The following is a 54,868-nucleotide window of genomic DNA, read 5'->3' on the forward strand; positions in this document are numbered from 1 at the left end:
CTCGCGGGTATGGCTGCCCGCCGCCGCGACTCGGCCACCGAGCCGACGCCGCCCGGCCCGCCCGCCCGTGGACCTGCTTGACCGGCAATCGCGGATGAACTCGGTCACATCGGTCCGGCACGCGGTTGCCGACCTGGTGCCGGGGGGACACTAGAACCATGAGTTCCGAAGGCGAACCGCAGCGAGGAACGAGCGAGGACCGGAGCGAGCAGGGAGTCGAGCGATGAGTGGCGTGTTGTTCTTCGACGGCGCATGCGGGATGTGCACTCGATCCAGGGATTTCCTGCTCAAGCTCGACCGCACGGGCAAGCTGCAGACCGAACCGCTCCAGCGGCCAGGCACTGCCGAGCGCCTCGGAATATCCCCGGACGACCTCATGGAGCAGATCTGGTGGCTGGATGCGTCCGGTCAGGTGTACGGCGGGGCCGAGGCCGCGAACGCGGCCGTGTCGGCAGCCCTCGGCACCGGACTCCCGCTGCTGGTCTACCGGATTCCCGGGATGAGGTTCGTGCAGGAAGCCATCTACCGGTGGGTCGCCGACCATCGCTACCGATTCCCAGGCACGACCCCGTACTGCGAAGCGCATCCGGTGGCCTGCTGACGGGGTGGCCAGCAGCCGACTGACGGTCCGGCCCACTGTGCCGTCCGATCTGGACGCTATCGGTCAGATCTACGCCCATCACGTGCGAGCCGGTGTCGCCACGTTCGAGGTGGATCCGCCCGATGCGCGCGAGTGGGAAAGGCGGTTCGGTGCGGTCCTCGACAGCGGGCGGCCGTTCATCAGCGCCGAGGTAGACGGTGCAGTTTCGGGATACGCGTACTGCGGGCAATGGAAGTCGCGACCCGCCTATCGGCACACCGTCGAGGACTCGATCTATCTCGCACCTGACGCCGTCGGCCGCGGCATCGGTGGTCGCCTGCTCGATGCCCTGCTCACCGGCTGCTTCAGCGAAGCCTCACCGGAGCCGGTGGGTGATGTCGCTGAAGGCCGGGTTGTCGTTGCGGTGATCTGAGGTGTTCCGGCATTCGCCATAGATGCGCATCGCCGCGAACCTCGCATCGTCGGGGTTCTCGTGAAATGTCGACGTGACGCCATCTTTGGTCAGCTTCAGGCCGAAGTGCTCGCCGATCGCGGGTGCCTGCTGCCAGCCGTGGGCTTCCATGGCGGCGGCGACGTCGCGGATGCGTTTGACCGGATTCGTCTCAGGCAGCCCGAAATTGAGGTACACCGCGCCCTGATAGGGCGGATCGTGCAGGCTCGTGCACGACAGGAAGGCAAAGCTGGCGCTGACATTCTGCAGCCGGGCGGCATCAACGATGTCTCGCGCCGAGCCCACCACCTGGTTCGCGGCCTGTGCGTCGCTCATCGGTGCGGCATCGCCCAGCGTGTCGGATTCGGAACTGCGCGACGAGTTGATGACGACGAGACCGATACCCAGCGCGAGCGACATCGACAGGGCGGCCAAAATCAGCGCCCTGGCGACAGAGGACCTGAGCCAGTCGTTGAGGCGATCGCCTCCGTCGGCGCCGCTAGCTCTTGACGAGGGTGAACTGGCAGACGTCGGTGTAACCCTTGCGGAACAGGTCCGCGCAACCGGTCAGGTACTTCATGTACCGGTCGTAGACCTCCTGAGACTGTATGGCGATGGCCTCGTCCTTGCGGGCCTGAAGCGCGGCCGACCAGATGTCCAGGGTGCGCGCGTAGTGCAATCGCAGGGGCTGGACGAGCTTGACCTCGAAACCCGCTTTGGTGGCGTGCTTCTCGACGACGTTCACCTGGGGCAGATCGCCGCCGGGGAAGATCTCGTCCATGATGAATTTGAAGAACCGCAGGTTGGTCATGGTCACCGGCAGCGCGCGTTCCTTGAACTCCTCGTCGCTGGGCTTGACGATCGTATGCAGCATCATGACGCCGTCGGCCGGCAGCGCCGCATAGGCCATCTTGAAGAAATCGTCATAGCGATCGCGGCCGAAGTGCTCGAACGCGCCGATCGAGACAATGCGGTCCACCGGCTCGTCGAACTGTTCCCAGCCCTGAAGCAGAACGCGCTTGCTGCGCGGGCTTGCTTGCTTGTCGAGGAGCCCTTGGACGTGCGCCTGCTGGTTACGGCTCAGGGTCAGGCCGACGACGTTGACGTCGTAGCGCTCAAGGGCTCGGTTGATCGTTGCGCCCCAGCCGCATCCGACGTCGAGCAGCGTCATGCCCGGCTGGAGGCCGAGCTTGCCGAGGGAGAGGTCGATCTTGGCGATCTGTGCCTCCTCGAGCGTCATGTCGTCGCGCTCGAAGTAAGCACAGCTGTAGGTCTGCGTGGGATCGAGGAAGAGCCGGAAGAAGTCGTCGGACAAGTCGTAATGCGCCTGGACGTCCTCGAAGTGCGGCTCCAGGTTCGGGGTGCCCGTCGGTGTCTTTGGCAAGGTACAGCCTTTCGGCGCTTGGCGATTTTCCAGGCATGGTCGGCACGGTGGTTTCGGCCAACGCTGGCTGCGTAGAGGATAACGGGTTTAGCTGGCAGCCCTTGAATCGGCCAATGGTTGACAAAGTCAATTAATTGCCTGACTCTGTCAACTATGTCGGTGAGCACCGTCAACGAGGTCCGCGGTTTCAACCGCTTCTACACCCGCATCCTCGGCCTTCTGCGGCCGAAGCTGGCCGGTTCGGCATTCGGGCTGACCGAGGCTCGCGTTCTGTTCGAACTCGCACACGCCGACCAGATGGCAGTGACGGAATTGCGGCGCGCCCTCGATCTGGACGCCGGCTATCTGAGCCGGATCCTGTCGCGCTTCATCGCCGACGGACTCATCGAGCGGGAACCGTCGACGACCGACGCGCGTCGCCGGCTCGTGCGCCTGACCCCCGCGGGCCGGGCGGCGTTCGCCGAAACCGACACGCTGCAGGCGGGCGCGATCGACCGCCTGGTCGAGCATCTCGACGAGAACCAGCGCTCACAACTCGTCGCGGCGATGGCGCGCATCCGGCGGGTGCTCGACGATCGACGGCCGCCCGGTGCCGTCGTCCTGCGCTCCCCAGAGCCCGGCGACCTCGGCTGGGTGGTGGAACGACACGGTGCCCGATACGCCGCCGAGCACGGTTGGGATGGCACCTTCGAGGTGCTCGTCGCCCGTATCGTCGCCGACTTCGGTGAGCATCTGGACAGCAGACGCGAAGCCGCCTGGATCGCCGAACTCGACGGCGAACGCGTCGGCTGCATCTTCTGCACCGCGTCAGGGGACCCCGACACCGCACAGCTGCGTCTGCTGTTGGTTGAGCCGCAGTCGCGCGGCGCCGGGGTCGGCACCCGGCTTGTCGAAGAATGCCTGAGCTTTGCGCGGCGTTGCGGCTATCGGCGAATCATGTTGTGGACCACCGATGTCCAGGCGGAAGCCCGGCGGATCTATCAGCGGGTGGGCTTCCAACTCGACGTCCGTGAGCCGCAAACGAGATTCGGCCACAAGCTGGTTGGCGAATACTGGTCGCGCGAACTCTAGGTCAGACGGCAGGCGCTGCGCCCAGCACGCGCTGGATGTCGGGCTTCATCGCCTGCAGCTGCCCGCCCCAGTAGCCCCAGCTGTGGGTGCCGTTGGACGGGAAGTCGAATACACCGTTGCTCCCGCCCGCGCGCGCATAACGGGCCTGGAACTCTCTGTTGGTGTTGATCGTCAAACCCTCGAGAAACTGCGCAGGAATCTGGGCGTTGCCAAGACCGCCGTCGAGGTCGGTCGGATTGCCGTTGCCGCTATAGACCCAGATGCGCGTCCCGTTGGATACGAGCCGCCCAATCTGCAGCATCGGATCGTTGCGCTGCCAGGCGGGGCCACCGTATGGGCCCCACATGTCGAGGGCGTTGAAGCCGCCTGCGTCGGCCATCGCGATGCCGATCAGCACCGGCCACAATCTGTTCGACGTGTTCAGAAATCCCGACAGCGACCCGGCGTAGATGAACTGGCCCGGGTGATAGGCGGCCAGAACCAGTGCCGCTCCCCCAGACATCGACAGGCCGACGACGGCGTTCCCGTTCGGGCTGACGCCCCTGTTCGCGGCGAGCCAGCCCGGCAGCTCCGATGTCAGGAAGGTCTCCCACTTGTATGTCTGGGTGGTGCCGTTGCCGACCGCCGGTCGGTACCAGTCGCTGTAGAAGCTGGACATGCCTCCCACCGGCATCACCACCGATACCCCCGACCCGTCGAACCAGCTGAACGCGCCGGTCTCGATGTCCCAGCCGTTACGGTCATCGCGCGCCCGCAACCCGTCCAGCAGGTAAACGGCGTGCGGCCCGCCGCCCTGGAACTGGACCGGGATGTCGCGGCCCATCGAGGGCGACGGCACGCTGAGCACCTCGGGTGCAGCGGTGGCGGCCGGTAGGCCGCCGAGGACACCGATCAGCCCGGCAAGGAGGGTCGCTGCGAATGCGGCAGAAAAGAGTCGGCGGAAGAATCTCATGGCGTTACGTCCCGTCATGCGTAGAGCCCCGACAGCTTGGATATCGCCGACTACGGATGAGTAGTTACAGACCCTTGCGCGCCGGGAGACAATTCATTGAGCACGGAAGGAGTGGACGACCATGACCCACCCCGACGACATCCCGGTTGATACCGATGACGAGGACGCCGGGCTGGACCCGTTCGAGATCGACGCGGAAGCCGACGAGGCTGACCTGATCGAGCAGGCGACAGCCGTCCCGCTCGCCGATGACGACGGCTTCGATCGCTGAGGTGCCCGGCCGGTCAGGCCGAGATGCCGAGCCTGGACCGTCTTGCGTCGATCTCCTTCATCAGGAGGCCGTAGCCGTTCCCCAGCAGGCTGATCCGCAGCGGACGCCCCAATTCGTGGACCATCATCCACGAGCCGAGGGCGGCCTTCTGCTTCTCGACGCACGCTCGCGACACACCGAGCTCGCGCAGCAATGTGCTCGCGGTCGCGGGCTGGGTGGATTCGACAGCGTCGAATACGCGGTTTGAAATCGAGACGGTCATGGCTGTCTCCACTTGTCGTGAACTGGGCGCCTCGGTGGCGTTGTTCTGGTGGCGCCGCTGTCAACAAGTGTAGGACGCTGTTGCTGTCCGGGTGAGGAAAATTCGCGAACTGGTGATTGAGCGCATCTCCAATTTTGCTGGCGCTAGGTCAGCCGGCGTTCGCCCGTTACGTCGTACTCGGACACCGACGCCGAAGTGATCATGGCGCCCTGGTCGTCTCCGGTACCGCCTCCGCGAAACTCCTCGACGGCGGCTTGAGAGTCCCACCGTTCGAAGACGTTGATTCGACCCGGATCGAGCAAATCCGCCGAGATCGCGAAGTCGAGACATCCCGGTGCACGCCGTGCCTGCTCGACGACGTCCGCGCAACCGGCCAGATATTCGTCTCGCACCCCCTCGGCGACGATCAGATGCCCCGAGACGATCACCATGGCGTGCCCCTTCCTCGTTGAGCCACTACAACTGAGACCACGGGTGGCCCACGAAGTCATCGACGAAGCGACCGAAAGGTGAAGCAATGAAGCTGCGAGACGCCCTGGACTCGATCGTGCCCGATCCGTCCGCCGCGCAGGTCTACGGGCAGCCGTATCAAACCGCGGACGGCGCGACTGTGCTGCCCGTTGCCAAAGTGCGCGGCCGGACAAGGCCGGGCGTGGAGGATACGGTTCTGCGCCTGACCGCTAAACCCGTCGGTGTGTTCGTCATCAAGAACGGCGAGGCAACCTGGGTGCCCGCGGTCGACCAGACCCGGATAGCGCTGATGGGTGAGCTGATCGGACTGGTCGCAGCGGCCTTTGCCACGGCGGCTATGCTTCGTCGCCCACCGTGGCCGGATCTGCACGGGACCGTCGACATCTCCAAATAACACCGCTGTGCGCCAGGCGGGCCAAGAGGAAGGCGGCAGCCAGGAGCACCGCAAGTAATACGACCCACGGCCACGCGCCATGCAGGTGCACCCACCCTGCGATGGCGCCCTGTAGGCGGCCCGCCGCCGCGATGACCGGGTCTGCGGGGTTCCCGCCCGCGGTGAACAGCCTGATCTCGTAGAACCCGTAGTAGCCGACGTAGAGGCCGACAAGGATCAGTACCGCGCCGCCGATTCGGTTGACATAGGGCATGATTCGCCGCATCCGCTCGACGAGCGCCGAGCTCGCCAGCGCGACCGCGACCGCCAGCGCGCCGACGACCAGCGCAAAGCCTGCGGCGTACGCCAGGTAGATCCACGCGCGCGTCAACACGGATGTGCCGCCGACCCCGGCGCCTGTCACCGCCAGGAACGGGCCGATGGTGCACGACAGCGATGCGACCGCGTACCCGACGCCGTAGCCGAACATCGAGCCAAGGTTGCCGCTCGGCGCCGGTGAAGTGCTGTGCGGCAACGGGTTTGGCAGAGATAGCGTCAAGTCGCGGCCGGAGAGCAACCAAATGCCAAGCGCTACAAGGGCGATGCCGATCAAGACCGTGACGTATGGCGTGTACTTCTGAACCGTTGAAGCCAGTGACACAGTAAGGAATCCGAATGTGCCGAACACCGCGATGAAGCCGAGCGTCATCGCCGCCGTGGCCGCGACGGCGCGACCCACCGCGATCGCAGCGCCGACGTCGCCGCTGCCCCGCACCACCAGTGCGAGGTAGGCGGGCAGCATCGCGAAACCGCATGGGTTCAGCGCCGCCACGAGTCCGGCGGCGAACGCCAGCCCCACCAGGTCGTGTTGCACTCGCGGTCAGGTGGCGAGCGCCGAGACCCGCTCCTGCAGTTCCTGTGCAGGCATGGCCGCGGTCGGGTTGTTCACGAACGTCGATGTGCCGTCGGCGCGATAGAACACATACGCCGGTTGCCACGGCACGTTGTAGCGGGCCCAGATGGAGCCGTCGGCGTCGTTCAGGGTGGTGAAGTTCAGGTTGTACTTCGACACGAAGCCCTGCATGGCAGCGACATCGGAGCGCGCTGCGACGCCAACGAACGTCACCTTGGGGTTGGCGGCCGCCGCCCTGCTCACCGATGGCGCTTCGGCGTTGCAGAACGGGCACCAAGGCGCCCAGAACCACAGCACGGCAGGCTTGCCCTGTAATGACGCCCCGCTGAACGGCGCGCCGGTCAGGGTGGTTCCGGTGAAGTCAAGCCGATCGTCGGCGACGGCGGCAGGCGGGGTACTCAGCGCAAGAGCGACAGCGGCGGCGACCATCGCGATGGCCAAGGATCTGGTTGAACGAACGAGGCGGTGGATCATGGCGGCTCCTCCCCGCGCCCGGCAAACGAATGAGATGACACTGTGTAATACGGGCTGGTTCGGTCCTCGGTTCACCCGGTTACCGTGAACTCGGCAACCAAGGAGGTCGCAATGCAGGCATCGGTGACGGTTCCGATGGCGGCGCAGGCGGATGAGATCTGGAACATCGTCGCCGACGTCCGCAACACGGGCAAATACTCACCAGAGGTGATCGAGGCCGAATGGTTGGACGGCGCCACCGGCCCTGCCCTTGGCGCTCGCTTTCGTGGCCACGTCCGCCGAAACGAGATCGGCCCGGTGTACTGGACCACCTGCCGGGTCACGGCATGCGAACCAGGCAGGGAGTTCGGCTTCGAGGTGCTCGTCGGCGACAGGCCGGTGAACAACTGGCACTACAGATTCACCCCGGCCGGCGGCGGTACCGACGTCACCGAGTCGTTCCGGATGAACGACAGCCTCTTCACCAAGGTCTTCGCGGTGTTCGGCGGGCAACTGCGCACGCGGCGCAACAAGCGCGACATGCGCAAGACCCTGGAGCGGATCAAGGCGGTCGTCGAAGCGCCCGCCTAGTTGAAGCCGATCCCGAGGACCGGAATCCAGAGGCCGAACAGCCAGAAGCCCCACTGGTGGAAGCCGTCGTCCCACACCGGGTTCACGTCGTAGCCCCAGTAGTTGAACGGCCGCGGCGGGCCGCCTGCCCACTGGTATGCCGGCGGTGGGCCCCAGCCCCACGGCGGCGGACCCTGCCGGTCGTCCCACCAGTCGTGGCGGTTGTTCGCCCACCAGGGGCCCTTGTCCGGGTGGCCGCGATCGAAGTCGTTCCAGCCCGGCCCTCCGTTCCAGTCGTCGTGCCGGTTCTCACAGAACGGGAAGCAGGGCCGATCGATGTCGTTTCCGTGGCCCGGTTTAGCGGCCGCCACGCCCGTGCCCAGCCCGGCGGCCCCGAAGCCGAGCGCAGCGACGACCATCGCGTTGACCACTGTCCTGGCGAGTTTCATCCTTTGACTCCTAGCTCGATTACGCGACGCCGAATGGTTCCCATCTATTCGACGCCGGATACGTCATTGGTCATTCCCCTGGCTTGCGTGACGTGGCGTCGAGCGCAAGCCATGACCCCCGTGATGGTTATCGGACCGCGCGACGGGGCCGTTACCCGAGGCTGCTCACAAGGAACGAAGGCGGCGGATGCGGTCGTTGAGGGCACGCTTGGACACATCGGCACCGTCGGCCAGCGCTTCGAATGCGTGCGGGCAGCCTGGGTGCAGATGGAATTCCGTGTGCACTCCGGCGTCGGTCAGCCTGCGGGCATACGCGATGTCCTCATCGCGGAAGATGTCGAGATCGCCGACGTCGATGTAGGTATCCGGAAGCCCGGCCAGGTCGGTGGCGCGGGCCGGTGCAGCGTACGGCGAGACGTCCCCGCCACCGGCGTCGTCCCCGAGCAGCGCGCCCCAGCCGGTGAGGTTGTCGTCGTAGCTCCAGGTCAGATGCCGCAGCAGCGCCGGGTCGCACGCCGCAGGCCGATCGTCGAGCATCGGGTAGATCAGCAGCTGCTGGGCGACGGCGGGACCACCGCGGTCGCGGGCCATCAAGCACACCCCGGCGGCCAGTCCGCCACCCGCGCTGTCGCCCATCACCGCGATGCGGCCGGGCTCGCAACCCAGCGCGCTCGCATTTCCGGCGAGCCACTCCAGTGCCGCGTAGCAGTCTTCGACGGGAGTGGGATGCGGATGCTCGGGTGCGACGCGGTAGTCGACCATGAGCAACGGCACCCCGGATTCGAATACGTAACGCCGTGCCGCGATCTCGTACATCGAGCCGATGTGCTCGAGGCTGAAGATCATGCCACCGCCGTGCAGATACAGCACCGCGCTGCCGCGCAGTTCACCGGTCGAGGGGCGATACCAGGTGGCGGCCAGCTCTGTGCCGTCGCCGGCGGTAACCGAGAAGTTGTCCGTGTCCACCCCTTCGATCGGTGCCGAGGTGGCACCGATGAAGTCGAACATGCGGTGGCCGCTGATCCGGCGCGCTTCGACGTCGCCGACCGGTGCCTCGTCGCTCTCCCCGAGAGCGTCCGCCAGCCGAGTCATCTGTTCCTGCACCTGAGGGTCGATGCGCAGGGCCATCGAAAGACAGTATCGTGGCCCGATTCGGCACCACGGCGTAGCTACGTTTGGTAGAACAGGTTTCAGTTTCTTCCGCGAGCGCAAGGAGTCTGGCGATGGGTCGATGGTCACGCGCGGAGCTCGAGAAGGCGTTCCACGACTACGAAGATGCCGTCGTCGAGATCGGCAAGACGTGGGACTGGGCGAGCTACGCCGACCACTTCACCGAAGACGCCGAGTACGTAGAGCACGGCATGGGCAACCGGACCGGTCGCGAGGCGATCCGTGAGTGGATCAGCTCGACCATGAACATGTTTCCCGGCAGCGAGATGCCGACGTTCCCATGTGAGTGGTACGCGATCGACGACGAGAAGGGTTGGGTCATCGCCCGGATTCCGAATCGGATGAAGGACCCCGGCGACGGCAGCATCCACGAGTCGCCGGTGATCACCGTCCTCAAGTACGCGGGTGACGGTAAGTGGAGCTACGAAGAGGACGCCTACAACCCGATGAACTTCCTGGTGATGGTGCAGGAATACATCAACCGCGCGCACAAGCTCGGCACGCTGTCCGACGATGGCCGCACGTTCGCCAAGAACATGAACTGGGAACTGGCCTAGAACCCCGCCGAACGTTCCTTACCGGTCGAAAATTGGGCAGATTTCGACTGGTAAGGAACGTTCGCGGGGTAATCAGCGTCAGGTGAAGACGAAGTCCTCGGGGTCGGGTTCGCGGGTCCAGGTCCAGTAGTCGACGAGGCGCCATGGGCTCAGCGTGTGCACTTCGCCGAGGCTGTTCTTGAAATACGAATGCTTGATCGTCGGCTGTGACCACACCATCGTGCGCATCTCCGCCTGACTGCGTTCGTGCCAGTCCGTCGTCTTCTCGACAGTCGGTTCCATCGTCGTGTGTCCGCCCGCGATGAGCAGTTCCAAACATTGTGTGATGTAACGCATTTGGCACTCGGAGTGGAAGATCAGGCTGCCGCCGCTGGCCAGCCAGGTGCCGGGGCCGTTCATGCAGAAGAAGTTCGGGTAGCCGGGGATGGTGATGCCAAGATAGGCCGACGGGCGCTCACCCCAGCGCTCGCTGAGGACTTCGGAGTTTCGGCCGCGAATGGTCATGGGCCACAACAACTTGGTGTGCTCGAATCCGGTGGCGTACACGATGACGTCGGTCGGATAACGTGTGCCGTCCACGGTGACCACGGCGTCGGGCTCGATGTGGTCGATCCCGGTCCGGACGAGCTCGACGTTGTCGCGTGTCAGCGTTTTCAACCAGCTGCCGTTGTCCTGCAGCGTGCGTTTTCCGGTCGCCGGATAGTCCGGTACCACCTTCGCCTGTAGGACGGGGTCATCGCCGACCTGGCTGAGGATCCAGTCGGTGAACATGATCCGGGTGACCTCGCTGATCTCGTTGATCGCCTTGCGCTGATCTGGATAGTCCGGGTCAACGCGTGCCACGTCGAGCCCCTTGTCGCACCACGGCCAGAACAGCAGAAAGCGGTACCAGCGGCCGTAGAACGGGAGATGGCGCAGCGCCCACTGCACACCGGGGCCGACTTTGTCGTGGTAACTCGGGTTGGGGAACATCCACTGCGCTGTGCGTTGAAACACGGTGAGGTGCTCGACATCCGGCGCGATCGTCGGTGCGATCTGGAAGCCGCTGGCCCCCGCGCCGATCATGGCGACCCGCTTGCCGTTGAGGTCGACGGAGTGATCCCACGCGCTGGAGTGGAACGTCGGGCCGGTGAAGTCCCGCTGTCCGTCGATCGTCGGGGTGTGCGCACGGTCGAGCTGCCCCACCGCAGTGATGACCGCGCGCGCCGGCAGTTCTGTCGTCGTCCCGCTGCGGTCGCGGGCGCGGACGGTCCACGTCGCGGTGTCGTCGTCGAAGGCCGCCTCGGTGACCTCGGTTTCCCAACGCACGTGGCGGCGGATGTCATGCTTGTCCATCACGCGCTCGAAATACGCTTGCAGCTCCGGTTGTTCGGCGAAGAAGTGCGTCCACTGATCGGTCGGCTCGAAGCTGTAGCAATAGAAGTGGTTGGGCACGTCGACCCGCGCGCCCGGGTAGGTGTTCTGGTACCAGGTGCCTCCGACGCCGGCGTTCTTCTCGATGATCGTGAACGGGATGCCGGCTTCTTTCAGCCGGATACCGGCCAGCAGGCCCGACTCACCGCATCCGATCACCACGACCGGGAAGTCATCGGCCTTCGCCACCGGCGGCACCAGTCGCGCGTCGCGGCCGTCGAGTTCCATCTCCTCGAGCAGCATCGGCACGTATTCCTCGGGAACCGGCTCACACACCAGCCACTTCATCATCTCGTGCAGTAGTTCGGCGCTGATCGGCTCGGGCTCCGGGCAGCCGCGGTCGCGGTAGTCGGCGATCACCTCAAGCGCGATCTTGCGGACGGCGGCCTTGTCCTCCTCCGACATGTAGCCCTGCACCTCGTTGAGAAACAACCCGGCGGGCTTGAGGTCGCCGCGGATCAACTCGGCGTCACCCGACATGTGCACCAGCGACAGCATCAGGGTCGGAATGCTGACGTCCAGCAACGCCTCGGCAATCTCGTCATCGGAGGTCGTAAAGGGTTGTCCTGCATGTGGGTTGCGCACGACTGAAGTGCTACCACGCCCGACTGTGCGGGCGCAGGCGATTGCCGCCTAGCTGCGCGGGGTATCTCGACCCGGTGAGCGAGTCAGCTAAACCGGAGGCCGGCCTCGGCCGTCGACATGGCGGGGTCAGCGACGAGACGGTCGAGGCGGTCGGTTCGCTGTCCGAGGCGCTGGAATACGTCGAGCGCGCCAGGGGGCATCTGTATGAGTTTCACCAGCTCATCGGGCACGCCGACCTGGTTCTCGGCGAGGCGTGTGACAAGTTGCGCGACGCCGGGCACGTGGCCGTGGCCGATCGGCTGGAGCTCGACCTGGTCGGCAGGAATGTGCTTTACGGTCGATGGACGTTTCAGATCGTCGAGGAGTTCGACGACGACTACTGGTCGATCTTCCGCGAGCACGAGCGTCGGGTTCGAGAAGAGCTGCAGCAAGGCGCGCGGCACGTGTTCGAGGCCGAAATGAAGGAGAAGAGGCGGACCAGGGGTCGGCCGGGCCATGAGGCACAGCCGTAGACTCGCGGCGTGGGCATTGCGACCAGGGTGAACGGCGTCGCCCCCGCCGAGGTGCCACTGTCAGAGGTCGACCTCGGGTCATGGGACTTCTGGGGGCTCGACGACGACGTACGCGACGGCACGTTCGCCACCTTGCGCCGAGAGGCCCCGGTGTCGTTCCACGAGTCGTTCGTCGGCGACGAGTTCACCCGAGTGGCCGGCCACTGGGCGCTGACCCGTTACGACGACGTGTTCTACGCGAGCAGGCATCCCGAGTTCTTCAGCTCGGCGAGTGGGATCACGATCGGCGACCAGACGCCTGAGCTCGCCGAGTACTTCGGGTCGATGATCGCCATGGACGACCCGCGGCACACCCGGCTGCGCAACATCGTCCGCAGCGCATTCACCCCGCGTGTGCTGGCGATGCTGGAGGATTCGGTGCGCGATCGGGCGCGCCGCCTTGTGGCAGCGATGATGACGAACAATCCGGACGGCAAGGGTGAGATCGTCGCCGACCTGGCGGGTCCCCTGCCCCTGCAGATCATCTGCGACCTGATGGGCATTCCCGAACAGGACCACGAGCGGATCTTCGCGTGGACCAACGTCATTCTCGGCTTCGGTGACCCCGATATCGCCACCGATTTCGACGAGTTCTTCCAGGTCGCCGTCGACATCGGCGCGTACGCCACCGCGCTGGCCGACGACCGCAGAGACGCACCCGGCGAGGACCTGACCACCAGCCTGGTGCAGGCCGAACTCGACGGCGAGCGGCTGACGTCCGCCGAGGTGGCGTCGTTCTTCATCTTGCTCGTGGTCGCGGGCAATGAGACGACCCGCAACGCGATCAGCCACGGCGTGTTGTCGCTCAGCCGGTACCCCGAACAGCGCGACGCCTGGTGGAACGACTACGACGAGGTGGCGCCGACGGCGGTCGAGGAGATAGTGCGCTGGGCGTCGCCGGTGGCCTATATGCGCCGCACCACCACCCGCGACGTCGAGCTGGGTGGCGTGAAAATAGCTGCGGGAGAAAAGGTCACACTCTGGTACGGGTCGGCCAATCGCGACGACTCGAAGTTCGCCGACCCGTGGGCATTCGACGTGCGCAGGCATCCCAATCCGCATGTCGGGTTCGGCGGCGGAGGCGCGCACTTCTGTCTGGGCGCCAACCTGGCCCGTCGCGAGATCACCGTCGCGTTCGAAGAACTGCACCGGCAGCTACCGGACATCACCGCGACGGAGGAGCCGGACCGGCTGCACTCCGCTTTCATTCACGGCATCAAGCGGCTGCCCGTCGCCTGGACGCCTCGTAGCTGACCGGCGCACAGTTACGTCGCAACGCAAACATCTTTTTGCTGGTCAAGCGTCTGTCCGCGGGAAAATGTAGGGAAACACCTGATTCCTTTTGTTTCCGCCGTTATCTACGGTCGAGCAGTCGGGGGACGTCTGACGTATCCGGCCGGTGGCCGGGTACGCGCCTTGGCCATGATTCTTAGGAGAAATCAACGATGACTCGAAAACGAGTGTTGGCAGTGATCGCGACCGCGGCCGCGGTGGTCGCTGCCGCCGGGGTGTTGTCCCCGGCCGTCGCAAATGCCGATCCGCTCGGCGAGATCCGAGGTGCCGTCAACGGAGCCCGCGCTCAATCCACCTGCGGGCCGCTGAATTACTCCGGCCAACTCGAAGGCGCCGCGCAGGCATGGGTGCGAGATGCCATGGCACTCGACAGCGTCAATCGTTCGTTCAGCCTGGTTCAAAACGACTACCCGGGCGACGTGCGCTGGACGCGGATTGCATCCGGCGATCCCACTTCGGCTGCGACCAATTCCTTGATCGCAGGTGTCAGGGAGGGCATCAACGATTGCGGCGCCGTGGACTTCGGAGTGGGGATGGCCAGGGACGACGTCATCGACAAGAGCTTCGTTGCGGTCGTGCTCGGCGCGCCGAAGCCCGTCGTCGTCGAAGCGCCGAAACCGCCCGTCAAGTGTCAACCAGGTTCGCCGTCCGGCGCCGAGGTGCCTTTCGGTCAGACGTGCCAGCCGTCGCCGCCGGTCCCGTGCACCGAGGAGGGTTCACCGGTGAAGGAAGTGCCGTACGGGCAGACCTGCCCGGCGATTCCGGCGCAGACCAACAAGATTCAGGCGGCATTCGGTGAGCCCGGACTGACGAGCGTGGACTTCACGGTGACGAACACCGCGACGCTGAATGCGGCATGCGACTACGTCTCCACGACGAACTCGATCAATCCGTTGGTGCCGAAGAAGACGACGAGAACCATCAACGTTGACGCCGGTCAGAGTGCGACGACCACGTTCGATGGTGCCCCGACGTTGAGCACCTACAACGTGACGCTGACATGCAAGGACGCCAGCGGAAAACAGAAGGAACTGCTGGGCACCGTGACCACCTCGTTGACGTGGTGATCGCAGCTCAACGCTGAACGACACGTCTGCCACGGTCCGGCTCCGGCTGGGCCGTGGCAGATGCTCATCGCCTAGACGCCGCGCTAGCCGACCGACTGCGCGCGGAGCGCGGCTATCGGCGAGCTGTCGATGTGTTCACTCAAGTCATGCGGATTGTCGAAAACCGCTCGTGCGCCTGCCTTTTCGAGTTCTTCGCGGGATACTCCCCCGCTGAGGAGCCCGATGGCGGGCACACCTGCCCGACCGCATGCGATGATGTCCCACACCGCGTCGCCGACATAGACGGCGTGATCGGCGTCGACACCCGCCCTCTCCATCGCGATTTCGATGATTGTCGGGTCGGGCTTGGCCTCCTCGACATCTTTGGAGGACGTCGCCGCCGAGATCAGCTCGTCGCAGTCGAGGACCTTGCGTGACAGCGACAACTCGTCCTCGCTTGCCGAGCTGGCGAGTACGACCTGCAGGCCGAGCGAGGACACCCGCTGCAGGAGTTCGCGCGCACCGGAAAGCGGACGCAGGAGAGGCGCGGCCTCCTTGAGATACCGCGTGTGCAACTCCTTGGCCCGCTTCTGCGCATCGTCGTCGGCGTCGCCCGACAGGGATTGGATCAACCGGTCCCCGTCCATTCCGATCGAGCGATGGATCCGCCACGACTCGACGGCGATGCCCGCCTCGTGGAAGGCCCGCGTCCACGCGTACACATGCAGATAGTTGGAGTCCACGAGGGTGCCGTCGACGTCGAACAACACGGCGGGTGTATCAGCCATCGCCCGGGGATGCCCACGGCAGGCCAGAGGTAAACCCCGCTACCTGACGATCAGCGTGCCCAACATGTTCGGGTGATACACGCAGTGAAACGGGTATTCGCCGGGCCGGCTCGGCGCGATAAGCGTTTTCGTTTCTCCGCCGTCGACGTGAACATCGAATGCACCCTTGGCTTCCGACGTCACGGAATGTTCGACGGAGTCGTTGTTCGCGATGTTGATCTGGGTGCCAGGTGCGACGGTGAGTGGCTGACCGAAGGCCATGTCCGCGATCGTCAACGTCGGACCCGTGACTGCGGTCGCGCTGTTTTCGCTCGACGATTCACCAGCGGTTGCCGCGGTCTCGCCCGTGCCCGATGCGCCGCACGCCGTGGCGAACGTCGCGAGGAGAGCGATTGCCGCCAGGAACATGCTGAACTTCTTCATTTTGACCCCTTACTTTTTCGACCTGCTGGCGACACGACTCGCCGGCCTAATTAGTTCAGTGGGATCGGTTTTTCCTCATCGCATCCACTCGCGCTCTTCGACTACGAACAGGCAGAGGGTCACTGCCAGAAAGCCTGCGGCCAGCCAGATCGCGTGCACGCCCCAAGCGTCGGTGGCCAATGCACCCGCCAGCGCCCCGCCGGCGAACGCGACGATCAAGGTGCCGTAGACCACCAGGGGGCGACGCGCTTCCGCCCGCTTCTCAACAAGGCCGTCGTATGCCGACTCCATGAAACGCATCAGGTTGCCGGTGGTGGCGACGGGCAGGTAGGCCAAATCGCCGACGTTGCGGAAAAGACCGATCTGCACTGCGGCGAGAAACGAGATCGGCACCGTGACGAAGCTGTGGTTCACCGAGGCGGGCACGAAACCGATGATCGCCAGGACGACCGCTTGCACGCCGATGGTCCAGCGCAATGAGTGCGGCACCAGCTGTTCCACGCGACCCGATTTGATGTGGGACGCCAGCAACATGCCCGCGATGAACGCCAACAGGGGCCAGACATGGGCCAGCGCCGACGAGAATTGCCGCTCTGACACGTGGATCGCGGAGAAGATGACGTTGGCGGTCTGCACGTTGGCGAAGACGTGGCCACGGGCGACATAGGTGTATGCGTCGAGAAATCCGTTCGTCAGAGTCAACAACACCGCAAACCACAGCGTCCTCGACCGCTCGGTGTCCACTGGGCCGCAGGTGGCTTCCGCCATGGGGAAAACGTAGCGCCTCCACCGAGCGGGCGCCTAGAGCGCGCCCAGCGCCCCGAGCATCCCGGCAGCCGCACGCGGCCATGTGAACTGCTCGGCACGGCGTCGGGCATTGCTGCGCCGCAGTGCTTCCGGTCTGCTGATGATCGACGACACGGCGCGCGCGATCGCACGCGGATCGTTGTCCGCCGTCGCACCGCTGTCGGCGGTGAGGATCTCGGCGAGTGCCGACGTCCGGGACACGACGGCTGGTGTGCCGCACGCCAGCGCCTCCAGCGCGGCCAGCCCGAAGGTCTCGTGCGGGCCAGGTGCCAGCGCGACATCGGCAGACGCCAGGATGGTCGCCACGGTGTCGCGGCAGCCGACATACCCGGTGAAATCCACCGGCAGGCGGGCGGCTTGGCGCTCCAGCCGCGCTCGCATCGGTCCCTCACCGACTACGACGAGGCGCGCGTCCACGCCCGAATGGCGCAGCGCGCCAACGGTGTCGATGCTCCTATGGGCGTGCTTCTCCACCGAAAGGCGCCCGCAGTGTACGAGGAGCAGCTGGTGGGGCCCCGCCCAGCGCTGCCGCGTCTGTTCCGAGCGGTGGCGCGGGTGAAACTGATCGAGGTCGACACCCAGCGGCACGGTCAACACGTTCGATGCGTGAATCCGGTCGAACTCTGCGCGGGCGAAAGCGGTCGTGCACACCACCGCGTCGTAGTCTGCGGCGGTCCGCCGGTTCGCGTAGTCCGCGATGCTGCGGGCGACGCGACGCGGCAGTATCTGGCCGACAAGGCGATCCAGACGCTCGTGGCTGATCATCACGGTGCCGATGCCGTGTAGGCGGCCCCAGGCGCCGAGCGAGCGAAGCGTCAGCCTGTCAGACACCTCGATGGCGTCTGGCGCCAGGTCTTCAAGAAGAGACCTCACCGGTTTCGGCAGCACCGCACGATAATCACCGGTGAATGGAATCAGCCTGGCGGGCAGCGAGATCCGGGTGACGCCGGAGCGCAGTTTCACGGATTCCGACGTCGGGCCAGGGACGATGAGGAAGACGTCGTGTCCGGCGGCCGAGTATTCCGCGCCGAGGCGGTCCACGGCCGTTCGCAGGCCGCCCGAGCGGGGTCCGTAGAAGTTGGCAACCTGAACTACACGCATGCCCCGAATGAGAACCGGCAGGTCTGTGCCGTCATCGACGGCACGTCAACCGGTGTCTTAACGCATCGTGAACAGCGTTCGCAGGCGTCAGACCAGGTAACGGTCGAACCAGTCCTGTACTCGGCGCCACGCGTCCTGCGCGGCCGTCGCGTTGTAGCGGTCGGTGTTCGTATCGTTGAAGAACGCGTGGTTGGCGTCGGGCTCGGTGACCAGTTCGTGCACCAGCCCGGCCTTCTCCAGCGCAGCCCGTGCGGCCGGCTCGGTCTTGTTCACGCGATCGTCGAGTGCCCCATAGAAGCCAAGCACCGCAACATCCTTGGAGCCCGAGAAGTCCGGGTTGTCGGGAGTCGGACCGTAGAACGGAACCGCGGCCGCCAATTCGGGCGAACCCGCTGCGAGCAGACGCCACACCAGTCCTCCGCCCATACAGAAGCCGACCGCCGCGACCTTCTTGTCGGGTACCCGCCGTTGTAACTCGACGACGGCCGACTTGAGGTTCGCCACGAACTCCTCGTTTCCGATGTTGCCAAGCGCCGCCGTCGCCTCGGCCGGGTCGGCGAACTTCGCGGTGCCGCCCTGCGCCGAAAGCAGGTCGACGGCCAGCGCGGAGTAGCCGATCCCGGCGAATCGGCCCGCCACGGAGCGGACCCAGTCGTTGAGGCCCTTGTTCTCATGGATGACGAGCACGCCGCCGCGGGCATTCGGTGCCTCGGCCCATGCGGCCGCAAGCTCTCCCTGGGGACCCGCCCAGGTGATCGGCGCGGTGGGCAATGCCTTGTCGGATCCGGGCGGTGCGCTCGCGGTGGCCGGTTGGCTCGACGTCACTGCACCCGTCGACGTCGCAGGCGCGTCCGTCGTCGGCTTCTTGTTCTCGCCGCACGCGGCGATCAGCGACGTGGCCGCTGCCGTGCCCACCCCGAGCAGCGCCAGCCTGCGAAGGGCCTCGCGCCTGGACATCAACCCGTCGACATGGTCGGTGGCGATTTCTTCTGCGATGTATCGCTGTAGCGGAGTCACCTTCGCGAGTATTCTCCCGAATGCGCAAGACGGGTAGACGCTGCTGCTTTGGCGCAATACTGATTCCGATGGACTGGATACCGGACGGGCAGGCGCTGCGCGGGCGGGTGGCCGTGGTGGCAGGGGCGACGCGGGGCGCGGGCCGCGGCATTGCCGCGGCGCTCGGCGAGGCAGGCGCAACCGTGGTGTGCACGGGTCGCAGTTCTGCATCGGGCGGCAAGACGTCTGATTACGACAGACCCGAAACCATCGAGGAGACCGCCGCGTTGGTCGACGAACTCGGCGGCACGGGCGTTGCCATCCAGGTCGACCATCTCGACGCGGGTGAGGTGCGCGAACTGGCGCACCGGATCCGCGGCGACTACGGCGGCATCGACATCCTGGTCAACGACATCTGGGGCGCCGAGGTGCTCAAGGGGCCGCCACCGACCTGGAACAGGCCGATCTGGGAGCACGACCTCGATGATGGGCTGCGGATACTTCGGCTGGGCATCGACACCCATCTGATCACCTCGCACTGCCTGCATCCTTTGCTGATCGAACGGCCGGGCGGGTTGCTCGTCGAGGTCACCGACGGCACCCGTGCATACAACGACGAGAACTTTCGGCTTTCGGTGTTCTACGACCTGGCAAAGGCCGCGGTGAACCGGCTCGCATTCGCACACGGACACGAGTTGAGGCAGTACGGCGCCACCGCGGTTGCCGTGACACCGGGGTGGCTGCGTTCGGAGATGATGCTCGACAACTGGGGTGTCGAGGAGGCGAATTGGCGCAGCGCCCTCGACCACGACCGCGGCCGCGGGTTGCCGACCGCGCCGTCTTCCTTCGCCGACTCGGAATCGCCGCGTTTCGTCGGGAGGGGCATCGCCGCGATCGCCGCTGACGATGGTCGTGCGCGGTGGAACCAGGGCTCGGTGACGTCGGCCGACCTGGCTCGCGCGTACGGCTTCACCGACATCGATGGTCGACAACCCGACGGCTGGACGTAGGTTGATCCGATGACTTCCGATGCAGCCGTTCGTGAAATTGTCCTCGGTATGTGGAAGGCGTTGTCCGACCGCGACTGGGAATCCGTCAAGTCCTTCCTGTCCGACGATTGTTTGTACGTCGACATGCCGATGCCTGCCGTCTCGGCCCGCGGTCCCGAGAACATCGTCACACGCCTGAAAATCGGCCTCCAATCGTTGTCGTCGTATGTGAACCACGATGGCTTGCTGCTCAGCAACGGTGTGGACGTCGTATACGAGCACTCCGAGACCTGGGGCTGGCACAGCGGTGAAAGCGTTCGGCTGGCGTTCGTATCGGTGCATCGCGTGCAGGACGGCAAGATCACCCTTTGGAAGGATTACTCGGACTTCAACACGCTGCTGTCGGCGGCGCCGCAATCGTTCACCGACGGCTTCGCGTCCGCGGACACGTCGTGGGTGTTCGACGCGACGGACCTGGTCTGAGGGACGGCTTCCTACACGCTCCAGGCCATCCGGAACTTGTCGGCGAGCTCCTCCTCGCCGAGGTCTCCGTACGTCGTTTGTTCGTAGCGGCGCACTGCGACGATCGCATCGACGGCCTGGTCGCCGAGGATGCCGCGAATCAGTGCGGATCCGTCCAGCGCGGCGACGGCTTCGGCCTGATTCGTGGGCAACAGGGTGACGGCGGCGTCGGCGCGCTGCTTATCGGTCATGGTCGACGGGTCGACGGCGGTTTCCGGCGGCAAGGTCAATTCTCGCTCGATGCCGTCCAGCGCAAGCCCGAGAATCGTGGCCGTCGCGAAGTATGGGTTCGCCGCCGGATCGACGACCTTCACCTCCACGTTTGCACCCAACGGATTACTGGTCCCACCGACGAGGAATCGCACTGCCGCCTCACGGTTTTCGGTGCCCCAGCAGACGTAGGCGCCCGACCAGTGGCCAGGCTGCATCCGCAACCCGGACACGATGGAAGCGCACAGCACCCCCTGCGCTTCGGGTAGTCCGGCCAGCACGCCTGCCACCGCGGACTCCCCCTCCGGAGTCATTCCCCGCGCGCCGGACCCGTCCGAGAACAGCGGCGTATCGCGCTTCTGCAGTGAGAAGTGTTGATGTGCACCAGAACCCACGCTGCCGGCGAACGGAACCGGCGAAAGGCTGACCCGAAGGCCGTATCGCCTGGCGACCCTGCCGACGATTATCCTGGCCAGCATCAGCTGGTCCGCTGCGGCGACGGGCGACTGCGGACTCAACGAGATCTCGAACTGGTTCACCCCGTACTCGGGGTGGAACTGTTCGATCGACACACCCGAACTCGTCGCCGAATCGGTCACGTCGCGAACGAAACCCTCGTATTCGAGCACGCCCGCAAGCCCGTACTGCGCCCACAGGTGGGCGGGCAGCCGACTGCCGTCGGGGCCGACGAGCAGGAATTCCATTTCGTGGCCGACGCGCGCGGCGATCCCGGCCTCGGCGAGCCTTCGTTCAACGCGCGCCAGCGTCCCACGACTGCAGTATGGGTCCGGTTCGCCGTCCTGGCCGTAGAAAGCGCCTGGGGCCCAGGCTAGTCCGTCGCCAAGGATGCGCAGTGCGCCAAGGTCGATGCGGATCCGCTGATCCCCGACCACGCCGAGGGTGTCGCCGATCGCGATGCCGGTCTGGTCGATGGTGAACACGTGCCAGACGGGGCTAGCGCCGAGCCCAGGATCGGCGAACGCGCCCATCTTCCGCAGTGGAATCGTCTTGGCGTGGGTGAGCCCGGCAGAGTTGACCACCGTGCCGATGAGCGTGGCGACCCCGTCGGACTCGAGCTGGGCGATGGCCGCTGCGGCGAGCGGTTTGGCTGCCCTTGAATTCACCGGGGCCATTCTTCCTTCAGTTTCAGCGACCTACAAAGTGATCTTGCAGGTTTGGCCGATGTCCAGCGTGCGCAGCATGCGGCCCATGCCCAGCCACATCGCGCACGACAGCGCAAGATCGGCCATCAACTCGTCGCTGAAGTGCTCACGCGCGCGGTCCCAGAAATCCTCGTCGTCACGCAGGCCGGTGTGGTCGCTTGCGAAGCGCTCTGCGAACTCGGCGGCGATCCGTTCCTGCGGGCTGTATCCGCGCCACGTCCGCCACTCGCCCGCGTGGTCGTAGAGGTCCTCGTCGACGCCCGCCGCGATCCCTTCCGAGTCGCGGGTGTTCTGGCATACCACGCATTCGTTGTCGAGCGCGATGACCATCCGGGCCAACTCACGGACCCGCATGGGCAGCCGGTTCTTCTTGTAGACCGCGTTGGTGAAGGCGACCATCCCGGTCCCGATATCGGGTGACTTCACTACCCAGGCAGCGGCGTCATCGTCGGCGAAGTCTCCAATTCGGCTCATGGCGGAATCGTACGCCGAGCAGGAAATAAGTGAAACACGTTCTAGAAACGGAGCGGTAACCCCAGCTAGATCACTTGGCAGCGACGGCAGGCACCGTCCGGTCATCGTGCCAGTCGCGCTGCACCAGAACTTTATGGGCGATCCGCTCCAGCGCCGCCTCGACCTGCTCCCGATCGGGGCGGCCCTCGAACGTCGGCGATGTCGCAAGCTTGTCGACGATGCGGCTCACCAGAGCGGCCGACGCGCAGTCGACCTGCCGGACACCGGATTGCGTCAGCCACAGCTGGTCACCGGTGCGCAGCGCGTAACCCCGGTCGACCAGTCGGTCGAACGTCGACGCGATGACCTCAGTCGGTACCCGAAGGCGCTCGGCTATGTCGGTAAGCCGGGCCGAGCCGAATACTTGGCTATGGCGGTAGATCTGGATCAGGGCCCACAGAAGCGCGATGTCGGATTCGCAGCCCGCCTGCCCGGCGATGTTGCGCAGCCGGATCTCCGGTGTGTTGCGCATCAGGCGGCCGATGGCCACCTCCAGGATCTTGTCAGGCGATTCGGTACTGGGCATGCCGAACCCCTCGCCGAGGTCGGTGGCCGACATCGCTTCCATCTCGCGAAGCGGTATCTCCTTGAGGAAGAGCGAGACGATGAAGCCGACGACCGCGACCGGGACAGCGCACAGGAACACGGTGCCGAGCGAGTCCGCGTAGGCGTCCACTATCGGCGCAGCCATCTCCGGCGACAGCGCATGCAGCGCCTGCGGTGACTCCGCCGCGCGCGGTGGCGCTCCGCCTGCCGCCAGCGCAGGTCCAATCCGGCTGGCAAGGAAGTTGGCGAATAGCGACCCGAATATGGCTGCGCCGAAGGAGCTTCCGATGGTGCGGAAGAATGTCACACCTGACGTGGCCACGCCCAGATCGGCGAAGCTGGAGGTGTTCTGCACAACCAGTACGAGCACCTGCATACACAACCCGATGCCTGAGCCGAGCACGAACAGGTATACCGACTGCTGCCAGGTCGGAGTGCTGGCATCCATTCCGGACAGCAGCACGAACCCCACGGCCATGGTCGCGGTGCCCGAGACGGGAAAGATCTTGTATCTGCCCGTGCGCCCGACGATGTTGCCGCTGCCGATGGAGGTGATGAGCATCCCCGCGACCATCGGCAGGGTGCGCAGGCCTGAGGTCGTTGCGGAGACGCCGTCGACGAACTGCATGAACGTCGGGAGGAATGTCAGTGCCCCGAGCATCGCAAAACCGACGATGAAGCCGAGGATGCAGCAGACCGTGAACACCGGGCTGGCGAACAGCCGGATGGGCAGAATCGGTTCGGCCGCACGGGTTTCCACCCAGACGAAGCCGGCCAGCGCCGCGGCGGACACCGAGAACAGGCTGATGATCACCGGGGAACTCCACGCATACTCGCCACCGCCCCAGCTGGTGGCCAGCGTGAGCCCGGAGGCGCCGAGGCCGACCAGAAGAATGCCTGCATAGTCGATGACCACCCGGGTCGCCTTCGCCAGGGACGGGATGGCCGCGGCCGCGACGAACAGCACCACGACCGCGACGGGAATGTTGATCCAAAACGCCCACCGCCAGCTGAGGTGGTCGGTGAAGAATCCGCCCAACAGGGGTCCGATCACGGTGGTGACGCCGAACACCGCACCGAGCGCGCCCTGGTAGCGCCCACGTTCGCGCAGCGGGATGACCTCGCCGATGACGGCCATGGCCGTCACCATGATCGCGCCGCCGCCGATGCCCTGCAACGCGCGGGAGGCGACGAGCATCGTCATCGACGCGCTCAAGCCGCACAGCACCGAGCCGGCCAGGAAGAACACGACCGACGCCTGGAAGACCACCTTACGGCCGAAAAGATCGCCGAGTTTCCCGGCGATCGCGGTGACGATGGTGCTGGCAAGGAGATAACTCGTGACGACCCAGGATTGGTGACCGGCGCCACCGAGATCGGCGACGACGGTGGGCAGCGCGGTGGCCACGATCGTCTGATCGAGGGCGGCCAGCAACATGCCGAGCAGCACCGCACCGAAAATGAGGTTGCGACGATGCAGGCTGATGCCGGCGCTGCTGGACGACGGGTCCGAAACAGCGGCCGTCGATGGCTGACTCGTCATTCCCGCCTTCCGTCCGAGACGACCGTTCCTCCAGCCATATCGTTAGGCAGGCTACAAAAGTTACGGCGACCGGCCGGACGCAGGGTTACACGCGAATGCGGTCCCGAAACGCCTTCGAGTGACTAGCCGGCTGTGCTGCCCGGCGGCCTCGACACACACTGAGCCAGGTAGAGCTCCTCGCCGAGCTTGTTCATCAGCTCCAGCTGGGTCTCGAGATAGTCGATGTGGTTCTCCTCGTCGGCCAGGATCATCTCGAAGATGTTGGCCGACGTCGCGTCTTCCTTTTCGCGGCACATGATGATGCCGGGCCGCAGCCTGGCCACCACTTCGTACTCGATCGCGAGATCGGCCTCGAACTGCTCGCGTACGGTCTGACCGACGCGTAAGGAAAACAGCCGTTGATAATTCGGCAGGCCGTCGAGAAGCAGAATGCGGTCGGTGATTTTCTCGGCGTGCCGCATCTCATCGAAGGATTCCGCGCGGGTATGAGAAGCCAATTCGGTGAATCCCCAATTTTCCTGCATCTTGGCATGCAAGAAATACTGGTTGATGGCCGTCAGTTCGCTCGTCAACTGCTCATTGAGCAGTTTCAGAACGTCGGGGTCCCCTTGCATGCTGGCTCCTTAGCGCCGGTTGCGCCGTCCGTCGGTGGGCTGTTTTGACGAGGTCCAATCTAGTGCACGAAGAGGCGCCATCGGAACATCTCTGCAGTACGCAGAGCGTGTTTGAGCCGTTGCGGCAACAAAGTTGGGCATCCGGAGTGAAGATGAACGCAGGCACTTGGGCTGCCTAAGCTAAGTACGGCCTGGCCGCTGGACCGCCTACCCTTACTAAGGTTAGACTGCGCTAACATGATTGCGAGCGCAGCGGAGCGAAGGATAACGATGAGTGAGAGCAATCTGCACTCACTGATTCTCGCCTGCGACTTTCGCGTCGACGATGTCGACAGGATGTGGAATTGGATCAAACGCCGTCGCGACAACCTCGCCTCAATCGGCGCGCATCACGTAGTGCTTTACACGTCGATTTGGGAACCGGGCAGAGTGCTGGTGACAATTGGAATTCGGCATGCCCGATCGATTCGGGACGTGCTCGGATCCCCCGCGGTATTCGAATGGTTCGATATCGCCGGCCTCGATGACATCCCGCCGATTTTCGGGGGCCAGGTGGTCGAGAAGATCGATCTCGACGGGCCGTCCTCGGAAGAACACGTCGGGAGAATAATCGTCGGCGTCATGTCGTCGGTGGACGATGTGGTGGAGCTGATGGACAAGGTGCACGCCGGGTTGGACCGGTTCCAGCGCGGAGGGGTGCGCAAGATCTGGGTCTACCGCGCGCTCGACGACGGGCAGGAAGTGATGATCCTGCAGGAGATCGACAACGAGATCAGCGCGCGGCAGTGGATCGATCGCCCCGACGCCGCCGCGGAGTGGATGTCGAACGCGGGGCTGGGCGCCTACCCCACGCACTTCGTCGGCAAGTTCGCCCATCTCATGAGCATCGACAATAAGAACTGATTGGGCCGATAGATGTTCGTCTGTCTTTGCACCGGAGTCACCAGTCACGTGGTGAACGAGTGCGTCGCCAAGGGCGCCTCGACATCGAAGGAAGTGGCTGCCGCGTGCGGGGCGGGTTCCGACTGCGGACGGTGTAAGCGCACCGTGCGCGCGATCATCGAATCGCACTTCGCCAGCAACGGCAGGGCTTCAGCGGCGAGCCGCTAATCAAGCTTCAGCGGCGAGCCGCTAGTTTGCCCTCCCCCGCTTGTCGGTGAAGGCGGCAAGCGCGTCGGCGTTGGCGGCGGCGCCCATCAACTCGGCGAAATGCGCATTTTCGCGTTCGGTGGCGGCCTTGATTCCCGCCCTGGACGGCGCCGCGATCGTCTGCTTGACCGCGATCAGGCTCGGGATCGGTCTGGCGGCAAGGATTTCGGCATGCCTGTGCGCCTCGGGCAGGAGCTCGCCTGGCTCACAAACCCGCCACACCAAACCCATCCGCAGCGCCTCTTCGGCTGACACCCACTCCGAGGACATCAGCAGCCACGCCGCATTCTGCCTGCCGATCAACTGGGGCAGAAGATACGACGACGCGGCTTCCGGTGCGACGCCCAGGCTGGTGAACGGACACTTCAACCGCGCCTCCGACGACATGAAGACAAGGTCGGCATAGCCGAGAATGGTTGTGCCGATGCCGACACCGAGCCCGTTGACCGCACAGATGAACGGCTTTGGGAAGTCGGTCAGCGCGTCGATCAGCGACGTGAAGTGGCTGCCCTTGTCGGCGAGCGCCGGATCGGTGATCCGCGCAGCCATCTCTTTGAGATCGTTTCCGGCGCTGAACGCCCTTCCGCTGCCGGTCAGCAATACCACCGCGACGTCGGGGTCGTCGGCAGCCTCCCGGATCGCGATCGACGTCGCCTCGTAGAGCGCTTCGTTGAACGCGTTGAGCGCATCCGGCCGGTCGAGCGTAAGTGTCCGTACCCGGTTGACGTCGCTCTTGCGCAACACCATCGTGTGCTCCTCGCGTGCGGCTGTCACGCCAAGCAGCCTAAGCATCAACCGTTGCTGTACACCCGGGTGGGTGCGACGAGCACCGCCGTACGGCGTTGTTCGGCCATGGTGGCGTCGTAGGCATCCCAATTGTCATGGGTGCCGCCCGCCGCCGTGAACACGCTACGTAACAGCAGTCGAAGCTGGTCAGCGTCGGCGAGCCAGGATTGCCGATCGTCGGGGCCTGCTAGCTCGGCGTTGCCCTCGACGGTCGCCCACTGCCAGCCGCTGCGGAATGTCGCCGCCAGCGCGGGGCGGGCTCGGAGGTTCGCGAGCTTCACCCGGCCGTAGGTGACGAATGCCAGTACGGGACGGCCGTTTTCGGGATGTGTCAACACGCCCGCGTTGACCAGGGATGCCTGAATGGTGTTGTCTGCTCGTAGCGTCGAGACGACCGCTAGGCCGCTCTCGTCGCGGGCCAACGCCACCGCCTCGTCGAGTGTGGTCATCTGCTCACCTTCTGCTTTCCCTCGTTGAACGGGCTGCGGTACACGTAGCGGCTGGTGGGCACGGTGTCGACGTTCTCATTGGCCCCGAAGGCGGCGGTGCTGGCGAGCATGCGCTCCATCCGGTCGCGCAGATCGTCGTCGTCGGCCGCCCCGAAGAATGCGTGCAGATCGGAGATCGCCTCGGCGGGAAAAAGTTCCTCGACGATCGCCGAAATGGCAGGTGCGCCAGCGGTCAGCGCGCGTACCACCGCGTTCTGCGTATAGCCGAATGTGGACTGCGTCTCGATCGCCACCGGCGTGTGGTCGACATGCCAGCGTGACAGCCAGGTCGCCTCGTCCAGGTCGGCGGGTCGACGCAGCAGCGCCATATTGGCCAGCCCGGCCGTGCGCTGACCTGACACGGTCGGTGGTGGTCGCAGCGGCACCGATTCCGTCACCAGGTAGGCCGCGACCTCTTCGCACTCCTTTGCCAGCAGCGCCGTCGCGGCCTGCAGCTGTGTGCCGTAGGACTGCTGGACCCACACGTTGACGAAGGCGACGACCGGTGGGTCCATCGTCGTGAGTGTCATCAAGGAGTCGCGCACCTCGGCGTCGCGAACGTTGATCGCGAGGCCGGGGAGACCGATGTCGAGCAGGTCCGCGGCGACGTGTGCGCGCAACCGGGCACACCAGGCGTCGTCGGCGTCGACTCCGCGCAGAGTGAGGATGACTTTCTCCACCACCCGAACCTAGCCGGAATCCCTGCGCGCGGGGTGGGCTCACGCCTCGAGGCGCTCGCGGATGTTGGCGAGCCGTTGTCTCAGCTCGGCTTCGTCGATGATGCCGCGGGCCACCAAGGAGTGGGCCAGCGAGACCAGTTGGCTTTCCGGATAGGGCAGATCTGCGTAGAGGGTCGCCGAGAGTTCGTCCTCCTCGTCGCGTCGTTGCTTGAAATCGGGGACGTCGGTGTCACACGCCGCCCGGTCGAGCGCGTCGCACATTCCGTCCAGGCTCGTCTTCCACGGCGGCACAGGGTTTTCGACACCCCACTTGGCGGCCATCTCCGACCAGACCTGATTGCGTTCGACGATTTCGTCCAGCGGTGCGATCCGGGACGGTTCTTCTGCGGCGTTGTCTTCTGTCATCCGCCCGTCCAGGGGTGCAGTGCCGGTCGGGTGTCGACGATCGCGTTGGTGGTCACGCCGGCCTTCGGCAGCGCGACACCGATGAGGCAGTCGCGGGTGATGATCTCGACCAACTGCTCCTCGGTCCAATCCTCGGTGCCTTCGGGCCGCATCGGCATCACCATGAACCGGTGCTTTTGGTTCGAATCCTGGACGTGGACGGTGATGTCGTCGGGCAGGTAGAGCCCGAACTCCGCCAGAACCTGGCGCGGCCAGCGGACCAGACGCCGACGATAATTCGGTGTCCGGTACCACTCCGGGGAGTTGCCCAGGATCGGCCGCGGGTAGCACGAGCACAACGCGCACACGATCACGTTGTGCACCGTCGGGGTGTTGGCGAGGATCGCGAACGCTGTGAAATCGCTTGGCGTGCCCCACCCGGTCGGGTGCAGCCAATCGACGCCGACCTCCTTGCTGGCCGTCATCGGTTCGGCCAGCGCCAGCTTCTTGAATTCAGGATCCAGCCACGCCTTGGCCACCAGATGAGCCGCCGGTGTGATCCCGATGTGCTCGGCGAACTCGGTCATCCGGCGGTGTTCCTCGGCGGTGAAGATGCCCTTCTCGATGCACAGCTCGCGCAGCGCGATCTCGAGGACCTCGAAGTCGGTGATCTCGTCGACCATCGGCGCGACGGTGCGGTCGTGATCGTGGTCATGACTGTGGTCAGACACGCGAACTCCTTTCCGGACGGCTCATTGGGCGGCTCGCAGCCAGTGTTCGGGAATCTCGGTGGAGATAACGTCGTCGGCTGTTCCCGTGTAGCCGTACCAAAGGTCGGCCATGTTGAAGCGGACGATATAAAACCATTCGGCCTGCGCGGGCCGGTCCCACGTCTCGTCCTCGGCGGCGGGGCTTTCGTACGCCACCGTCTCGATCTCGCCGGTCGCGCCACGGACATACGCCGGCGTGCGGGTGTAGAAGATCACCGGAAGCTCGCGCACCACAACGGTATCGCCGACCTTGAACTTCGGCGTTCCAGCCTGCCCGGCAAACATCTGCGGGTCACCTTTACCGGCAGCCTCCTCGGCGTGGTTGTTGCGCTTGACCCCCGAACCGTCCCCCTCCGACTTCGGCTTGGCTTCCAGCTTCTTGCCGTCGAGCCCGCCCGCGTATCGCTCCTGGACTTCGGCCATGCGCTCGCTCAACTCGGTCAGGCCGATGTGGTGCTTCTCGACCAGGACGCGCGCGACGGCCAGCAGCCAGCGCCCGTAGTACGGCAGCCCCAGGTATTCGGCCCGGCCGACGTCGACGTTGCCCATCCGGCGGCGCTCCTCGGACAGCCAGATGCCGCGCCAGCCGAGTGTTTCGCAGAGGATGTAGGTCTCTTCCTCCCACTGCTCGTACTGCTTGTTCTCGTACTTCATCGGCGCACACGGCTCGCCGCCGACGTCATGGACCGGCTTGAGGTAGGCCGTGATCCGGTGATGATCAAGCATGTCCGGTGTCGGTGCATCCGGAAGTTCCGGATACGACGATTTCAGCCGGGCCACCAGGTCGAGTTGAGTTGCTCGCTCCGCGGCCGTACTCATGCGACTCCCTTCGTGCGCAGCCGACGTCGAGCCGGTACGCAACAGCTAATTGGAAAACCTCGTGGGTGACATCCCGTGATCTGAATCGATAGCCGACTCTATCGCCGAATGGTTGCTGGTGCACGGAAATTCGGGTGGGTCGGCCCGCGGTTATCCCCACCGCGGACAGGTGATGCATGCATCGTGACGCACGGCTCGGGCCCACTTCACCCGGATGCGACGGCGGCCGGGTGAGAATGATCGGGTGACCAAGGCTCTGGCGCTCCGACTGCACCTGCCGGACAACGGCGCTGTTGCGCGGAGCCTGCTCGGCGTTCTGGTCCTGACGGCGGCCGCCCTGCTCTGGGGGCCTGCGGGTGCGGCGACCTCGACCGCCGCGGCAGGGGCTATCGCGGGCGCTATCGCGCTGCAGGACAACCCGCTCGGCCGGATTCCCATCATGCTCGCTGTCTCCGTCGAGCTGGGAATCGCCGTGTTGGCCGGCGGGGTCACCGCCGGCCACAGCCTCGTATTCGTCGTCGTGATCGCACTGTGGTGCTTCTTCGCGGGCATGCAGTGGGCGGTCGGCGCACCGGCCGGGCTCCTCGCCGGGGCGTCGGGTCTGCTGTTGGTCATCCAGCACCCCCAGCCGGCCCTGGCTGCGCTCGCGTCCGCCCTCTTCGCCGTGGTCGCCGGTCTGACGCAAGCCGCGCTCATCGCGGTGTGGCCGCCCCGGCGGTGGCGGGTCGAACGCGAAGCCCTCACCAAGGTGTACCGGTCGCTGAGCACAGACGCGCGGCAGCTGGCCAGCGAGCCAACGGCGAAGGTCGACGCGTCGCCACTACTGGAATGCAAGGAAGCGTTCAGTACCACCGAGACCCAGTCGAGCCGCCGCACTTCGGCGTACCGGGACTGGCACGCGCTGCCCGAGCAGATCGCCAAGACATTGATGGCGTTTCGGGGCAAGGCCGCCGGCCAGGACCCGGTCGGCGACGTGCTGACGGCGGCGTCGGACATGCTCGCGGCGATCGCCGGACAGAGCCGCACGGCCCGGCGGGACGCGGAATACGCACTAAAGGGCGTTGACGCAGCCGTCGCAGCGGTGGCCATCTCGGACGCCCCGGTGGCGCAGCGCCTTTCCCGCCAACTCCACCGCGCGAACGCGCTGCGCTTCGGCCGACGCAGTCCGACCGAGTGGACCGGCGCGCTCAGATCGGCGTTCGACGTCGCAGTCGGACATATCGACAGGAAATCGCCGATATCACGTCACGCTGTGCGGCTCGCAGGCGCTGCCGCCTGCGGTACCGCCATCGCGCACTTCGGCGATGTGCCTGCGGGCTATTGGATTCCGATGACAGTGCTGCTCGTGATGCGACCCGAGACCGCCCACACCTACACCCGGTGCGTCGGTCGCGTCGGGGGCATCTGCGTCGGTGTCGTGGTCGCCTCTGCGGTCACGCTCGTTTGGCAGCCAACCGGTTTTGCCGCAGCGATTCTCGCGGTGCTGTTTCTCGGAATCACACATGCGGTGTCCACGTTGGGCTACGTCGCGGTGACGGCCGCCTTCGGCGCGACGATCGTGTTGCTCCTCGACATCACCGACGCGTCATCGTCGGTCAGCGACCTGCTTTTCGCGGTGGTTATCGGCGGCGCCCTCACGGTGCTTTTCCACGTCGTGGTCCCCGATGACGCGCTGATCCGGCTGCGCCAACGCGCAGGCGAGCTGCTGAAGACCGAGATTGACTATGCCGCAACCGTTATCAAGGCATTCGTGCACGACCTCGACCACCCGTCGGATGCGCTCGCCACAGCGTGGCAACGGGCGTTCCGGGCCAGGGCGGCGTTCGAAGCCGCCGCTGGGGCCACCCGAGTCGAGTCGCGGGAGTTGCGGCGTTGGCTGAGGTCGTTTCGCGCGGGCCTGAATGCCGTCACGACATCGTGCACCGCGCTGGAACAAAGCCTGCCGCCGCACCCGTCCGCGGCGCTGAGCCGTGAGTTCGTGTTGGCCGTGGACGACTACGTCGAGGCGTTGCGCGGTGATCCCCCGACTCCCGCTACCCCGTGGGGCATCGACACTCTGCCGTTGGTGGCCGCCGACCAGCAACTGCATGACGCCGCGACACATATCGACGACGGCGCCGCACGCGTTCTCGTCGCCGAGACCGGCACGATCACCCGCAGCCTGGTGAGTATTGCCGCCGACACCCACGACGCCGCAACGCCAAGAGCAGGCGGCTTCAGTTCTGGTTCTCGTCGCGAGCCCACTTAGGCGTGATGAACACGCCCTCGGCTTCGACGGTCACGCCGTCTTCGTCGGAGAGATGGCCGACGACATGGGTCTTCACGCCCTCGGTCCGGTCGATTCGCGCCTCGGCGTGCAGCCGGCCCAGCCGCGTCGTGCGCAGGTAGCGCATCGTGATGGTGCCGGTGAACCGGGGTGTTATCCCGTCGCTGGCCGCCTCGCCGAGTAGGTGATCGAGCACCAGGGCCGAGATTCCGCCGTGCACGTGACCGGGCGGACCTTCGTATGGCGCACCCACGACGAAATCGGTGAACGTACCTCCCGCTTCGTCGCGCTGGATCACCAGCGGCGGGGCGATCGCGTTGCGGATGCCGACGACGGGGTTGCCCCACGCCATCCGGTCGCCCCCGGTGGTGTAGCGCACCCCGAACGCGCCGTCGATCTGCCGTTCCCGCAACCGAGCTGTCAATGCGTCGATCTGCGCTTTGACCGCCGCCACTTCCTCGGCGTCGACCTCCGTGCGAATCGTCGCGTCGACCAAGTCGCGGACCGATTCGGTGAGCGGCTCGTAGACCTCTGCCATCCGGTCGACTTCGTCGGAAGTCAGGTCCCCGATGTGGGTGAACTCGAGCACCCAAAAACTAGAACATGTTTCTAGGTGGAAGTCGAATCACGCCCGCGCGCTGACGCGAACCCGAACCAGGTGTGCCGATTTCCAGCCCGGCACCAGCCGACCGTCGACCTGATCGGGAATCGGTGGGCAACATGATTGCAATGTGGCGGTACCACAACCGCCATCATTCCGTGAAAAAAACAGCTGTGGTTGGTGGCGCAGCAGGTCCTTCGATCGGCCCCTCGGTGGCCGAGATCCTTCAATGGCACGCTAGTGGAAGTGGATCACCCACCAAGACGGCCGCCCGAGTCGCAGACGCCATCGCGGCAAGGGGCGACGACGGGACCTGGCTTTCCGTTGTGCAGCGCGATCATTTGATTGCCGCTGCCGAGAACATCGAAAAGCGTCCCGGCGCACGGACTCTGCCGCTCTACGGGGTGCCATTCGGGGTGAAGGACAGCATTGACGTCGAGGGCGTCGCGACCACGCTTTCCTGCCCCGACTATGCCTACGTCGCCTCGACGACGGCGCCCGCCGTGCGCCGACTCCTCGACGCGGGTGCGCTCTACGTGGGCAAGACCAACCTCGACCAGTTCGCCACCGGGCTGAACGGCACCAGGACCCCATACACGGTGCCGCGCAGTGTGTACGGCAACGAGATGATCTCCGGCGGATCGAGTTCCGGCTCGGCGTTGGCCGTCGCACTGGGCCAGGTGCCGTTCGCCGTGGCCACCGATACCGCAGGCTCCGGCCGGGTGCCCGCCGCCCTCAACGGCGTGGTCGGGTTCAAACCGTCACGCGGCCTGATCAGCACCGTGGGCCTCGTCCCGGCGTGCAAATCGCTGGACTGCATCAGCGTGATGGCCGGCTGTATCGACGACATCGACCGCGTCGTCGAGGTGATGATGGCCCGAGACGACAACGACGCGTGGTCGCGCGGACCCGGGCCGCGCCACGACGGCTCTGACATCCGGGTGGGCCTGCCTCCCGTCGATCAGCTGGAGTTCTTCGGTGACGACGAGATGCGCCGCGCGCACTTGGCCTTCCGCGAGCAGCTGGGCGGCACGGCCACCATCGTCGATACGACGCTCGAACCCTTCCTGGCCGCCGGTTCCCTTCTCTACCAGGGTCCGTGGGTTGCGGAACGATTGGTGGAATTCGGCGACTTCCTCGCCTCCCAGCCGGACTCGATCCATCCCGTCGTCCGGGAGATTCTGCGCAGCGGGCACAGGTACACCGCGGTCGACGCCTTCGCCGCGCTGCAACGACTCGCCGAACTCAAGGCGATCGTCGGCCGGCTGTGGCAGGACATGGACGTGCTCGTGGTCCCCACGATCGGCACCACCTTCACCGTCGACGAGGTGTTGGCGCGGCCAATCGACTGCAACACGATGCTGGGCCACTACACACATTTCGGCAATCTGCTCGACCTGCTCGGTGTCGCGATCCCCGCAGGCACGACAGCCGACGGACGGCCGGCAAGCGCGATGCTGCTCGGCGCGGCATTGACCGACGACACCGTACTGGAGCTGGCCGCGCGGATCCTCGACGAACCACGCGAATCCCCCTGGGCCGCAGCGGTATCAGAGTTCGCGACCACCTCCGAGGAACACACATGACCACCCGAAGACGACCACGAGTGAGGACCGCAGCGTGAGCAAGGCAATCGAAGTGCCCGCCGAGCCGGCGCCGTTCCGCCTGATCGAGGGCAAGACGGCGTTGATCGTCATCGACATGCAGCGAGACTTCCTGCTGCCCGGCGGATTCGGCGAGAGCCTGGGCAACGACGTCGACCAGCTGCTCAAGGTGGTGCCACCGCTGGCAGCCTTGATCGCGGCCGCGAGGTCGTCGGGAGTGATGGTCATCCACACGCGCGAGGGCCACGAGCCGGACCTTTCGGACTGCCCGCCGGCGAAGCTCAGCCGCGGCGCACCCTCGAAGCGAATCGGCGATGCGGGCAAGTACGGCAGGATTCTCATCCGCGGCGAATACGGGCACGACATCGTCGACGAGTTGGCCCCGGTCGACGGCGAGATCGTCATCGACAAGCCCGGCAAGGGTGCGTTCTACGCGACCGAGCTACAGGACATTCTCGTCGGCTCCGGCATCAGCCAGCTGTTGATCACCGGCGTCACCACCGAGGTCTGCGTGCACACCACGACGCGCGAGGCCAACGATCGCGGCTATGAATGCCTCGTCGTATCCGATTGCGTCGGTTCATATTTCCCCGATTTTCAGCGGATCGGACTGGAAATGATCAAGGCGCAGGGCGGCATCTTCGGATGGGTCGCCGACACGACGGCCGTAATCCCGGCCCTTCATGCCCTCACCACCTCCGCCGCCTGAGAGGACCCGCAATGACCACCGATGTGACCGAATCCCCCGCCGAGCCGCCTGCCGAACCACCGGCCCCTGCTCAGACCGCGCTGCCGTTGTGGACGCGCGGCGACACGAACGCCTTCTTCGGCCTCGGCTTCAACATCCTGGTCAACGTGCTGACGCTGACCGGCTTGATGATCGGCGTTGTCGCCGTTCCCGCCGGCGACGTGCTCGGCACCGTGCTACCGGCTCTCGGTGTCGCACTGATACTCGGGAATCTCTACTACACATTCCTCGCCCGCCGGTTGGCCCGGCGAGAGAACCGTGACGACGTCACCGCGCTGCCGTACGGGCCGAGCGTGCCGCACATGTTCATCGTGGTCTTCGTCGTGATGCTGCCGGTGTATCTCAACACCAAGGACCCGATCCAGGCCTGGCAGGCCGGCCTGGCGTGGGCCTTCCTGATCGGGGTGATCGTGATGATCGGCGCGTTCGTCGGGCCCTACATCCGCAAGCTCACCCCGCGCGCCGCGATGCTGGGCACCCTGGCGGGCATTTCGATCACGTTCATCTCGATGCGGCCCGCCGCACAGATGTGGGAAGCCGCGTGGATCGGCCTCCCGGTGATGGCCATCATCCTGATCGGGTTCTTCACGGACGTGAAACTCCCCTTCGGTATCCCGGTCGGGCTCGCCGCGCTGCTTGTGGGTACCGCGATCGGCTGGATCGGCGGCTTCATGTCCGCGCCCGACGTCGGCCAGGCCGTCTCCGACATCGCGATCGGCATACCCGACCTGAGAATCGACATGTTGTTCCAGGGGTTGTCCAACCTGGCGCCGTTGCTTGGCACGGCAATTCCGTTGGGTGTCTACAACTTCACCGAGGCGATGAGCAACGTGGAGAGTGCCGCGGCCGCAGGCGACAACTTCAACCTGCGCAGCGTGCTGCTCGCCGACGGTGCGGGCGCGATCATCGGATCGGCGTTCGGATCGCCGTTCCCGCCCGCGGTGTACATCGGTCATCCGGGTTGGAAAGACGCAGGGGGGCGCGCCAACTACTCGCTGGCCAGTGGCGTGATGATCGGAGTCCTTTGCTTCCTAGGGCTTTTCGGGGTCCTCGACGCATTGCTTCCGGTGCCCGCGATCGTGCCGATCCTGCTCTATATCGGCCTACTGATCGGGGCACAGGCGTTCCAGGCCGTGCCGCGCCTGCATGCCATCGCCGTCGTCGCTGCGATTCTGCCCAACCTCGCGCAGTGGGCGCACGGCCTGATCGACAACGCGCTCAACGCGGCGGGCACCTCGGCAGGCCAGGTCGGCATGGAGGCGCTCAACGGTGCTGGCGTCGTATACGAAGGCCTCAAGACCCTCGGCGAGGGGGCCGTGCTGGTCGGTCTCATCCTCGGCACGATGGTGACGTACATCCTCGAGAAGAAATTCCTCTACGCGGCGATCGCATCCGCCGTTGGAGCGGCGTTGTCGTTCATCGGCCTGATCCACGCGCCCGAAGTCGCGTGGGCGGCGAATCCGGCGGTGGCGCTGGGTTATCTGTTCTTCGGGATCGTGTGTGTCGCCTACTGGTTCCTGCCCGGTGCGAAGGACCCGGTGGTGGTCGACGAGTCGGACATCGTCGCGGGTCACTGAGTCCAGCAGTCCAACGCAGCGGATCATTCTCTGCTCTCCGCGTGCTCGACAGTCGTAGCCTGCGTAGATGAACACCGCCACCGTAGTCGTGACGCTGTTGCTCGCAGGCCTGTTCACCTTCTCATCGAGCATCAAATTGCTCGGCGTCCCCAAGTCCCTGGCAATCCGTGACCACCTCGGGGTGTCATCGATGCAGTGGCGGGTGATCGGCGCGCTCGAACTCGCAGGCGTGGCGGGGGTGCTGGCCGGATTGCTGTGGCCGCCGATCGGGATCGCCGCGGCGATCGGGCTCGCGCTGTTGTCCATCGGTGCCGTCGCGTTTCACCTCCGCGCGTCCGATCGCGTCGCGGAGATGGTTCCGGCCGTGATCGGCGTCGCATTGGCCGCTGCGACCGCGGTACTGCACACCGTCTGACGTCATCGCCATCACACCTGGGTCGAACAGGTGTCTTAGATTACCTAAGTTTTCGTGGTCAAATGTCCACGAAGTGGATTAGCCTGCAACTATGGCAGCACGCACCAACAGTGTCGATCCCCGCGCCGAGAGAGTCCGCGCCAGGCTTCGCGACGCCGCCTTCGCGCTGGCACACGAGGGTCCCGTCGACGGATTGACGGTGGGCGACATCGTCGACCGCGCCGAGGTCAGCCGCCAGGTCTTCTACCGGCACTTCCACGATCGCGACGACGCGATCGCATATGCATTCACCGTCGCGTTCGCTTCGGCCGCCGCGGATATCGTCGGCGATCCGCGCGCCCGCATCATGGCGCTTTTCGATTTCGCGGCCGAACACCGTGCGATGTACCGCAACGTGGTACCGAGCGCAGTCACCCTGCGCGTCGTCGCAGCCTTCCGGGCCGAACTCGCGCCCGCGTGCGAACAGATCGCGGCCGATGCCGCCGTCGCCGAAATCGCGGGCCTGACCGCGGAATCCGTGAGCCGGTTCCTCGTCGGCGGATTCATCGAGGTGCTGCGCTCCTGGATGGAGGACGGCGACGCCACCGATCTGCGCGGCAGGGTCAGCGCCGCACTGGACACCGTCGGCGCGCTGCTCGGCCTCGCCACAACCGCAGTCTGAATCCAATCGACTCCCCACCTAAGGACGTTCACATGGCCCGACACGCTTCCCCCGAACCGATGATGACCAAGACTCGCATCCGCAACATGGTGCTCGCGATGACGGCGTTGACGGTGTTCGTCGTCGCGATGATCGCCAGTTACTCCGGAGCTTTCGCCAGACCCACCCTGCACCACCTCACCGTGGCCGTGGCCGCCCCCGGACAGGTCGTCGAAGCGATTCGCGGCCAGGATGTGTTGGCGGTCAATGCGGTTGGTGATGACGCCGCAGCGCGTCAGCAGGTGCGCGAACAGGCGGCCGACGCCGCCTTCGTGGTCGCGCAGACGGGCGAGATGAAGATCTACGTCGCGGGCGGAGGTGGCAAGAGCGTCGCCACCGCAGCCGAATCCGTCGGCCGCGCAATCGCAACGAAGGGCGGGTTCACCGCCGCGGTGGAGGATGTCGCGCCGACGTCGGCCGCAGACCCGTCTGGCACGGTCGAGTTCTATGCCGTCATCTTCATCTCCATCGGAGCATCGTTGGGCGCCACCGCTTTTGGCTACATCATGGGCAAGGTGCGCAGACCCGCCACTTTTCTGCTGCGCACACTGACGTTGACGGGTTACTCGGCGCTGCTTGCCGGAGTGGTGACGGTCTACGTCGACGGCATGCTCGGCGCATTGGCCGGCCACACCTTGGCCGTGTTCGGTGCGCTGTGGATCTACGCGATGGCCGTCGGCGGAGCCGTCACGGGTGTGGCGGCCGCGTTCGGATCTACGGCGTCGGTGCTGCTCACCCTCTTCCTGGTGGTCGTCGGCAACGCGGCGGCCGCGGGGCCGGTCGGCAGACCGCTGCTGTCGCCCTTCTACTCGACCTTCACGACGATCGTCCCGCAGGGTTCCGGCGTCGCCCTGCTGCGCAGCATCTCCTACTTCGGCGGCCACAGCGCTGGGACACCGTTGCTGACCCTGGTCATCTGGGGCGCGGCGGGCTGTCTGCTCGCGGCTCTCGCCACGGCATTGCGGGTGAATTATCGTGCCGTCTATGAGCGTTTCGCTAGGCGAAGTCGACCGGTACTACGACCTGGGCACATATCACCGTCAGGTCGACACGCCGTCGCCGCAGGCGCAGATCTGGACTGACCGCGGCCTGGTATGGGCATATGCGTTCAATCATGACGAGGCGATCCGCTGCTTCGAGCGCGCCCTGGAATTGGATCCAGATCTCGCCATCGCCCGTTGGGGCATCGCCTATTCGATCGGGCCGAACTACAACAAGGCGTGGGAGGCGTTCGACCCGGTCGATCTCGCAGCGTCGTTGGCGCGTGCACGAATGGAGCTCGGGTTGGCGGGCAACGCGCGGGCCTCGGCGGTCGAAAGCGGACTGATCGAGGCGCTGGCTGCCCGCTTCCCGACCGACGATGCGGATGACACCGACGCGCTGCTTGCGGGCCACGCGAGTTACGCCGATGCGATGTCGCGGCTCGCGGACGTATATCCCGACGACATCGACGTGCAGGCGCTCGCGGCCGACGCGTTGGTCAACGTCACGGCGTGGGCGTTGTGGGACCCCAAGACGGGAGAACCCGCGCCGGGTTCACGGGTGGTCGAGGCCAAACGCATCCTCGATGACGCTCTGGCCACGCCTGCAGGCCGCGAGCACCCCGGCGTGCTGCACCTCTACCTGCACACCATGGAGATGTCGGCGACCCCGCAGGACGCGCTGCCTGCGGCCGACCTGCTGCGTGGTCTGGTGCCCGACGCGGGCCACCTGCAGCACATGGCCAGTCACATCGACGTGCTCTGCGGCGACTACCGCAGCTCGGTGGTGTCGAATCTGACTGCCGTGCAAGCCGACCGGCTCTTCGTCGAACGGGAGGGACCGCTGAACTTCTATTCGCTCTACCGTGCACACAACCTGCACTTCGTCGTCTACTCGGCGATGTTCGAGGCGAACTCGGGCGTTGCACTGCGGGCGGCCGATGAGCTCGCCGGGCAGCTCACCCCCGAGCTCCTGGCAATAGAGTCACCGCCGATGGCGGACTGGCTGGAAGCGTTCGTGCCGTTGCGGGTTCATGTTCTGGTCCGATTCGGCCGGTGGGACGAACTGGTCAGCCAGCCGCTGCCCGAAGACGTCGGGCTGTACTGCACGACCACCGCCACCATTCACTACGGGCGCGGAGTCGCACATGCCGCGAAGGGGCAACTCCGGCAAGCGCATGCCGAACGGGAGGCATTCGCAGCGGCCTACGACCGCATCCCGGAATCGCGCTACCTGTTCAACAACACCGCACGCGACATCCTTGCGGTGGCCGCCGAGATGCTCGACGGCGAAATCGCCTACCGAGAAGGACGGCACGACGCCGCCTTCGCCCATCTGCGGCGCGCCATCGAACTGGACGACACACTCCCCTACGACGAACCGTGGGGATGGATGCAACCCACAAGACACGCCTACGGGGCGCTGTTGCTGGAGCAGGGCCGCGTCGAGGAGGCCGCCGAGGTATATGCCGCCGACCTCGGGCTCGATCCGACCTTCAGCCGGCCGTGCCAACACCCCGGCAACGTGTGGAGCCTGCACGGCTACCACGAGTGCCTGCGACGGCTCGGCCGGACCGCCGAGGCGGGCATCATCGGCCAACAGCTGGCATTGGCGATGGCACGCGCGGATGTGCCGATCGCCGCGTCGTGTGCGTGCCGGCTTGAGGTCGGCTAACGGCGACAACCGAAGCCGGCGCGGACCAGGCATCGCGGACTCGTCGCGACGGCGCTGCGTAAACTCCCGCGTGTGGCCATCAGCGACGACGACCTCGACCGTCTCGGCCGCTGCGTCGAACTCGCGCGCACGGCGCTCGACGACGGTGACGAGCCGTTCGGCTCGATCCTCGTCGACGCCGCAGGCCAGACACTGTTCGAAGATCGCAACCGCGTCTCCGGCGGCGACGCCACCCAGCATCCCGAATTCGCCATCGCGCGCTGGGCGGCGGCCAACCTGATGCCAGCCGAACGCGCGGGCGCCACCGTCTACACCTCCGGTGAGCACTGCCCGATGTGCGCCGCCGCGCATGCCTGGGTCGGGCTCGGCCGCATCGCGTACGCCACCTCGAGTGCCCAGCTGACCCAGTGGCTCGCCGAATGGGGGGCCCCGCCGCCCCCGGTGGCGACGTTGCCGATCAACGCTGTCGCGCCGGGGGTAGTCGTCGACGGGCCCGCTCCCGCGTACGCCGACACGATGAAGTCGCTCTACGAGACGAAGTTCCGCGCATGAACGATCCCCAATGGGTCCAGCACGCGATCTGGTGGCAGGTCTATCCGCTCGGCTTCGTCGGCGCCTTTCCCTCTGACCGGCCGCCGAACGCCGACGAACACCGGCTGCGCCGCATCATCGAATGGCTCGACTACGCCGTCGAACTCGGGGCCTCGGGAATCGCGCTCGGCCCGATATTCGCCTCAAGAACCCACGGCTACGACACCACCGACCACCACCGGATCGACCCGAGGCTCGGTGACGACGCGGACTTCGACGAACTTGTCACCGAGGCGCACCGCCGTGGATTGCGGGTCCTCCTCGACGGTGTCTTCAACCATGTCGGGACCGACTTCCCCCGCTACCGCGACGCGCTCGCCGGGCAGGACGCGTCGTGGTTCCGCCGAACCGGCAGTGAGTTCGCAACGTTCGAGGGACACGGCGAGCTCATCGCGCTGGACCATGACAACCCCGAGGTCGTCGACTACACCGTCGATGTGATGACGCGCTGGCTGCGCCGTGGCGCCGACGGCTGGCGCCTCGACGCCGCCTACGCCGTTCCCGACCGGTTTTGGGCGCAGGTGCTGCCGCGGGTCCGGGCGGACTTCGGTGACGCATGGTTCGTCGGCGAAGTCATCCACGGGGACTACTCGGCGCACGTCCGCGATGCCGGGGTCAACTCGGTCACCCAGTACGAACTGTGGAAGGCGATCTGGAGCAGCCTCAACGACGGCAACTTCCACGAGCTCGACCATGCGCTGCAGCGCCACAACGACTTTCTCGACGTCTTCGTCCCCATGACGTTCGTCGGCAACCATGACGTCACGAGGATCGCCAGCAAGCTGGAGAACACCCGGCATCTCGAGCACGCGCTCGTCCTCCTTCTCACGGTGGGCGGCACGCCGAGCGTTTACGCGGGTGACGAGTCGGCCTACCGCGGCGTCAAAGAGGAGCGCGTCGGCGGCGACGACGCCGTGCGGCCCGAATTCAACTCGCCCCTGATGGGGGTGGACGAACAGGGCCACGACATCTACCGCCTGCATCAGTACCTGATCGGGTTGCGTCGACGCCATCCGTGGTTGCACACCGCCGCAACGTCGGCGGTCCAGCTGACGAACACGCAGTACGTCTACCAGACGCGGCGCGATTCGGATGTGCTGTTGGTTGCCCTCAACATAGACGATGCCCCGATGACGTTGTCGCTGAATGAATTCGGGCACGACGAGGGCCGAATCGTCGCCGGTTCGGGTGCGCCACCAGAGGACGTCGTCTCCGGCGCCGAGATCGAGCCGCACGGCTGGCTGATCATCGCGCCGACCTGACTTCAGGTCAGCCGCGCCAGCGTCGCCGGATCCTCGTGGCCGCCGTAGAACTTCTCCAGAACCGCCACGAACTCAGCGTTGTCGTCGGCGGCGCGGGCGAACAGCGTCATCGACGACCGCAGTTTCATGTCGTCGGGCCAGCCGAAGATCTGCTCGGCCGTTCTGCCGTCGATCCGAGCCACCAAACCTGCGCATTCCCGTAGTCGGGAGCCGAGCAGTTCGTGGGCAAGGTAGGCGCGGGCCTCGTCGATCGACGTGATCGCGAATCGGACCGCCGTCGGGCTGCTGCCCAGCCCGGCAAGTTGCGGAAACACAAACCACATCCAGTGACTTCGTTTGCGCCCACCGCGAAGCTCGTCGACCACCGTGTCGTAAACCCGACTCTGTGCGTCGACAAAGCGCTGAAGGCCGAATGGATCGGTCGGATTCATAGACAACGATTTGCCCACATTCATTTCGTCTGCAAGTTTCGCAAGCTAGTCTTCGGGTTTCAATGACGATGACAAATGAATCCGATAGCCCGGCTCCACCCGCGCCTGCGCCCATACCTCGGAGTTTTCGTCGCCGAGTGCTGTCCCGGATCAGTATTCAGTCCAAGTTGTTGGCGATGCTGCTGGTGACGAGCGTTCTGTCGGCCGCGGTGGTGGGCGTCATCGGCTACCAGTCCGGACGTTCGTCACTGCGTGCTTCGGTGTTTGACAGCCTTACCGAGATCCGAGGCTCACAGGCGCGCCAATTGGAGGGGCAGTTCTCCGACCTGAAGAATTCGCTCGTCATATATACCCGCGGTGCCACCACCACCGAAGCGGTCCGCGCCTTCACGGCCGGCTTCGACCAACTCAATGACGCGACGATCAACCCGGCGCAATGGCAGTCGCTGGTGGATTACTACAACACCCAGTTCGCGACGTCGGAGGAAGACCAGACCGGCAATCGTATGGACGTCTCCGCGCTGCTCCCGACCTCGAACGCGCAGAAATACCTGCAGGCCTATTACACCGCGCCGTTCGACGACTGGGACAAGGCGATCGCGTTCGACGACGCGCGCGACGGCAGCCCGTGGTCGGCGGCCAACGCCGAGTTCAACGACTTCTTCCGGGCCATCGTCAAGCGCTTCGAGTTCGAGGATGCGATGCTGCTGGATACCAGGGGCAACGTCGTCTACTCCGCGTACAAGGGTGTCGACCTCGGCACCAACATCCTCACCGGCCCCTACCGCGAGGGCGAACTGCGCGACGCCTACGAGAAGGCGCTGGCATCCAACGCCGTGGACTACGTCGCCATCACCGACTTCGGTGAGTATCAGCCCGCCGACGAGCCCACCGCGTGGATGGTGTCCCCCGTCGGTCAGGGCGGACGCGTGGAAGGTGCACTGGCGCTGCAGTTCCCGATCTCCAAGATCAACCGGCTGATGACGGCCGACAAGAAGTGGGAAGCCGCGGGCATGGGTCAGACCGGCGAGACATTCCTGGTCGGCCCGGACGGTCTGATGCGATCCGACTCGCGGATGTTCCTGGAAAACCCCGAACAGTTCAAACGCGATGTGATCGATGCGGGCACACCGCCCGATGTCGCCGAGACGTCGATCCGCCAGGGTGGAACCACGCTGGTGCAACCGGTCGAAACCGAAGCGACCCGGCTCGCGAAACGCGGCCAGGACGGAACGCTGGTCGACCGCGACTATCTCGGTCACGAGTCGCTGCAGGCCTATGCGCCGGTCGACCTGCCGGGCCTGAACTGGTCGGTGATCGCCAAGATCGACACCTCGGAGGCCTTCGCCCCGGTCTCGGCCTTCACCAGGACGCTGGTGCTGTCCACCGCCGCGATCATCTTCGTTGTCTGTCTCGCCGCGATGCTCCTCGCGCGGCTGTTCGTGCGGCCGATCCGCCGTCTCGAGGCGGGAGCCCAACAGATCAGCTCCGGCGACTACAAGGTGACGCTGCCCGTGCGCACCCGTGACGAGTTCGGCGACCTGACCGTGGCGTTCAACGACATGAGCCGCAACCTGGCGATCAAGGAAGAACTGCTCGCCGAACAGCGTCGTGAGAACGACCGAATCATGCTGTCCCTGATGCCCGAGCCGGTGGTCCAGCGCTATCGCGAGGGTGAGGAGACGATCGCCCAGGACCACCAGAACGTAACTGTCGTCTACGCCGACATCATCGGCCTCGACGAGCTCACGTCCGAGCTCAGCTCCGACGATCTTCTGGCGATCGTGAACAAGCTCACCCGCCAATTCGACGCTGCCGCAGAGAATCTCGGTGTCGAGCAGGTGCGGACCCTGCACAACGGCTACCTCGCCAGCTGCGGCCTGAGCGTGCCGCGGCTCGACAATGTCCGTCGCACGGTGGACTTCGCGATCGAAATGCAGCGCGTCATCGATCGGTTCAACGTCGAAACCGGCAACGAGCTGCACTTGCGCGCGGGCATCGACACCGGCACCGTCACCAGCGGCCTGGTCGGCCGCGCGACCTTGGCCTACGACATGTGGGGGTCGGCGGTCAACGTCGCCTACCAGGTTCAGAGCGGCTCACCGCAGCCCGGCGTCTATGTCACGTCACGGGTGTACGACGTGATGCGCGACACCCGTGACTTCAGCCCGGCAGGCGAAGTCAGCGGCGAGGCCGACGCCGAGCCGATCTGGCGATTGACGGAGCGCGAGCCGTGAGCAGCGTCCTCGACGCACCGTGGTTCTACTGGGCCGTCGGGGTGGCCGTCGGCTTCCCCATCGCCCTTGTCGTGCTCACCGAACTGCAGAATGCGTTGCGGCGCAGGAACAGTTTCCTGGTGCGGCCGGTTCACCTGCTGCGTACCTACATTCTTCCGCTCGGCGCACTGTTGCTCCTGCTGGTCGGGGCCATTCAGATTTCCGGCGAGGCGACCCCGGTGCGCATCGTATCGACGGTGTTCTTCGTCGTCGTGCTCGTCCTGCTGCTGTCGGGGTTGAACGCCACCGTCTTCCAGGGTGCACCCGAAGGCACCTGGCGCAACCGCATCCCGACGATCTTTCTCGATGTGGCGCGCTTTGCCCTGATCGCCGTCGGAATCGCGTTGATCCTGGCCTACATCTGGGGTGCCAACGTCGGCGGCTTGTTCACCGCGCTCGGCATCTCGTCGATCGTGCTCGGTCTGGCGCTGCAGAACTCGGTGGGCCAGATCATCTCCGGTCTGCTCGTCCTGTTCGAGCAGCCGTTTCAGATCGGCGATTGGATCGAAACGCCGACGGCACGCGGGCGGGTGGTGGAGGTCAACTGGCGCGCAACGCATATCGACACGGGCAGCGGCTTACAGATCATGCCGAACTCGGTGCTTGCCGCCGCATCGTTCACCAACTTCAGCAGACCGCCCGGCAGTCACTCGCTCTCGGTCGCGACGGTGTTCTCCGTCGACGATCCGCCCGATGACGTGTGCCGGATGCTGAACCGCGTCGCGGCATCTCTACCGCAGTTGCGGCCCGATGCCGCACCGTCGAGCTTCGCCGGAGGAGGTCTGAAGTACACCACGTCGATACCGGTGCGCACACCTGCCGACGACTTCGCCGCCAAGGTGACGTTCCTGCGCTGGGTCTGGTACGCGTCGCGGCGCGCCGGCCTCCATCTCGACGAGGCGGAAGACGAATTCGCCACCTCCGAGCGGGTCAACGCTTCGCTGGCCATCATCGCGCCCACCCTACGGCTGACCCACGCCGAGCAGGAGGAACTGCTCACCCGGGCTCAGCTCATCCGTTATGGCGCAGACGAATACATCCAGACTGCGGGCCAGGTACCCAAGCGGATGACGTTCATCGTCAACGGCAGGGTCCGCCTGGTAGCCAACGGTGAGGATGGCTCGGTCATCCCGGTGCGGACGCTGGAGGAGGGCGACTTCCTCGGCCAGACCGCGCTGACGAGGGAGCCGGTTTCCGCGTCGGCGTACGCACTCGACGAGGTCACCGCGCTTCAGTTGGAGCGCGAGCACATCGAGGAACTCGTCGCGAAAAAGCCCGTGCTGCTGCAGGATATCGGCCGGTCAATCGAAGACCGGCGGGCCGATGTGCGGCGCGCGACCTCGGCGGCGGCCGACTAGGAGTATCGATGGACCGCAGGATACCCAAGCCCCGCGACCTGGCTCCGCTGATCCAGTTCAAGAAGCCGACACTGAATCTGACCGCGCGCAGGCTGGCCGATGCGCTGACAATCGCCGATCTACGGCGAATTGCCAAGCGGCGCACGCCCAAAGCCGCGTTCGACTACACCGATGGCGCCGCAGAGGAGGAGTTGTCGCTAGCGAGGGCGCGGCAGGCCTTCCGCGAAATCCAGTTTCATCCGACGATTCTGCGCAATGTCGCCGAGATCGACACCGGTTGGGATGTTCTCGGTGGGCGCGTCGCGCAGCCATTCGGCATCGCCCCGACGGGGTTCACGCGCTTGATGCAGACCGAGGGTGAGGTCGCGGGTGCGCGTGCGGCGGCCAGGGCCGGTATCCCCTTCTCCCTTTCGACGCTGGGCACCAGGTCGATCGAAGAGGTCAGAGCCGCAAATCCTAGCGGCCGCAATTGGTTTCAGCTGTACATGTGGAAGGACCGGGAGCGGTCGATGGCGTTGGTCGAGCGCGCAGCGGCCGCCGGGTTCGACACCTTGCTCGTGACGGTCGATGTGCCGGTCGCGGGTGCGCGGCTCCGCGACACGCGCAACGGGATGTCGATACCGCCCGCCCTGACCCTGCGCACCGTGCTCGATGCGGTGCCCCACCCGCGGTGGTGGTTCGACCTGCTGTCGACCGAACCCCTGTCGTTCGCTTCGCTGGATCGGTGGCCGGGAACGGTCGCCGAATACCTGGACACGATGTTCGATCCCACCGTGACGTTCGACGACCTGGCCTGGATCAAATCGCAGTGGCCAAACAAGTTGGTGGTCAAGGGAATCCAGACGTTGGAAGACGCGAAGTCAGTGGTTGATCTGGGGGTCGACGGCATCGTGCTGTCCAACCACGGCGGCCGCCAACTCGACCGCGCGCCTGTGCCGTTTCATCTGCTGCCCACCGTCGCCCGTGAAGTCGGTGCCGACACCGAGATCGTGCTGGACACCGGGATCATGTCCGGCGCCGACATCGTCGCCGCCGTCGCCCTCGGAGCGAGGTTCACCCTGGTCGGTCGCGCCTACCTCTACGGTCTGATGGCGGGCGGCGAGGCCGGTGTGGACCGCGCCATCACGATCCTGTCCGAGCAGGTCGCGCGCACCATGCGGCTACTCGGAGTGACCAGTTTGGCGGAGCTGGCGCCGCGCCATGTCACGCAACTGTCCGGGCGCTGGCAGGTAGGCGGGTAACGCGCCGCCTCGGCCGCTCGTCTTCGCTGCTCAGGTCCTCGAGTCCGCGCCGAGTCGCAATCGTTAGCCATTCGCGATATCCGAACACCGTGTTGGTGCGCATGTGACGTATGAGGCAGATGTTTCACTTGCGCCACGCAAAGCGAAATGGCAATTGCTTGGCAGCAGGTAATTGGAAAGGTGGGTTTGTTGCCGTTATGAAGTGGATTGAGAAGTTTCGAGGTAAGTGGATGCGCCGGGTGGCGGCGAGCGCACTTGTGGCGGCTGCCCTTCCGGGGCTGATCGGATACGCCGGGGGGTCGGCGACAGCGGGTGCCTTCTCCCGTCCCGGCCTGCCCGTCGAGTATCTGGACGTGTTCTCCCAGTCGATGAATCGCAACATCCGGGTGCAGTTCCAGGGCGGCGGACCGCATGCGGTGTACCTGCTCGACGGCCTGCGCGCCCAGGACGATTACAACGGCTGGGACATCGAGACCCCGGCGTTCGAGTGGTACTACGGCTCGGGGTTGTCGACGGTGATGCCGGTCGGCGGCCAGTCGAGCTTCTACACCGACTGGTACCAGCCGTCGCAGGGCAACGGTCAGGACTACACCTACAAGTGGGAGACGTTCCTGACCCAGGAGCTCCCGGCGTCCCTTGAGGCCAACCAGGGTGTTTCGCAGAACGGCAACGCCGTGGTCGGCATCTCGATGGGCGGCGCCACCGCGCTTACCTACTCGATCTACTACCCGCAGAAGTTCATCTACGCGGCGTCGCTGTCGGGCTTCCTCAACCCGTCCGAGGGTTGGTGGCCGATGCTGATCGGCCTTGCGATGAACGACGCCGGCGGCTACAACGCCGAAAGCATGTGGGGCCCGTCTTCCGATCCGGCCTGGAAGCGTAATGACCCGATGGTCAACATCAACCAGCTGGTCGCGAACAACACCCGGATCTGGATCTACTGCGGCAACGGGACGCCAGCGGATCTCGACACGGGCGACTCGGGCGGCAACCTGATGGCGGCGCAGTTCCTCGAGGGCTTCACACTGCGTACCAATACCACCTTCCGGGACAACTATGTCGCCGCAGGTGGCCAGAACGGGGTGTTCAACTTCCCAACGAGCGGAACGCACAGCTGGGGCTACTGGGGGCAGCAGCTCGAGCAGATGAAGCCCGATCTCCAACGGGTGCTTGGCGCGTCCCCCACCTCCGCGTAACAGCACCTCTCTCCAGTGAGCCTGTCGCTACCCCTGGCGGCAGGCTCACTGTTATGCGCCTAGTCCTGAACAGTTGGGCGGATGACGATTTCGCCGATCTCGACGTCACGTGGCTGTTCGATCGCGAACGCGATGGCCCGCGCGACCGCGTCCGGGTCAAGGCCGATCGCGTCCATCTTGGAACGCGCCCAGGCACGCGTGTCAGGGTCGGCGATCGAGTCGCTTAGCTCGGTGCGGACGAATCCCGGCGAGACCGAGGTGGTTCGGATGACGCCGTCGGTGGACTCTTGCCGCAGCGCCTCCATCACGGTCCTGACGGCGTTCTTGGTGGCCGCGTAGACAGCCATCTCCGGAACGATCTTCAGGCCGGCCGTCGACACGGTCGTCACGAAATGACCGTTGCCCTGGCTCCGGAACACCGGCATCGCGGCGGCAATCCCGTTCAACACGCCGCGCAGGTTGACGTCGATCATCGCCGACCAGCCGTCGACGTCACCGTCGGCCATTGGACCGAGCGCGCTGACGCCGGCATTGCTCACCAGCACGTCGAGTCGCCCGAACCGGTCGACGGCGGTCTGCACCAGCCGATCGAGGTCCGCCCGGCGGGACACGTCGAGCACGGCCGTCGCCACCTCGGCACCGTCGGCGCGCAATTCGTCTGCCAACATCTCGAGCCGGTCCGTCCGACGGGCGCCGATGACCACGCGGGCTCCTCGCGCGGCGAGGTGGCGTGCGGTCGCCTCCCCGATGCCGCTGCTGGCTCCGGTGATGGCGACGACGGCCGGGATATCGATATCAGTCATGTCCGCAACGCTGCCAGAGGACTGCCGGGCACCGCGACCCACGCCCGGCCCGCTGGGAACAAAGGAGCCCGGCACAGGGTTGAGTGCATCAGGCTTAACTTTGGAGGATCGAATGCCTGAAGCAATCTCAGTGCCGGTGGTGTTTGTCAGCGAGCCGATCGTGCTGCCCACGATGGTGGTGCCCATCGAGCTGGATGACGCCGCCCGTACCGCAGTGGACGCCGCGCAGGCCAGCGAGAATGGCAAACTGCTGATCGCCCCGCGGCTCGACGACCGCTACCCGACCTACGGCGTCCTTGCGTCGATCGTTCAGGTCGGACGCGTCGCAGGCAGCGGCGGCTCGGCAGCGGTGATCCGCGGCGAACGTCGTGCCCACATCGGTACCGGCACGACCGGCCCCGGTGCGGCGCTGTGGGTCGAGGTGACCGAGGTCGAAGACCCCGAGCCGACCGCCGAGACCCGCGCGCTGGCCGCAGAGTACAAGAAGCTGCTGCTGGCGATGCTGCAACGGCGTGAGGCGTGGCAGATCATCGACTTCGTCAACAAGCTGACCGATCCGTCGCAGCTGGCGGACACGGCGGGTTACGCGTCGTATCTGACCGACGTGCAGAAGCGCCAGCTGCTGGAGACGCCCGACGTGGCCGAACGCCTTCGCGCGCTGATCGACTGGACCAGTACCCACCTCGCCGAGGTGGAGGTCAACGACAAGATCGCCGAGGACGTCCGCGACGGCATGGAGAAGACGCAGAAGGAATTCCTGCTGCGTCAGCAGCTGGCCGCCATCCGCAAGGAGCTCGGCGAGGGCGAGCCCGACGGTTCCGACGACTACCGGGCCCGCATCGAGGCGGCCGACCTGCCTGAGAAGGTTCGCGAGGCTGCGCTTCGCGAGGTCGGCAAGCTGGAACGCTCGAGCGAGCAGAGCCCCGAGGGCGGCTGGATCCGTACCTGGCTGGACACCGTGCTCGACCTGCCGTGGCACGTCACGACCGAGGATTCGACGGACCTGACGCTCGCCAGAGCAGTCCTTGACGCCGATCACCACGGGCTCGAGGACGTCAAGGACCGCATCGTCGAATACCTGGCGGTGCGTGCCCGCCGGACGCAGCGGGGCATGGCCGTCGTTGGCGGCCGCGGCTCGGGTGCCGTGATGGTGCTGGCCGGTCCCCCAGGCGTCGGCAAGACGTCGCTCGGTGAGAGCGTCGCACGCGCGTTGGGCCGCAAGTTCGTTCGCGTTGCCTTGGGCGGCGTGCGCGACGAGGCCGAGATCCGCGGACACCGGCGCACCTATGTCGGTGCGCTGCCGGGCCGAATCGTTCGCGCCATCGGCGAGGCGGGGTCGATGAACCCCGTCCTGCTGCTCGACGAGATCGACAAGGTCGGCTCGGACTATCGCGGCGACCCGAGTGCTGCACTGCTCGAGGTGCTCGACCCCGCGCAGAACCACACGTTCCGCGATCACTACCTCGATCTGGATCTGGACCTGTCCGATGTGGTGTTCCTGGCGACGGCCAACGTCATCGAGAACATCCCGTCAGCGCTTCTGGACCGGATGGAGTTGGTGGCCATCGACGGCTACACCGAGGACGACAAGGTGGCCATCGCCCGCGACTTCCTGCTGCCCCGGCAGCGTGAACGGGCGGCGCTGACGGCCGACGAGGTCGCGGTGACCGACGACGCGCTGCGCAAGATCGCCGCCGACTACACCCGCGAACCGGGTGTGCGGCAGTTCGAGCGGCTGTTGGCGAAGGCACTGCGCAAGGCCACCACCAAGCTGGCGGACTCGGACAGCGCGCTGACCATCGACGAGCCGGACCTCGTCAGCTATCTGGGCCGCCCGCGGTTCACCCCGGAGTCGAACGAGCGCACCGCGGTGCCCGGCGTGGCGACGGGCCTTGCCGTCACCGGATTGGGTGGCGACGTGCTCTACATCGAGGCCAACGGCAACGACGGGGAGCCGGGCCTGAAGCTGACCGGTCAACTGGGCGACGTGATGAAGGAGTCCGCGCAGATCGCGCTCTCCTACGTCCGGGCGCACGCCGAGCAGCTGGGGGTCGACCCCAAGGCGCTGGACCGGCAGATCCACGTGCACGTGCCTGCGGGCGCGGTGCCCAAGGACGGTCCCTCGGCGGGCGTCACCATGGTCACGGCCTTGGTGTCGATGGCCACCGGACGACAGGTTCGCGGGGACGTCGGCATGACTGGTGAGGTGACGCTGAACGGTCGAGTGCTGCCCATCGGCGGGGTCAAGCAAAAGTTGCTGGCCGCCCAACGCGCAGGTCTGTCAACGGTTTTCATCCCGCAGCGCAACGAGCCCGACCTGGACGACGTCCCGGCCGAGGTGCTCGAGGCCCTCGAGGTGCGGCCGATGACCGACGTCGCCGAGATCGTGGCACAGGCGCTGGAACCGGCCGCCGATACGGTCACCGCGGCGGCGTAGCCGAAATATCCTGCGAGCGTGCGCGTTTGTACGGTCTGACACGGTGTGTCGCGTACAGACACGCACGCTCGCAAGCGGGAGGTACCCCCAGCTCGCGCCATGAGGAGGGCCGGTAGATGCCACGACGCGGTGAGCCGTTGCGCAAGCTCGGCTTCCTGACGATCGGACGGTTCGACGCGGCCGATCCAGGTCCCGGCATCGAGGAGACGCTTCAGGTCATCGAGCGCGCCGAGGCTCTCGGCTTCGACAGCGTTTGGCTTCGCGACCGTCATCTCCAGCCGGGGATCTCGTCACCGGTGGCGATCATGGCCGCAGCCAGCCAGCGGACCAGCCGCATCGAACTCGGCACCGCCGTCATTCCGCTGGGTTTGGAGAACCCCTTTCGGCTCGCAGAAGATCTGGCCACTGTCGACATCCTGTCCGGGGGTCGCGTCAACCCAGGCGTTTCGGTCGGCACCCCGATGCTCTACGAGCACTACAAGACGGCGCTGTATCCCGAAACCCATGAGCTGGAAAATTTCTCGAAGGAGCGGGTGCTGCGGCTGCTGCGTAATCTTCGCGGCGAGCCAGTCAGCGACTTCGCTGGGACTGTCGGCATCGAACAGTTCACCGACCGGATCCAGCCCCACTCACCGGGTCTCGCCGACCGCGTCTGGTATGGCGGTGGCCTGGAGTCGGCTATCTGGGCGGCCGAACAGGGGATCAACTACCTGACCAGTTCTGTCGTCAGCATCGATGGCACCGAATCGCGTGACTTCGCAACCATTCAGGGCGAGCAGATCGACGCCTTCAGAGCGCATCATCTCCATCCGGACCGGGCGCGGGTGTCGCAGGGTCTCGTGGTGATTCCCACCGACTCCGCGACCGACGATCAGATCCGCCGTTACCGCGACTACGCCGCGGGCCGCTTCGAGCGCACCAAGACACCGCAGGGCCCGCGCGGCATGCTGTTCTCTCCGGACTACGTCGGGCCATCTGACGAACTGGCCGATCGTCTTTTCGAGCATGCGGGCTTTCAGCGCGCCGACGAAATGGCGATCGCGCTGCCCTTCACCTTCGGCCCCGACGACTACACGCAAATCATCGGCGACCTGGCCGACAAGCTCGGACCTAGACTCGGATGGGCACCGAATTCTCAGCAGGGATGAGCAGCCCACATGGCATATGACGAAGAGCTCGCCAACCGCATCCGCGAACTCCTGGGCCCGCAGAAGGGCATCGAGGAGAAACGCATGTTCGGCGGGCTGGCTTTTCTGATCAACGGCAACATGTCGGTGGCGGCCAGCGGCCGCGGCGGGCTGATGGTCCGGGTGCCGCCCGACGAGACGGAGAAGCTGCTCGCGCGCGACCACGTGGAACCGATGGTGATGGCCGGCCGGGAGACCCGCGGCTGGCTGCGGGTCTCCGTCGACGGCATCAGGACCAAACGGCAGCTGCAGCCCTGGGTTGCTCGCGGAGTCGACTACGCCAAATCACTGCCGCCGAAGTGACGTTTTCGTCTCCACCCGTCGGGTAAGCCACTGCCAATGATCCGGATCGGGACCTCGGGGTGGTCCTACGACCACTGGACCGACGTGCTGTATCCGCAGGGGCTGCCTGCAGCTAAGCGGTTGGCCCACTATGTCGGTGCGTTCGACACCGTCGAACTCAACGCGAGCTTCTATCGCTGGCCGCGCGATTCCGCCTTCACGGGCTGGCGGCAGCGTCTGCCGGACGGCTTCACAATGTCGGTCAAGGCACATCGCGGGCTGACCCACTTCCGCAGGCTTAAGTCGCCGGAGCCGTGGGTCGAGCGGTTCGAGCGGTGCTGGAAGGCGCTCGGCCCACGCGCGGAAGCACTGCTGGTCCAACTGCATCCCGCCATGGAACGTGACGACGCGCGGCTCGACCACTTCCTTGGCGTGATGCCGCCGTCGATTCCCGTGGCGCTGGAGCTGCGGCATCCTTCGTGGAACGACCCTGCGGTGTTCTCGATGCTGGAGCGACACGGGGCCGCTTACGTCGTGATGAGCGGCGCCGGGATGGTCTGCGTACCGCGGGCGACCGGCAACCTTGTCTACCTCCGTATGCACGGACCCGAGCCGGCCTCGCTCTACACGGGCTCGTATTCCGACGAGGAGTTGCGTCACTGGGCCGACCGTCTGATGGCGTGGCGGCAGGAGGGCAAGCGGGTGGACGTGTACTTCAACAACGATCTCGGCGGGCACGCGGTGCGCAACGCTCGCAGGCTCAGGGAGTTTGTGACCCCGGTTGATCCGTCGAAATGAGGCTCCGGCACGCTGTTGACCGCAATGCGTGCCATCACTTTGATCTCGACGACACTTTGGGCCGTCACGGGCTGCTCGGGTCCAACGGTGGTCAATACCGACGAGCCGAGGCCGACGGATCCAGCCGATACCGTCGCGACGCCAGAACTGCCGCCCGTTAACAACACCCACCTGGCCAACGCCTTCGACTATGTGGCGCATCCGAACGACCAAGCCGCCTACTACTTCACCACGCCCAGCGGCCGCTGGCAGTGCGCGATCCTGCCGCGCGTCATGGCGGGCTGTCAGTCCGCGCGAGGCGCCCTTGGCATTGCGGACGCGCCGGACACGGTTC

62 protein-coding genes (1 of these 62 cut by a window edge) are annotated in these 54,868 nt (G+C 65.7%); 33 read left to right on the forward strand and 29 right to left on the reverse strand.

All coding sequences use genetic code 11. The annotated features are described in order from the left end of the window. The first annotated feature begins 223 nt into the window (after window positions 1–223). Window positions 224–601, forward strand: a complete 378-nt coding sequence (locus D6M19_RS30010) for a thiol-disulfide oxidoreductase DCC family protein (RefSeq protein WP_123028941.1) — start codon at window positions 224–226, stop codon at window positions 599–601. 4 nt (window positions 602–605) lie between these two features. Beyond that, a complete protein-coding gene (locus tag D6M19_RS30015) occupies window positions 606–1,013 on the forward strand; it encodes a GNAT family N-acetyltransferase (protein WP_123028942.1) in 408 nt (135 codons plus the stop codon). Here the strand turns inward: D6M19_RS30015 and D6M19_RS30020 are convergent. After that, a complete protein-coding gene (locus tag D6M19_RS30020; protein ID WP_234835117.1) occupies window positions 957–1,466 on the reverse strand; it encodes a lipoprotein LppJ family protein in 510 nt (169 codons plus the stop codon). The two genes, D6M19_RS30015 and D6M19_RS30020, sit on opposite strands and share 57 nt — an antisense overlap. Before the next feature lie 64 nt (window positions 1,467–1,530). After that, entirely contained in the window at window positions 1,531–2,415 is an 885-nt protein-coding gene (locus tag D6M19_RS30025) for a cyclopropane mycolic acid synthase family methyltransferase (RefSeq protein ID WP_123028944.1), read from the reverse strand. Window positions 2,416–2,568: 153 nt separating this feature from the next. On the opposite strand from D6M19_RS30025, the gene D6M19_RS30030 reads away from it, so the two are divergent. After that, complete coding sequence (locus D6M19_RS30030) at window positions 2,569–3,486, forward strand: bifunctional helix-turn-helix transcriptional regulator/GNAT family N-acetyltransferase (protein WP_123028945.1); 918 nt, start codon at window positions 2,569–2,571, stop codon at window positions 3,484–3,486. 1 nt (window position 3,487) lies between these two features. Here D6M19_RS30030 and D6M19_RS30035 read toward each other — a convergent pair whose 3' ends face one another. Next, window positions 3,488–4,456 carry an esterase family protein gene (locus D6M19_RS30035; RefSeq protein WP_123028946.1) on the reverse strand — a complete coding sequence of 323 codons (969 nt, stop codon included), beginning with the start codon at window positions 4,454–4,456 and terminating at the stop codon, window positions 3,488–3,490. 103 nt (window positions 4,457–4,559) lie between these two features. Between D6M19_RS30035 and D6M19_RS34440 the strand changes: the two genes are divergently transcribed. Beyond that, window positions 4,560–4,709, forward strand: coding sequence for an Rv3202a family protein (locus tag D6M19_RS34440; RefSeq protein ID WP_164478765.1), 150 nt, complete (start codon window positions 4,560–4,562; stop codon window positions 4,707–4,709). Between the two features lie 13 nt (window positions 4,710–4,722). Here D6M19_RS34440 and D6M19_RS30040 read toward each other — a convergent pair whose 3' ends face one another. Together D6M19_RS30040 and D6M19_RS30045 are read right to left on the reverse strand one after the other, a co-directional pair. Beyond that, window positions 4,723–4,971: a serine hydrolase family protein gene (locus D6M19_RS30040; RefSeq protein ID WP_164478766.1), complete on the reverse strand. Its 249-nt coding sequence runs from the start codon at window positions 4,969–4,971 to the stop codon at window positions 4,723–4,725. 143 nt (window positions 4,972–5,114) lie between these two features. Continuing rightward, entirely contained in the window at window positions 5,115–5,402 is a 288-nt protein-coding gene (locus D6M19_RS30045) for a putative quinol monooxygenase (RefSeq protein WP_123028948.1), read from the reverse strand. A gap of 86 nt (window positions 5,403–5,488) precedes the next feature. Here D6M19_RS30045 and D6M19_RS30050 point away from each other — a divergent pair, with 86 nt between their 5' ends. Next, window positions 5,489–5,836 (forward strand): hypothetical protein, encoded by a 348-nt coding sequence (locus D6M19_RS30050; RefSeq protein ID WP_123028949.1) that lies wholly within the window; start codon window positions 5,489–5,491, stop codon window positions 5,834–5,836. On the opposite strand, the gene D6M19_RS30055 is transcribed toward D6M19_RS30050, so the two are convergent. Beyond that, window positions 5,778–6,689, reverse strand: a complete 912-nt coding sequence (locus tag D6M19_RS30055) for a cytochrome c biogenesis CcdA family protein (protein ID WP_123028950.1) — start codon at window positions 6,687–6,689, stop codon at window positions 5,778–5,780. The genes D6M19_RS30050 and D6M19_RS30055 overlap by 59 nt on opposite strands. 6 nt (window positions 6,690–6,695) lie before the next feature. Then, window positions 6,696–7,202, reverse strand: a complete 507-nt coding sequence (locus tag D6M19_RS30060) for a disulfide bond-forming protein DsbE (RefSeq protein WP_123028951.1) — start codon at window positions 7,200–7,202, stop codon at window positions 6,696–6,698. A gap of 111 nt (window positions 7,203–7,313) precedes the next feature. On the opposite strand from D6M19_RS30060, the gene D6M19_RS30065 reads away from it, so the two are divergent. Beyond that, entirely contained in the window at window positions 7,314–7,772 is a 459-nt protein-coding gene (locus D6M19_RS30065) for an SRPBCC family protein (RefSeq protein WP_123029001.1), read from the forward strand. Here the strand turns inward: D6M19_RS30065 and D6M19_RS30070 are convergent. After that, entirely contained in the window at window positions 7,769–8,200 is a 432-nt protein-coding gene (locus D6M19_RS30070) for a hypothetical protein (RefSeq protein WP_123028952.1), read from the reverse strand. The genes D6M19_RS30065 and D6M19_RS30070 overlap by 4 nt on opposite strands. 165 nt (window positions 8,201–8,365) lie before the next feature. Then, entirely contained in the window at window positions 8,366–9,328 is a 963-nt protein-coding gene (locus D6M19_RS30075) for an alpha/beta hydrolase (protein ID WP_123028953.1), read from the reverse strand. A 95-nt stretch (window positions 9,329–9,423) separates the two neighbouring features. Here D6M19_RS30075 and D6M19_RS30080 point away from each other — a divergent pair, with 95 nt between their 5' ends. Then, a complete protein-coding gene (locus D6M19_RS30080; protein ID WP_123028954.1) occupies window positions 9,424–9,927 on the forward strand; it encodes a YybH family protein in 504 nt (167 codons plus the stop codon). A 78-nt stretch (window positions 9,928–10,005) separates the two neighbouring features. On the opposite strand, the gene D6M19_RS30085 is transcribed toward D6M19_RS30080, so the two are convergent. Beyond that, the gene (locus D6M19_RS30085; protein WP_123028955.1) at window positions 10,006–11,925 is read right to left on the reverse strand and encodes a flavin-containing monooxygenase; all 1,920 of its coding nucleotides are present in this window, start codon (window positions 11,923–11,925) and stop codon (window positions 10,006–10,008) included. A 74-nt stretch (window positions 11,926–11,999) separates the two neighbouring features. Between D6M19_RS30085 and D6M19_RS30090 the strand changes: the two genes are divergently transcribed. The 3 genes from D6M19_RS30090 (at window position 12,000) to D6M19_RS30100 (ending at window position 14,836) form a co-directional block, all read left to right on the forward strand. Beyond that, a complete protein-coding gene (locus D6M19_RS30090) occupies window positions 12,000–12,437 on the forward strand; it encodes a hypothetical protein (protein WP_123028956.1) in 438 nt (145 codons plus the stop codon). Window positions 12,438–12,446: 9 nt separating this feature from the next. Then, window positions 12,447–13,730, forward strand: a complete 1,284-nt coding sequence (locus D6M19_RS30095; protein WP_123028957.1) for a cytochrome P450 — start codon at window positions 12,447–12,449, stop codon at window positions 13,728–13,730. A 191-nt stretch (window positions 13,731–13,921) separates the two neighbouring features. Next, window positions 13,922–14,836 carry a CAP domain-containing protein gene (locus D6M19_RS30100; RefSeq protein WP_164478767.1) on the forward strand — a complete coding sequence of 305 codons (915 nt, stop codon included), beginning with the start codon at window positions 13,922–13,924 and terminating at the stop codon, window positions 14,834–14,836. 83 nt (window positions 14,837–14,919) lie between these two features. On the opposite strand, the gene D6M19_RS30105 is transcribed toward D6M19_RS30100, so the two are convergent. The 5 genes from D6M19_RS30105 to D6M19_RS30125 all read right to left on the reverse strand — a co-directional run bounded on the left by D6M19_RS30105 (window position 14,920) and on the right by D6M19_RS30125 (window position 18,951). Beyond that, complete coding sequence (locus D6M19_RS30105) at window positions 14,920–15,603, reverse strand: HAD family hydrolase (protein WP_123028959.1); 684 nt, start codon at window positions 15,601–15,603, stop codon at window positions 14,920–14,922. A gap of 39 nt (window positions 15,604–15,642) precedes the next feature. Then, complete coding sequence (locus tag D6M19_RS30110) at window positions 15,643–16,026, reverse strand: cupredoxin domain-containing protein (protein WP_123028960.1); 384 nt, start codon at window positions 16,024–16,026, stop codon at window positions 15,643–15,645. A 75-nt stretch (window positions 16,027–16,101) separates the two neighbouring features. Beyond that, a complete protein-coding gene (locus tag D6M19_RS30115) occupies window positions 16,102–16,794 on the reverse strand; it encodes a YoaK family protein (protein WP_123028961.1) in 693 nt (230 codons plus the stop codon). Window positions 16,795–16,827: 33 nt separating this feature from the next. Continuing rightward, window positions 16,828–17,934 carry a glycosyltransferase gene (locus D6M19_RS30120; protein ID WP_123028962.1) on the reverse strand — a complete coding sequence of 369 codons (1,107 nt, stop codon included), beginning with the start codon at window positions 17,932–17,934 and terminating at the stop codon, window positions 16,828–16,830. Window positions 17,935–18,021: 87 nt separating this feature from the next. Beyond that, entirely contained in the window at window positions 18,022–18,951 is a 930-nt protein-coding gene (locus D6M19_RS30125; RefSeq protein ID WP_123028963.1) for a dienelactone hydrolase family protein, read from the reverse strand. Between the two features lie 68 nt (window positions 18,952–19,019). On the opposite strand from D6M19_RS30125, the gene D6M19_RS30130 reads away from it, so the two are divergent. Beyond that, the gene (locus D6M19_RS30130; protein WP_123028964.1) at window positions 19,020–19,940 is read left to right on the forward strand and encodes an SDR family oxidoreductase; all 921 of its coding nucleotides are present in this window, start codon (window positions 19,020–19,022) and stop codon (window positions 19,938–19,940) included. Window positions 19,941–19,949: 9 nt separating this feature from the next. After that, on the forward strand, window positions 19,950–20,402 hold the full coding sequence (locus D6M19_RS30135) for a limonene-1,2-epoxide hydrolase family protein (protein ID WP_123028965.1): 453 nt from the start codon (window positions 19,950–19,952) through the stop codon (window positions 20,400–20,402). Window positions 20,403–20,413: 11 nt separating this feature from the next. Here D6M19_RS30135 and D6M19_RS30140 read toward each other — a convergent pair whose 3' ends face one another. From D6M19_RS30140 to bfr, 4 genes are all read right to left on the reverse strand, one after another. Continuing rightward, window positions 20,414–21,784 (reverse strand): type I glutamate--ammonia ligase, encoded by a 1,371-nt coding sequence (locus D6M19_RS30140; protein WP_123028966.1) that lies wholly within the window; start codon window positions 21,782–21,784, stop codon window positions 20,414–20,416. Window positions 21,785–21,805: 21 nt separating this feature from the next. Then, window positions 21,806–22,288, reverse strand: coding sequence for a carboxymuconolactone decarboxylase family protein (locus tag D6M19_RS30145; protein WP_123028967.1), 483 nt, complete (start codon window positions 22,286–22,288; stop codon window positions 21,806–21,808). Window positions 22,289–22,358: 70 nt separating this feature from the next. Continuing rightward, window positions 22,359–24,416 (reverse strand): MDR family MFS transporter, encoded by a 2,058-nt coding sequence (locus tag D6M19_RS30150; protein WP_123028968.1) that lies wholly within the window; start codon window positions 24,414–24,416, stop codon window positions 22,359–22,361. 122 nt (window positions 24,417–24,538) lie between these two features. Next, entirely contained in the window at window positions 24,539–25,030 is a 492-nt protein-coding gene (gene bfr, locus D6M19_RS30155) for a bacterioferritin (RefSeq protein WP_123028969.1), read from the reverse strand. Window positions 25,031–25,300: 270 nt separating this feature from the next. Between bfr and D6M19_RS30160 the strand changes: the two genes are divergently transcribed. Further along, complete coding sequence (locus D6M19_RS30160; protein WP_123028970.1) at window positions 25,301–25,933, forward strand: fatty-acid--CoA ligase; 633 nt, start codon at window positions 25,301–25,303, stop codon at window positions 25,931–25,933. A gap of 12 nt (window positions 25,934–25,945) precedes the next feature. Further along, window positions 25,946–26,140 carry a (2Fe-2S)-binding protein gene (locus D6M19_RS30165; protein ID WP_123028971.1) on the forward strand — a complete coding sequence of 65 codons (195 nt, stop codon included), beginning with the start codon at window positions 25,946–25,948 and terminating at the stop codon, window positions 26,138–26,140. A 21-nt stretch (window positions 26,141–26,161) separates the two neighbouring features. Here the strand turns inward: D6M19_RS30165 and D6M19_RS30170 are convergent, their stop codons facing one another. From D6M19_RS30170 to D6M19_RS30195, 6 genes are all read right to left on the reverse strand, one after another. Continuing rightward, a complete protein-coding gene (locus D6M19_RS30170; RefSeq protein WP_123029002.1) occupies window positions 26,162–26,926 on the reverse strand; it encodes an enoyl-CoA hydratase/isomerase family protein in 765 nt (254 codons plus the stop codon). Window positions 26,927–26,970: 44 nt separating this feature from the next. Then, window positions 26,971–27,414, reverse strand: a complete 444-nt coding sequence (locus tag D6M19_RS30175; protein WP_123028972.1) for a TIGR03618 family F420-dependent PPOX class oxidoreductase — start codon at window positions 27,412–27,414, stop codon at window positions 26,971–26,973. Further along, the gene (locus D6M19_RS30180) at window positions 27,411–28,133 is read right to left on the reverse strand and encodes an EthD domain-containing protein (RefSeq protein ID WP_123028973.1); all 723 of its coding nucleotides are present in this window, start codon (window positions 28,131–28,133) and stop codon (window positions 27,411–27,413) included. The genes D6M19_RS30175 and D6M19_RS30180 overlap by 4 nt, the downstream gene beginning before the upstream one ends. Window positions 28,134–28,172: 39 nt before the next feature. Continuing rightward, the gene (locus tag D6M19_RS30185; protein ID WP_123028974.1) at window positions 28,173–28,538 is read right to left on the reverse strand and encodes a thiocyanate hydrolase; all 366 of its coding nucleotides are present in this window, start codon (window positions 28,536–28,538) and stop codon (window positions 28,173–28,175) included. Beyond that, on the reverse strand, window positions 28,535–29,200 hold the full coding sequence (gene scnC, locus D6M19_RS30190; protein WP_123029003.1) for a thiocyanate hydrolase subunit gamma: 666 nt from the start codon (window positions 29,198–29,200) through the stop codon (window positions 28,535–28,537). The genes D6M19_RS30185 and scnC overlap by 4 nt, the downstream gene beginning before the upstream one ends. Before the next feature lie 69 nt (window positions 29,201–29,269). Further along, window positions 29,270–30,106: an SH3-like domain-containing protein gene (locus tag D6M19_RS30195; RefSeq protein WP_123028975.1), complete on the reverse strand. Its 837-nt coding sequence runs from the start codon at window positions 30,104–30,106 to the stop codon at window positions 29,270–29,272. 244 nt (window positions 30,107–30,350) lie between these two features. Here D6M19_RS30195 and D6M19_RS30200 point away from each other — a divergent pair, with 244 nt between their 5' ends. Beyond that, entirely contained in the window at window positions 30,351–32,354 is a 2,004-nt protein-coding gene (locus tag D6M19_RS30200; RefSeq protein ID WP_327389832.1) for an FUSC family protein, read from the forward strand. Here D6M19_RS30200 and D6M19_RS30205 read toward each other — a convergent pair. Together D6M19_RS30205 and D6M19_RS35360 are read right to left on the reverse strand one after the other, a co-directional pair. Beyond that, window positions 32,323–32,961 carry a PaaI family thioesterase gene (locus D6M19_RS30205; RefSeq protein WP_123028977.1) on the reverse strand — a complete coding sequence of 213 codons (639 nt, stop codon included), beginning with the start codon at window positions 32,959–32,961 and terminating at the stop codon, window positions 32,323–32,325. The genes D6M19_RS30200 and D6M19_RS30205 overlap by 32 nt on opposite strands. 20 nt (window positions 32,962–32,981) lie before the next feature. Continuing rightward, window positions 32,982–33,128, reverse strand: coding sequence for a DUF5701 family protein (locus tag D6M19_RS35360; protein WP_407665422.1), 147 nt, complete (start codon window positions 33,126–33,128; stop codon window positions 32,982–32,984). Window positions 33,129–33,131: 3 nt separating this feature from the next. Between D6M19_RS35360 and D6M19_RS30210 the strand changes: the two genes are divergently transcribed. From D6M19_RS30210 to D6M19_RS30250, 9 genes are all read left to right on the forward strand, one after another. Further along, a complete protein-coding gene (locus tag D6M19_RS30210) occupies window positions 33,132–34,559 on the forward strand; it encodes an allophanate hydrolase (RefSeq protein ID WP_407665423.1) in 1,428 nt (475 codons plus the stop codon). A gap of 34 nt (window positions 34,560–34,593) precedes the next feature. After that, on the forward strand, window positions 34,594–35,286 hold the full coding sequence (locus D6M19_RS30215; protein WP_123028978.1) for a cysteine hydrolase family protein: 693 nt from the start codon (window positions 34,594–34,596) through the stop codon (window positions 35,284–35,286). A gap of 11 nt (window positions 35,287–35,297) precedes the next feature. Beyond that, entirely contained in the window at window positions 35,298–36,902 is a 1,605-nt protein-coding gene (locus D6M19_RS30220) for a SulP family inorganic anion transporter (protein WP_123028979.1), read from the forward strand. Window positions 36,903–36,969: 67 nt separating this feature from the next. Further along, the gene (locus D6M19_RS30225) at window positions 36,970–37,317 is read left to right on the forward strand and encodes a DoxX family protein (protein WP_123028980.1); all 348 of its coding nucleotides are present in this window, start codon (window positions 36,970–36,972) and stop codon (window positions 37,315–37,317) included. 91 nt (window positions 37,318–37,408) lie between these two features. Continuing rightward, entirely contained in the window at window positions 37,409–37,978 is a 570-nt protein-coding gene (locus D6M19_RS30230; RefSeq protein ID WP_123028981.1) for a TetR/AcrR family transcriptional regulator, read from the forward strand. A gap of 32 nt (window positions 37,979–38,010) precedes the next feature. Continuing rightward, on the forward strand, window positions 38,011–39,099 hold the full coding sequence (locus D6M19_RS30235; RefSeq protein WP_123028982.1) for a DUF3533 domain-containing protein: 1,089 nt from the start codon (window positions 38,011–38,013) through the stop codon (window positions 39,097–39,099). Continuing rightward, window positions 39,002–40,672 (forward strand): tetratricopeptide repeat protein, encoded by a 1,671-nt coding sequence (locus D6M19_RS30240; protein WP_123028983.1) that lies wholly within the window; start codon window positions 39,002–39,004, stop codon window positions 40,670–40,672. The genes D6M19_RS30235 and D6M19_RS30240 overlap by 98 nt, the downstream gene beginning before the upstream one ends. Before the next feature lie 72 nt (window positions 40,673–40,744). Next, entirely contained in the window at window positions 40,745–41,224 is a 480-nt protein-coding gene (locus D6M19_RS30245) for a nucleoside deaminase (RefSeq protein ID WP_123028984.1), read from the forward strand. Beyond that, window positions 41,221–42,525 carry an alpha-amylase family protein gene (locus D6M19_RS30250; protein ID WP_123028985.1) on the forward strand — a complete coding sequence of 435 codons (1,305 nt, stop codon included), beginning with the start codon at window positions 41,221–41,223 and terminating at the stop codon, window positions 42,523–42,525. Before D6M19_RS30245 ends, D6M19_RS30250 begins: the two co-directional genes overlap by 4 nt. A gap of 2 nt (window positions 42,526–42,527) precedes the next feature. Here the strand turns inward: D6M19_RS30250 and D6M19_RS30255 are convergent, their stop codons facing one another. Then, window positions 42,528–42,956: a DUF1810 domain-containing protein gene (locus D6M19_RS30255; RefSeq protein ID WP_123028986.1), complete on the reverse strand. Its 429-nt coding sequence runs from the start codon at window positions 42,954–42,956 to the stop codon at window positions 42,528–42,530. 68 nt (window positions 42,957–43,024) lie between these two features. Here D6M19_RS30255 and D6M19_RS30260 point away from each other — a divergent pair, with 68 nt between their 5' ends. The 4 genes from D6M19_RS30260 to D6M19_RS30275 all read left to right on the forward strand — a co-directional run bounded on the left by D6M19_RS30260 (window position 43,025) and on the right by D6M19_RS30275 (window position 49,027). Continuing rightward, the gene (locus tag D6M19_RS30260) at window positions 43,025–45,193 is read left to right on the forward strand and encodes an adenylate/guanylate cyclase domain-containing protein (protein ID WP_234835121.1); all 2,169 of its coding nucleotides are present in this window, start codon (window positions 43,025–43,027) and stop codon (window positions 45,191–45,193) included. Next, window positions 45,190–46,590, forward strand: coding sequence for a mechanosensitive ion channel domain-containing protein (locus tag D6M19_RS30265; RefSeq protein WP_123028987.1), 1,401 nt, complete (start codon window positions 45,190–45,192; stop codon window positions 46,588–46,590). The genes D6M19_RS30260 and D6M19_RS30265 overlap by 4 nt, the downstream gene beginning before the upstream one ends. 8 nt (window positions 46,591–46,598) lie before the next feature. Next, window positions 46,599–47,831 carry an alpha-hydroxy acid oxidase gene (locus D6M19_RS30270; RefSeq protein WP_123028988.1) on the forward strand — a complete coding sequence of 411 codons (1,233 nt, stop codon included), beginning with the start codon at window positions 46,599–46,601 and terminating at the stop codon, window positions 47,829–47,831. Between the two features lie 197 nt (window positions 47,832–48,028). Next, entirely contained in the window at window positions 48,029–49,027 is a 999-nt protein-coding gene (locus D6M19_RS30275) for an esterase family protein (protein ID WP_123028989.1), read from the forward strand. Between the two features lie 59 nt (window positions 49,028–49,086). Here D6M19_RS30275 and D6M19_RS30280 read toward each other — a convergent pair whose 3' ends face one another. After that, the gene (locus D6M19_RS30280; protein WP_123028990.1) at window positions 49,087–49,830 is read right to left on the reverse strand and encodes an SDR family oxidoreductase; all 744 of its coding nucleotides are present in this window, start codon (window positions 49,828–49,830) and stop codon (window positions 49,087–49,089) included. Between the two features lie 112 nt (window positions 49,831–49,942). Between D6M19_RS30280 and lon the strand changes: the two genes are divergently transcribed. From lon to D6M19_RS30305, 5 genes are all read left to right on the forward strand, one after another. Then, on the forward strand, window positions 49,943–52,267 hold the full coding sequence (gene lon / locus D6M19_RS30285; RefSeq protein WP_206428677.1) for an endopeptidase La: 2,325 nt from the start codon (window positions 49,943–49,945) through the stop codon (window positions 52,265–52,267). Between the two features lie 116 nt (window positions 52,268–52,383). Further along, window positions 52,384–53,415, forward strand: coding sequence for an LLM class flavin-dependent oxidoreductase (locus D6M19_RS30290; protein WP_164478769.1), 1,032 nt, complete (start codon window positions 52,384–52,386; stop codon window positions 53,413–53,415). Between the two features lie 9 nt (window positions 53,416–53,424). Further along, window positions 53,425–53,757 (forward strand): TfoX/Sxy family protein, encoded by a 333-nt coding sequence (locus tag D6M19_RS30295; RefSeq protein WP_123028992.1) that lies wholly within the window; start codon window positions 53,425–53,427, stop codon window positions 53,755–53,757. A 36-nt stretch (window positions 53,758–53,793) separates the two neighbouring features. Next, entirely contained in the window at window positions 53,794–54,534 is a 741-nt protein-coding gene (locus D6M19_RS30300; protein WP_123028993.1) for a DUF72 domain-containing protein, read from the forward strand. A 24-nt stretch (window positions 54,535–54,558) separates the two neighbouring features. Beyond that, window positions 54,559–54,868, forward strand: partial view of a hypothetical protein gene (locus D6M19_RS30305; protein WP_123028994.1) — the 5' portion only. The gene runs 278 nt beyond the window's last position; 310 of the gene's 588 nt are visible here — the first part of the coding sequence; its start codon is at window positions 54,559–54,561; its stop codon lies beyond the right edge, outside the window.

Source organism: Mycolicibacterium stellerae (genome assembly GCF_003719305.1).
Lineage (GTDB): Bacteria > Actinomycetota > Actinomycetes > Mycobacteriales > Mycobacteriaceae > Mycobacterium > Mycobacterium stellerae.

What these genes read in the sequence shown, in the direction of transcription:
- D6M19_RS30010 (WP_123028941.1), top strand. Translation starts at nt 224, where the DNA reads ATGAGTGGCGTGTTGTTCTTCGACGGCGCATGCGGGATGTGCACTCGA.
- D6M19_RS30030 (WP_123028945.1), top strand. Translation starts at nt 2,569, where the DNA reads ATGTCGGTGAGCACCGTCAACGAGGTCCGCGGTTTCAACCGCTTCTAC.
- D6M19_RS30035 (WP_123028946.1), bottom strand. Translation starts at nt 4,456, where the DNA reads ATGACGGGACGTAACGCCATGAGATTCTTCCGCCGACTCTTTTCTGCC.
- D6M19_RS34440 (WP_164478765.1), top strand. Translation starts at nt 4,560, where the DNA reads ATGACCCACCCCGACGACATCCCGGTTGATACCGATGACGAGGACGCC.
- D6M19_RS30040 (WP_164478766.1), bottom strand. Translation starts at nt 4,971, where the DNA reads ATGACCGTCTCGATTTCAAACCGCGTATTCGACGCTGTCGAATCCACC.
- D6M19_RS30045 (WP_123028948.1), bottom strand. Translation starts at nt 5,402, where the DNA reads ATGGTGATCGTCTCGGGGCATCTGATCGTCGCCGAGGGGGTGCGAGAC.
- D6M19_RS30050 (WP_123028949.1), top strand. Translation starts at nt 5,489, where the DNA reads ATGAAGCTGCGAGACGCCCTGGACTCGATCGTGCCCGATCCGTCCGCC.
- D6M19_RS30060 (WP_123028951.1), bottom strand. Translation starts at nt 7,202, where the DNA reads ATGATCCACCGCCTCGTTCGTTCAACCAGATCCTTGGCCATCGCGATG.
- D6M19_RS30065 (WP_123029001.1), top strand. Translation starts at nt 7,314, where the DNA reads ATGCAGGCATCGGTGACGGTTCCGATGGCGGCGCAGGCGGATGAGATC.
- D6M19_RS30070 (WP_123028952.1), bottom strand. Translation starts at nt 8,200, where the DNA reads ATGAAACTCGCCAGGACAGTGGTCAACGCGATGGTCGTCGCTGCGCTC.
- D6M19_RS30075 (WP_123028953.1), bottom strand. Translation starts at nt 9,328, where the DNA reads ATGGCCCTGCGCATCGACCCTCAGGTGCAGGAACAGATGACTCGGCTG.
- D6M19_RS30080 (WP_123028954.1), top strand. Translation starts at nt 9,424, where the DNA reads ATGGGTCGATGGTCACGCGCGGAGCTCGAGAAGGCGTTCCACGACTAC.
- D6M19_RS30100 (WP_164478767.1), top strand. Translation starts at nt 13,922, where the DNA reads ATGACTCGAAAACGAGTGTTGGCAGTGATCGCGACCGCGGCCGCGGTG.
- D6M19_RS30105 (WP_123028959.1), bottom strand. Translation starts at nt 15,603, where the DNA reads ATGGCTGATACACCCGCCGTGTTGTTCGACGTCGACGGCACCCTCGTG.
- D6M19_RS30110 (WP_123028960.1), bottom strand. Translation starts at nt 16,026, where the DNA reads ATGAAGAAGTTCAGCATGTTCCTGGCGGCAATCGCTCTCCTCGCGACG.
- D6M19_RS30115 (WP_123028961.1), bottom strand. Translation starts at nt 16,794, where the DNA reads ATGGCGGAAGCCACCTGCGGCCCAGTGGACACCGAGCGGTCGAGGACG.
- D6M19_RS30120 (WP_123028962.1), bottom strand. Translation starts at nt 17,934, where the DNA reads ATGCGTGTAGTTCAGGTTGCCAACTTCTACGGACCCCGCTCGGGCGGC.
- D6M19_RS30130 (WP_123028964.1), top strand. Translation starts at nt 19,020, where the DNA reads ATGGACTGGATACCGGACGGGCAGGCGCTGCGCGGGCGGGTGGCCGTG.
- D6M19_RS30135 (WP_123028965.1), top strand. Translation starts at nt 19,950, where the DNA reads ATGACTTCCGATGCAGCCGTTCGTGAAATTGTCCTCGGTATGTGGAAG.
- D6M19_RS30140 (WP_123028966.1), bottom strand. Translation starts at nt 21,784, where the DNA reads ATGGCCCCGGTGAATTCAAGGGCAGCCAAACCGCTCGCCGCAGCGGCC.
- D6M19_RS30145 (WP_123028967.1), bottom strand. Translation starts at nt 22,288, where the DNA reads ATGAGCCGAATTGGAGACTTCGCCGACGATGACGCCGCTGCCTGGGTA.
- D6M19_RS30150 (WP_123028968.1), bottom strand. Translation starts at nt 24,416, where the DNA reads ATGACGAGTCAGCCATCGACGGCCGCTGTTTCGGACCCGTCGTCCAGC.
- bfr (WP_123028969.1), bottom strand. Translation starts at nt 25,030, where the DNA reads ATGCAAGGGGACCCCGACGTTCTGAAACTGCTCAATGAGCAGTTGACG.
- D6M19_RS30160 (WP_123028970.1), top strand. Translation starts at nt 25,301, where the DNA reads ATGAGTGAGAGCAATCTGCACTCACTGATTCTCGCCTGCGACTTTCGC.
- D6M19_RS30165 (WP_123028971.1), top strand. Translation starts at nt 25,946, where the DNA reads ATGTTCGTCTGTCTTTGCACCGGAGTCACCAGTCACGTGGTGAACGAG.
- D6M19_RS30170 (WP_123029002.1), bottom strand. Translation starts at nt 26,926, where the DNA reads ATGGTGTTGCGCAAGAGCGACGTCAACCGGGTACGGACACTTACGCTC.
- D6M19_RS30175 (WP_123028972.1), bottom strand. Translation starts at nt 27,414, where the DNA reads ATGACCACACTCGACGAGGCGGTGGCGTTGGCCCGCGACGAGAGCGGC.
- D6M19_RS30185 (WP_123028974.1), bottom strand. Translation starts at nt 28,538, where the DNA reads ATGACAGAAGACAACGCCGCAGAAGAACCGTCCCGGATCGCACCGCTG.
- scnC (WP_123029003.1), bottom strand. Translation starts at nt 29,200, where the DNA reads ATGGTCGACGAGATCACCGACTTCGAGGTCCTCGAGATCGCGCTGCGC.
- D6M19_RS30195 (WP_123028975.1), bottom strand. Translation starts at nt 30,106, where the DNA reads ATGAGTACGGCCGCGGAGCGAGCAACTCAACTCGACCTGGTGGCCCGG.
- D6M19_RS35360 (WP_407665422.1), bottom strand. Translation starts at nt 33,128, where the DNA reads ATGATGGCGGTTGTGGTACCGCCACATTGCAATCATGTTGCCCACCGA.
- D6M19_RS30220 (WP_123028979.1), top strand. Translation starts at nt 35,298, where the DNA reads ATGACCACCGATGTGACCGAATCCCCCGCCGAGCCGCCTGCCGAACCA.
- D6M19_RS30225 (WP_123028980.1), top strand. Translation starts at nt 36,970, where the DNA reads ATGAACACCGCCACCGTAGTCGTGACGCTGTTGCTCGCAGGCCTGTTC.
- D6M19_RS30230 (WP_123028981.1), top strand. Translation starts at nt 37,409, where the DNA reads ATGGCAGCACGCACCAACAGTGTCGATCCCCGCGCCGAGAGAGTCCGC.
- D6M19_RS30235 (WP_123028982.1), top strand. Translation starts at nt 38,011, where the DNA reads ATGGCCCGACACGCTTCCCCCGAACCGATGATGACCAAGACTCGCATC.
- D6M19_RS30240 (WP_123028983.1), top strand. Translation starts at nt 39,002, where the DNA reads ATGAGCGTTTCGCTAGGCGAAGTCGACCGGTACTACGACCTGGGCACA.
- D6M19_RS30250 (WP_123028985.1), top strand. Translation starts at nt 41,221, where the DNA reads ATGAACGATCCCCAATGGGTCCAGCACGCGATCTGGTGGCAGGTCTAT.
- D6M19_RS30255 (WP_123028986.1), bottom strand. Translation starts at nt 42,956, where the DNA reads ATGAATCCGACCGATCCATTCGGCCTTCAGCGCTTTGTCGACGCACAG.
- D6M19_RS30260 (WP_234835121.1), top strand. Translation starts at nt 43,025, where the DNA reads ATGACAAATGAATCCGATAGCCCGGCTCCACCCGCGCCTGCGCCCATA.
- D6M19_RS30270 (WP_123028988.1), top strand. Translation starts at nt 46,599, where the DNA reads ATGGACCGCAGGATACCCAAGCCCCGCGACCTGGCTCCGCTGATCCAG.
- D6M19_RS30275 (WP_123028989.1), top strand. Translation starts at nt 48,029, where the DNA reads ATGAAGTGGATTGAGAAGTTTCGAGGTAAGTGGATGCGCCGGGTGGCG.
- D6M19_RS30280 (WP_123028990.1), bottom strand. Translation starts at nt 49,830, where the DNA reads ATGACTGATATCGATATCCCGGCCGTCGTCGCCATCACCGGAGCCAGC.
- lon (WP_206428677.1), top strand. Translation starts at nt 49,943, where the DNA reads ATGCCTGAAGCAATCTCAGTGCCGGTGGTGTTTGTCAGCGAGCCGATC.
- D6M19_RS30290 (WP_164478769.1), top strand. Translation starts at nt 52,384, where the DNA reads ATGCCACGACGCGGTGAGCCGTTGCGCAAGCTCGGCTTCCTGACGATC.
- D6M19_RS30295 (WP_123028992.1), top strand. Translation starts at nt 53,425, where the DNA reads ATGGCATATGACGAAGAGCTCGCCAACCGCATCCGCGAACTCCTGGGC.
- D6M19_RS30300 (WP_123028993.1), top strand. Translation starts at nt 53,794, where the DNA reads ATGATCCGGATCGGGACCTCGGGGTGGTCCTACGACCACTGGACCGAC.